This is a genomic window from Tardiphaga sp. 768_D3_N2_1 (genome assembly GCF_052076105.1).
In the GTDB taxonomy this organism is placed as follows: Bacteria; Pseudomonadota; Alphaproteobacteria; order Rhizobiales; family Xanthobacteraceae; genus Tardiphaga.
Genome location: NZ_CP197245.1, coordinates 1 through 57,358, shown reverse-complemented (window position 1 = coordinate 57,358; position 57,358 = coordinate 1). Strand labels below are relative to the sequence as shown.

Genomic DNA, 57,358 nt, shown 5'->3' with positions numbered 1-57,358 from the left:
CACGCGTCATCGTCCGCCCTTTCAAGCCCGCCACAGAGCCGCGCGATCTCAATCCGACGGACAAAACCCGCGCCAATCACATCGTCGATCGGATCCTCGCGCTGGACGCGCCGACGGCAGAGGCGCAGTTGGCGGATGTGTTGGAGAATTTTCTGGGCCGTCACCGCAATTTGCTTCAGACCTTCGAAGCCCGCGCCGATGATATGGAGGACGCGCTTCGGGACCACACCCAGTTCACCGCGGTCCAGCGCCAGCTCGTCGGGGCTTACTTTCTGAGCGAATATTCGTTCGAGGCGTCAGCACTGTTCAATCCCAGCATCGTCCCCCATCCTGATCAGTCCGGATTGGCCAGTGGTGCGCTTCGCTTCATTCTCAGCCTGCGAGCGGTCGGTGAAGGCCATATCTCGTCGCTGACATTCCGGACGGGCCTCATAGCAGAGGATGGCACGGTCAGCATCGATCCGACGACCCGTCTCGCATCAAACCCGATGGTACGCCGCCTCGACTCTGGTCCGAACGGCGAGGATATCGACGTCATATTCGATCGCGGCGAGGATATCAGCGAACGGGTCATCTTTCCGATCACAGCCTCGCAATCGAACGGCATCGAGGATGCACGCTTCGTCAAATTCAGCGACGCTGAAAAAGACACATACTACGCGACCTACACCGCATATAGCGGGCGTGCGATCCGATCGGAGATCATCGAGACGTCCGACTTTGTCTCGTTTCGCTTCTCTGCCCTTCGCGGCACCGCAGCCCAGAACAAGGGAATGGCGCTCTTTCCCCGGAAGATCGACGGCCGGTTCGCGATGATCGCGCGACAGGACAACGAGAACCTCTATTTGATCTATTCGGACGATCTGTACACATGGGATGGCGGCACAGCGATCTTGACGCCTGCCGCCCCCTGGGAATTCGTGCAGATCGGTAATTGTGGATCGCCCATCGAACTGGATGAGGGATGGTTGCTGCTGACACACGGGGTTGGTCCGGTCCGCAAATACTCGATCGGCGCAGCGCTTCTCGACAAGAACGACCCAACGAAGATATTAGGCCGCCTGCGCGAGCCTCTGCTCCGGCCCGCACCATCCGAACGCGAAGGCTATGTCCCGAATGTGGTCTACACATGCGGCGCAATGCGCCATGGCGACAGGATCATCTTTCCCTATGCGATCTCGGACAGCTACTCGAATATCGCAACGATCGATATAAAAAGCCTGCTGGCGGCAATGGAGCCTTGATGTCCTGCGATGGCACGAACTCCCTCCGATTTCAGAGTCAAGAATCATGAATCACGAAGACCTCGAACTGATCCGAGAAATCGTCTCGCATGGAGGCGCAAAGTACACGGCCGGCAATATTGATCGCACCAGGTATCAGCGCCTCGTCGATCTTGGCTGGCTATCGCCCGTCGTCATGAACAAAACGGATATCGCCTACGAAGCGACCGAAGCGGGCAAATCCGCTGCCGAGTGACGCAATTCCGGCGAGAGCGTCTCGACGTCAGTACCGTGCAACGGTGTTGCCGGTCGCAAATTGCTCGAGCGCGTGGAGAGCACTCTCTTCATACGTCGCTCCCGGCAGCGGTTTCGCGACCACCATGAGCTTGTCAACGACCGAAAGGTGGATCATTTCATCCACGATTTCATACCGGGCTTCGTACTTCACGCCAGCCAGCACCAGTTCGACGTGACCCAGCCAAAATCCCTTCAACTTCGGCTCCCGGCTATGTCGATGAATTTCTGGAGTTCTGCAGAGAAGCGAATCGCTTGATCCACATTCAGCCAAAGCTTGGTTGTCGACGTCGGCGAATGTTCAAAGACGATCCCGAAGCCGCCCGAGTTGGGCACGACCTGGGCTGACCAGTTCGCGACTTCGCTTACAATCTTGCGATCATTAGGTCTTGCCGTTTCCTGAATGTGGCTGATCTGAATCTTGAACTCGATTGCATCGTCGAACGACAGGGAAATCGGCTCTCCACTAAATTCGAGGATCAACCAGCAATCTCTTTGCTTCGATTTGACGTCCGGGATGAGTTTGAAAGGCATCGTTCAACCATGCGCTCATCGCTGCCGCGGTCAATCAAATTCGCGGAACCTGCCGTGTTCCGGCACGCGCAAGGGATGATTGTCACCATTGCCGTGGATATCTGCTGCCTTCACCGCGAGTTCCTTGTGGCGCTCCGGTCTCCCTCCCTCTAACTGAGACACCGCGGGCTTGAGTCGAACGGACTTTGTCGAAGGATCTACAGAATGAGCGAAGGTTGGCAGCCGATCAGCACCGCACCGAAGAATGATGAGCGGATCATCGTTGCCGGCGGGACCTGGATAAGGGGCAACAAGGAAAAGCTGCCTCAGGAATTCCCTTGCCTTGTGATCTGGGACGAGACCGAGTGGCTGATTTGCGACAATGAAGGACCGAGGGCGCTCATCCGCGGCCCCAAAGTCTGGATGTCAATTCCACCCGTTGAGCTGCCGCCGGCGTCCGAGCTGCTTGCAGCCACGATGTTTCGTTAACCATGCGATGCTACCTCTGTTAGCTGCGGACCTTGTCTGGAGTACCGCATCCAATCTGGAGCGCATATGCAGGTCATCGAAATCACCGACTTCGTCGAAGCTAGGCGAGCTCGGCTGGCCCAGTACCATGGGTTACCGCGTGCGCTTCAGCTCAACGGCCAGACGCTCACGGGATCGGTCAAGTCAATCGTCATGGATGCGTCTGCGACCAAATGGACCGTTCGGCTCATCGCAGCGCCACCGATCGTCGATAAGAAATATAGCTTGCGCGCCGGATAGCCCCGACGCAGGTCGCCGCAAAAATATAGACCTCGTGCTTCGCGTCGGAAGTTTAGGTTGCCGAGATTGAGCGACCACTTTCTGAACCCGGAAACTCATTGCTTCAATGATATCTGAGGCCGGGCCGCCTCTCAGGCCAGATAGGCCGCTCCATGATTAATGATCGTGGAATTGAAGCGCAGCCAATCAATGACGACCGACAGTACATTTTCGACGCTGCCGAACGGCCCGACTACGCAGAGGCAAAGATCGCGTCAGCAGACCATTCCAGACCGAGAAAGCAGTCCGGGAAAGTGCATTGACCGACAGGCTGATGACCGAAGGACCGGTCGCAACTGAAACTGGCGGACAAAATCTCTGGCCGGCTGCCACATTGAATAGGTCGCTGAAGTCCGGCGGGTGTCTCCGAAGATTTATGAAAATAATCCTTGACGTTGTTTTTGAGGAGATTATATTCCATTGCATCCCGTCCCACTTTGAGGGGCGTTGCCAGGGACGCTTGTTAGCGCGGGGCGGGATGTGGCGCCTGCGGGCGGGAGGAAGACGTTTCCTCTCGCACTCGGGAGGCCCTGGGTCACCGTCCGGCCCCACTACGGGGGTCTGCCACTCATGCTGGCTGGACGTGGCATTGGTGAACGGCGGGAAATCGTCGGGATAAGCGGACTGCGGAGGTCTGCGCCTTTGCCCGGAAGAACGGTCCCGGGGACAGAAATCGCCACGATGGAGCGTCGAAAGGCGTTTCCGCGGCCTCTGATGTCCGGAGATCCGGACAGCATGCTGCGGCACTGATACCAAGTCGCGCCTTTCGGCGCTTCATCTCCCTCGTTTTGAGGGAGAACAACGGGACTGCCACTCACGCGCACAGGCGCGGGCAAGGACGGCGCGTGGCCGTCACCCAAGTCACTCATATCCAATCATCATCGTCACAACGGGAGTTCACATGATCATCTCGCAACACGATGCCTGGCATCTCGCGCAGCGCGCCAGGGACAAGAGCGACCTGGCGGCCAAGCGGTTGTCGGATATGATCGTCGCCGCCTGCATCGAGGAGATCGAGCGCGGCAATGCGAACATCCTTCGCACCCATCGCACTTGCGTCATCAAGGCCTGTCGTCGTGCACACCATTGCACAGGAAGTCGGCCGATCTGTCTGCTGTTTCAGCGACGGCGCGTTCTGAATGCAGAACAACAGCAAGCGATGCTGGACGAGATGTATTGGCGCGTCCTGGAGGCGCTCGTCGCCAGCGAGGCGGCGTGATGAATTCGTTAACCGGCATCGCGCGCCGCGGCGGCGCTGTCGTGACACCGCATGCATGGGCCGGTATTATCGGCGCAAACAGAGCGCGGCGATGCGCGCTCATAGCCGGGGTTTCGCGACATGCGCGCAGTGACGATGACGACGCTTTCCACTTTGCGCCCGCGCAGCATGGCGCTCGCTGTCATCACGGTGCTGGCGTTGCTCGATGTCACGCTGCTGGTGGCGCGCGAATTGCCGAGCGTGCCGGTGCTTCAGAAAGTCGGCTTCGACATGGAGTCTGCCGGCTTCAAGGCGCGTTTCGCCAACGATGCCGCAGGGAAGGTGGCTTTGAGCAAATTGCCGGCCTATCGCTTCGTCGTGCACAACACGCCGAACGGCCCGCGCTATCTCTATGCCGATCCCGCCAAATGCATGTGCACCTTCGTGGGCAATCGCGACAATTATCTCAACTATCAGGATATCGTGCGCCGTGGTCTGCCGCAGGCGGATTATGTGGCGCCGGACTACAAGACGCAGGCGAGCGCATTGCTGTCAGACGATCCGATCGCGTCGGACCAGATCGACTGGCAGCCCGACAGTCTCGCGGATGCGTTCCGGGATTATTATTGATCTCGATCTCTCCCCGCCTGGTGAAGCTTCGCTTCAACCGGGGGCGGGGAGAGATCGGAAATTCAGCCTTCGATCTTGCCCGCGATGATCGGGCCGAACAGCTCCCACTTCTCGCCCTTGAAGCGCTGCATCTGCAACTGCTCGATCGGGTAGAAGTCGGTCGGCGAGGTCGAGATCGTCACGCCGGGCAGCAATGTGTCGGGCGCGAAGTTCTTGAGGTTCGCCGCTTCCTTCATGATGTTCGCGCGGGTCAGGTTGTCACCGGCCTGCTTGAGCACCTGCACGATGGTCTGCGCCTGGCCGTAGCCATAGACGACCGAGCCGTCGTTCTTGTCCATGCCGGGGGCGTATTTGGCGAGGAAGGCGTAGAATTTCTTCATGCCTTCGTCATTGTCCCAGCTGGAATCGGCGCCGTCCTTGGCGTAGTTCGCCGACAGGATGCCCTGGGCGATTTCATAACCGGCCGGCTTCATCACGCTGCCGACGGACGCGCCGACATTGCTCTGGATGTAGGTCGGCTTCCAGCCGAGCTCCGCCACTTTCTTGATCGCCTGCGCGGCGAATTTCGGCGTGGTGAAGCTGACGAAGGTGTCGGCATTGGTCGCCTTCACCTTGACGATGTGGGACTCGATGGTCGGCTCCGACACTTCATAGCTTTCCTCGGCAACGATCATCGATGCCGCCTTGGCGCCGAGACCATCCCTCAGACCCTTCAGCATGTCTTTGCCGAAATCGTCGTTCTGATACATGATCGCGATCTTGGCCTCGGGCTTTTCCCTCAACAGATAGGCCGCATAGATCCTGGATTCGCTCTGATAGGCCGGCTGCCAACCCATGGTCCAGGGGAAGTCCTTGTAGTCGCCGAACTTGGTCGCGCCGGTAGCCACGAACAGCTGCGGCACCTTCTTGGCATTCATGTATTTCTGAATGGCGGAGTTCGATGCCGTACCGAGCGAGCTGGCGATGAACAGCACCTCGTCGGATTCGACGAGCTTGCGTGCCTGTTCCACGGCCTTCGGCGGCGAGTAGCCGTCGTCATAGGTGATGTAATTGATCTTGCGGCCGTTGATGCCGCCCTGATCGTTGATCATCCTGAAATAGGCTTCTTCCATCTTGCCGATCACGCCATAGGCCGAGGCCGGGCCGCTATAGGGCATGATGTTGCCGATCTTGATCTCGGTGTCTGTCGCGCCGGTGTCGTATTTTTTCTGGGCGAAGGCAGTACCGCCAAGGGCCGCACTGAGGGCTGCGGCAACCGTGAACGTCATTGCACGCGAGCTGAACGAAGGCATTTCTGATCTCCCTGATCTCTTGATAAAGCCGCGTCTGTTGTTGCTATTATTGAATGCTGCGGCGCGCCGGATTGAATACTCTTCCGCTGCAACTATCAAGAAAAAGCCCCTCACGACTTTCGTCGTAAGGGGCTGTTTTATTAAGCAGTTTTAATGTTCGAGCGCGATTTGTTGCAGTGCAGTTTTGTCGCTGTTCTATCAGCCGTCATGCCCGGGCTTGTCCCGGGCATCCACGTCTTGGTTGCGCTTTAGACAGGCGTGGATGGCCGGAACAAGTCCGGCCATGACGGAGTGTAAGACGTTCGCTTTCTTGCGGACGTTTAGCCGCCGAGCTTGCTGTCGATCGGCGGGCCGAACACGTCCCACTTCTCGCCGGTGAAGCGCATCATGCGCAGCTGCTCGATCGGATAGAAATCGGTCGCCGAGGTGTTGATCTTGACGCCCGGCAGCAGTGTGTCGGTCGTGAAGTCCTTCAGGCTGGCGGCCTGCTTCATGATATTGGCGCGGGTCAGGTCGTCGCCGGCCTGCTTGAGCACCTGCACCACGGTCTGTGCCTGACCGTAGCCATAGAGTGCGGAGCTTTCCGCCTTGTTGGCGAAGGGAGCGTATTTGGCCAGGAAGTCCAGATACTTCTTCATGCCTTCGTCATTGTCCCACTGCGGGTCGAGCGCGTCCTTGGCGTAAGCCAGCGACAACACGCCCTGGGAGTTCTCGATCCCGGCGGGACGCATCACGGCGCCGACGGAGGAGCCGACATTGCTCTGGAAGAACATCGGCTTCCAGCCGATCTCGGCCACCTTCTTGATCGCCTGTGCGGCGAACTTCGGCGTCGAGATCGAGATGAAGATGTCTGCGCCCGAGGCCTTCAGCTTGACGATGTGCGAGTCGATGGTCGGCTCCGACACTTCGTAGCTGTCTTCGGCCACGATCATCGAGGCCTTGTCGCCGAGGCCATCCTTGAAGCCCTTCAGCATGTCCTTGCCGAGGTCGTCGTTCTGGTAGAACACGGCGATCTTGCCGTTCGGCTTCTCGGTGATGGCGTATTGCGCGAAGATGCGGCCTTCGCTCTGATAGGCCGGCTGCCAGCCCATCGTCCACGGCGCGGTCTTGTACTCGCCGAATTTGGTGGCGCCGGTGGCGACGAACAGTTGCGGGATCTTCTTGGCGTTCAGATACTTCATGATTGCGGTGTTCGACGGCGTGCCGAGCGGACCGAACACGAACAGTACTTCGTCGGATTCGACGAGCTTGCGGGTCTGTTCCACGGCCTTGGCCGGGCTATAGCCGTCGTCATAGCTGACGAAGTTGATCTTGCGGCCGTTGATGCCACCCTGATCGTTGATCATCTTGAAGTAGGCTTCTTCCATCTTCCCGATGATGCCGTAAGCGGATGCGGGTCCGCTGTAGGGAATGATGTTGCCGATCTTGATCTCGGTATCGCTCGCCCCGGTGTCGTACTTCTTCTGGGCATTCGCGGAAGTTGAGAAGGCGAGAAACGCAAACGCCGCGCTCGAGAGCGCGGCGATGCGCAGAAAGTTTCTGCAGTTCATAGGTCCTCAGTGTTTACGTAGTTTGCCGATCAGGCTTTGGGCCCCATAGGCGAGTTGCCTGGCCCCGTTCGGGAGCAGGAAGATGATGATGATCAGGATGACGCCAAACACGGCGCCAGACAGACCCTTCGAAATATGTTCCGCAATATTCGGAACGAAGACGATGAAGGCCGCGCCGGCGAGCGAGCCGGGAAGCCAACCGACGCCGCCGACCACCATGCCGAGAAACAGCGCGATGGCGAGCTGGATCGTGTAACCATCCGGTGCCACGAACTGCACGGCGATGGCGCCGAGACCGCCGGCAACGCCGGTAATGCCGGCGCTGACGCCGAAGGCCAGCGTCTTGTAAAGCGACACGTCCACACCCATCGCCGAGGCGGCGATTTCGTTGTCGCGGATCGCCATCATCGCCCGGCCCGACCGCGACTTCAGCAGATTGACCGAGAGGAGATAGATCACGATCGTGACCGCGAGGGTGAAGAAGTACAGCCACATGTCCTGCGACACCTTCAGGCCCATCGAGGCGAAGATCTCCGGTGCATCGGGCTTGGTGACGACGAGGCCCTGCACGCCGCCGGTCCAGTGTTCGAACACGCCAAGCTTCAGAAGCTGCGGCATCGCCACCGCGAGGGCGAAGGTCGCCAGCGCGAGGTAGATGCCGGACAGCCGCAGCGCGGGCAGGCCGAACAGGAAGCCGGCGATGAAGCAGACAAGGCCAGCCACAGGGAGCGTCAGTGCGTAGTTGACGCCGACATGTTCCATCAGGATTGCCGACGTATAGGCGCCCAGCGCATAGAACGCGCTCTGGCCGAGCGAGAACTGGCCGCTGGCGCCGGTCAGGATGTTCAGTGCGAGAACTGCGATGGCGTAGATCAGCCACATCGTCATCTGGAAGATGATGAAGTTCTTCACGAACAGCGGGGTGACGATGAGCAGCGCCAGGATGATCAGCGATGCCAGCGGGCCGAGCGCCATTGCTTTCTTGGGAACGGCAGCGACCGCAGGAGCGGCGGAGACGTCTTGAACGGTGCTCATGATCAAACTCGCTTCACGATGGTACGGCCGAACAGGCCATTGGGCTTGACGACCAGCACGGTGATGATCAGCGCCAGCGCGATGGGCAGCTTCAGCTCGTTACCGACACCCGGGATATAGGTGCCGACGAGGTTCTCGAAGACGCCGACAAGGAACCCGCCAATGACGGCGCCGAGCGGGCTCGACAGACCGCCGACAACGGCTGCGGCAAATCCGTAGATCAGGACGCCGCCCATCATGTTGGGCTCAAGGAACACCACAGGTGCGATCAGCATGCCGGCGATCGAACCGATCGCGGCAGCCATGCCCCAGCCGAGTGCGATCATCCATGACGTGTTGATACCGACCAGCCGTGCCGACTCGGGCAGGGTGGCGGCCGCACGCATGGCGAGACCGACGCGGGTGTATCGGAAGAAGATGAACAGCAGGACCAGCAGCACCAGCGTCACGCCGATCATGCCGGCCTGATGCGTCGAGATCAGCTGGCTGCCGAGGAAGGGCGACGAGCCGAACGGCGACGGGAATTGCTTGATCGTGAAGTCCCAGGTCAGGCCCGCGACGCTGTTGATGATGGCGAACAGCGCGATGAAGCCGGCCACGTGGGTCAGCACCGGCGCCTTGGCGAGCGGCTTGAACAAAGCCCGTTCGATGATGATGCCGCCGACAAAGGAGAAGATCAGCGTGAGCGCGAATGCGCCCCAATAGGGCATGCCCCACTGCATCATCTGCCAGGCGACGAAGGTGGAGAACATCGCCATTTCGCCTTGAGCGAAGTTCAGGTGGTCGATCGCCTGGTAGATCATCACGACCGCGAGCGCCATACAGGCGTAGATCGCGCCGGTGGCGATGCCAGCCAGGACTTGATTGGTAAAGAGCTCCATGGCTGTTTCCTCAATATCCCAGATACGATTTACGGACGTCTTCGTTGTTCGCGATCTCGTCGGCGGTGCCGGACATCACGATGCGTCCTGTTTCGATGACATAGGCCTTGTCGGCGAGTTCGAGCGCGAGCTGTGCGTTCTGTTCGACGACCAGGATCGAGACCTTGTCCTCACGGTTGATCTTGCCGAGGATCTTGAACAGATCCCGCACGATCAAGGGCGCGAGGCCGAAGGATGGCTCGTCCAGCAGCATCAGGCGGGGTCGCAGCATCAGCGCGCGGGCGACTGCGAGCATCTGCTGTTCACCGCCGGAAAGCGTGCCGGCCTGCTGGGTATGGCGCTGCTTGAGCACCGGGAAGTGGGCATACATGCGCTCGATGTCGTCAGCGATCGCCTTGATGTCCTTGCGGCTGATCGCGCCGAGCTGCAGGTTCTCTTCCACCGTCATGGTGGTGAAGGTGCCGCGGCCCTGCGGAACATGGGCGATGCCCAGCCGCACGATGCTTTCGGTCGACTTGTTGTCGAGCTTCTTGCCTTCGAACTCGATCGAACCGGTCGAGCGGATCATGTTGCAGATCGAGCGCAGCGTGGTGGTCTTGCCGGCGCCATTGGCGCCGAGAAGTGTGGTCAGGCTGCCTTCCTGCAGGTCGAATTCGAGGCCGTGCAGCGCCTGGACCTGGCCGTAATACGCACGCAGGTCTTTTACGTGAAGCAGCGCGGTCATGAGTCTTTGTCTCCCAGATAGGCCTTGATCACAGCAGGGTCTTTCTGGACGGCAGCAGGTGTGCCTTCAGCGAGCTTCTTGCCGAAATTCAGCGCGACGACGTGGTCGGCGATCGACATCACGAGACCCATGTGATGTTCGACCAGCAGAACCGTCACGCCGCGATCGTCGCGGATGCGGCGGATCAGGTCGCCGAGGATGTAGACTTCTTCGTGGTTGAGGCCGCCTGCGGGTTCGTCGAGCAGCAGGATCTTCGGTTCGGCCGCGAGCGCGCGCGCGAGTTCCACGCGCTTCTGCGTACCGAACGGCAATCCGCTGACGATCGTATCGGCGACACCGTGCAGATCGAGATAATCAAGGATGTCGTTGACGTCCTTGTTGATCGCAGCTTCGCCTGATCGCACCCATGGCAGTTTCAGCGAGTCGCTGATGATGTCGCTGTTGGTGCGCGCATGCTTGCCGACGCGGACATTGTCCCGCACCGTCAGGTTCGGAAACAGCGCGACGTTCTGGAAGGTGCGGCCGATACCGATCTCGGAGATCTTGTGCGCCGGGCGATTCAGGATCGTCTGGCCTTCCATCAGGATGTCGCCCTTGCTCGGCTGGTAGAGCCGGCTGAGGCAGTTGAACAGCGTGGTCTTGCCTGCGCCGTTCGGTCCGATGAGTCCGAGGATGTGACCCTTCTGCATGTCGAACGAGACGCCGTTCAACGCGATGATGCCGCCGAACACGACGCTGACGTCGCGAACCGAAAGCAGCGGAGCCGTTGATGTAACAGGCGCGCGCTCTGCAAGTTGTGCCTGCATCATGTGCGGCGACCCTCGATCGTCTGCTGCGGCGAAGTCTTGCGCAGGTCACGACGATGAAGGTTGTCAGAGTCCTTCAACAATACGTGCAACTTTCCCTCCTGATCTGATTTTTTTGCCGTCGAGTTTTTTTGATTGTGGCGCAGCTGCTCCCCCGAGCGCCGCTTCGATGTTCCTTACCATCGTCAACAGCCGAGGTCCAATGTCGTTGAGCAAGCGCTCTTCCGTGAAACGAAACGCGGGCGCGCCGCAATTAAAGGCATAGGGACCGGTGCCATCATTTAATGTCATCGCGACACCGGCAGCGTGCACATCGTCCTGCCACTCGCCAGCGGAGATGACGAAGCCGTGGCGCGCGACCATTTCGCCCGCGCGTTCGAGGCCGTCACGCATCTTCGACCAGCGATGCCCGTAGTGCTCGCGGAATTCGCGCAATAATTGGGCACGTTCTTCCGGCGGCAACGCCCAGAAATACGCACGGCCCATCGCCGTGGTTGCAATGGGAATGCGCGAGCCGACGTCGAGTTGAACGCCGACAGTGAGACTCGATCGGCTCTGTCCAAAATAGATCATGCTGAGGCGATCGCGTGCGCCGACTGCGCAGGCACCGCCGGTCTGCCGCATCAATTCGTCACGAAACGATTCCGAGAGATGCTTAACGCCCAAGTTCGCAAGTGCAGCATACCCCAGGGCCATAGCTGCTGGCGCGAGCTGATACTTCTCGAAGCGTGGCACAGGTGTAAGGTAACCCAACTTCGTGAGTGTATAAGTCAATCGCGAGATGGTTGGCTTCGGCAATTTGGTGCGGGCGGCAATCTCCTGATTGCCGAGAAGCCCGTCATTGGGGCGAAATGCACGCAAGACATCCAGGCCGCGGGCCAGCGCGACGACGAAATTGCGATCTGTCGCCACATTCTTTGCTGGACGTTTCATGCTTCCCGGAATTTGGTGTTGTCAGTTTCATACGATTGCGCCACGGCCCTCGTTGACAAGGGACGCTCTTCAAAATAACCCTCCGTGTCAAGATGTGGAATTAAATTTCGCAGTGCGAAACTAAGAAAATCAGACCGGTAAACGTAGCCAAGGAGAATGCCGTGAGCGATGTCGTAAAGCTTGAACGTCATGATGAAGTCGCCATCGTCACGATCAACTCTCCCCCTGTGAATGCCCTGAGTGCGGCGGTTCGCCGCGGCATTTTTGAGAACGTCAAGGCTGCTGCTGCCGATCCCGCCATCAAGGCGATCGTCATTGCATGCGCAGGCCGAACCTTCGTTGCCGGCGCCGACATCACCGAATTCGGCAAGCCGCCGCAGTCGCCCGGATTGGGCGAGGTCATTGCGGAAATCGAGAATTGTTCCAAGCCGGTGATCGCCGCGATCCACGGCACCGCGCTCGGCGGCGGCCTCGAGCTCACGCTCGGCTGTCACTTTCGCGTGGCCACAAAAGACGCCAAACTCGGTCTGCCCGAGGTGAAGCTCGGCCTGCTGCCCGGTGCTGGCGGCACACAGCGCCTGCCGCGCGCGGTCGGCCCCGAGCTCGGCGTCAAGATGGTCGTGACCGGCGACCCGATCGGCGCATCCGAAGCCTTGAAGAACGGCCTGATCGAGGAGATCGTCGAGGGGCCGGCCTCCGGCGCCGAAGCCTTCGCGCGCAAGGTCATTGCCGAGAAGCGTCCGCTGCGCCTGCTGCGCAACGACGATTCCAAGCTCGCCGCCGCTCGTGCCGATCGCACCATCTTCACCAATGCCGCCGCAGCCGCCAACAAGAAGAACCGCGGCATGAATGCGCCGCTGGCTTGCGCCGAAGCCGTGAGCTGGACGCTGGATGTCCCGTTCGACGAGGCGCTCAAGAAGGAGCGCGAGATGTTCCTCAAGCTGGTCGCTGACGACCAGTCGAAGGCGCAGCGCTATGCGTTCTTCTCCGAGCGCGAAGCCGCCAAGGTCCAGGACGTGCCGGAAGGCGTCAAGCCGCGTCCGGTCGAGCGCGTCGCCATCATCGGCGCCGGCACCATGGGCGGCGGCATTGCGATGTCCTTCGCCAATGCCGGTATTCCCGTCACGCTGATCGAGACCGGCGAGGAGCAGCTCAAGCGTGGCCTCGGCATCATGCAGAAGAACTACGAGGCGACTGCGGCCCGTGGCGGCATTCCTGCCGATGCGCCGGCCAAGCGCATGGCGCTGATCAACGGCGTCGTCGGCCTTGAGAACGTCAAGGACGTCGATCTGGTGATCGAAGCCGTGTTCGAAACCATGGCGATCAAGAAGGAAGTATTCACCGCGCTGGACAAATACGCCAAGCCGGGCGCGATCCTCGCCAGCAACACGTCCTATCTGAACATCGACGAGATCGCGACCGTGACCAAGCGTCCGCAGGACGTGCTGGGCATGCACTTCTTCTCGCCGGCCAATGTCATGAAGCTGTGCGAAATTGTCCGCGCCGACAAGACCGCGCCGGACGCACTCGTCACCGCCGTCGCCGTCGCCCGCAAGATCGCCAAGGTCCCGGCTGTGGTCGGCGTGTCCGACGGCTTCGTCGGCAACCGCATGCTGGCCGCCCGCTCCAAGCAGTCCGAGAAGCTGCTGTTCGAAGGCGCGCTGCCGCAGCAGGTCGATGCCGTCGTCACCAAGTTCGGCATGCCGATGGGTCCGTTCGCCATGGGCGATCTCGCCGGCCTCGATATCGGCTGGCGCTCGCGCAAGGATCGCGGCATCACCTCGCCGATCGCCGACGCGCTCTGCGAAGCTGGCCGCTTCGGCCAGAAGACCGGCAAGGGCTATTACAAGTATGAAGCCGGCTCCCGCGCTCCGATTCCTGATCCGGAAGTCGAGAAGCTCATCGACGACACCTGCCGCAGCCTCGGCCTGACCCGCCGCGCCGTCAGCGATCAGGAAATCCTGGAACGCATGATGTATCCGATGATCAACGAGGGGGCCCGCATCCTCGAGGAGAAGGTCGCTTCGCGTCCGAGCGATATCGACGTGATCTGGCTCTATGGCTATGGCTGGCCGATCTATCGCGGCGGCCCGATGTTCTATGCCGATCAGGTCGGTCTCAAGCAGATCGTCGAGCGCCTGCAGTTCTACGCCAAGCAGACCAACGATCCGTCGCTGGAGCCCGCCGCGCTGCTGAAGAAGCTCGCGGATGAAGGCAAGACCTTCGGGTCGTTGGCGAAGGGCTGAAAGTGATGAGTGCGAGCGCATCGATTATGTCGGTCGCTCGCGCTGTCAATCTGTCGTCCCCGCCTGGTGCGCCGAAGGCGTGCGCGGGGCGGGGACCCACAGCCTCCGTCCTCTCGATGAAGCGCCGTGGAACTAATCGTTCTTCTTTTCCTCTGCCGTGGTTATGGGTCCCCGCCTTCGCGGGGACGACACGCGGAGAGGGCGAACAGCAGGCCACGCCATGACCCATCCCGGCGAGCAGCACTACCCACCGGGCGTCACCTGGGACGCGCTGATCGCGCGTGGCACGCTGCCCGGGTTGCTGGCGGACTCGGTGCAGAAATTCGGCGATCGCACGGCTATTGAATTTCGGGATCAGCCGATCTCGTTCAACGACCTGCAGGCACGTGTCGATGTTATCGCCGCCGCGCTGATGCGCGCCGGCTACGGTAAAGGCTCGACCATCGGCATCTTCCTCGGCAATACGCCGGATCATCCGGTCCATTTCTTCGGCGGCCTCAAGGCCGGCGCGCGGCTCGTGCATCTGTCGCCGCTCGATGGCGAGATCGCGCTGTCGCACAAGCTGAAAGACTCCGGCGCACGCGTGCTGGTGACGAGCAATCTCGCCGCGCTGCTGCCGATGGCGCTGAAGTTTCTCGACAAGGGTCTGCTCGATCGCCTGATCGTCTGCGAGGACGATGACTGGGGCGCGGTGAACAATCCGCAGCTGCCGCTGCCGGAAAATCCCGCCATCGTCACTTTCCGCAATTTCACGGCGGGCGTGACGCCGCCGGCGCAGTGGCCGGAAATCTCGCCGGACGATGTTGCGCTGCTGCAATATACCGGCGGCACCACCGGTCTGCCGAAGGGCGCGATGCTCAGCCACGGCAATCTGACCTCGGCCGTGTCGATCTATAATATGTGGGGCGCTCCGGCACGCGCCGCGCGCAACCGTGTCGAGCGCGTCATCGGCGTGCTGCCGTTGTTTCATATCTATGCGCTGACGGTGATCTTGCTCTCCCGCCTTTCCCTCGGCGATACGATCTCGCTGCATCAGCGCTTCGATGTCACCAATGTGCTGAACGATATCGAAAAGAAGAAAGCGACCGTGTTTCCCGGCGTGCCGACGATGTGGATCGCGATCGCGGCTGATCCGACGCTGGAGACGCGCGATCTGTCGTCGCTCGCTTCGGCTGCATCGGGCGGCGCGCCCTTGCCGGTCGAGGTCGCGCGCTTGTTCGAGCGCAAGACAGGCCTCAAGCTGAAGAGCGGTTGGGGCATGACCGAGACCTGTTCGTCCGGCACCAGCCATCCGCCCGGCGGGCCGGACAAGCCGGGCTCCATCGGTCTGGCGCTTCCCGGCATCGAACTCGATGTCGTCGCGGTCGACGATTCCACGAAAGTGCTCGGTGTCGGCGAGACCGGCGAGATCCGGATCAAGGGCCCGAATGTGACCCGGGGATATTGGAACCGCGAAAGCGAAACCGCGGAGGCCTTCGTCGGAGATCACTTCCTCACCGGCGATGTCGGCTACATGGATGAAGACGGCTTCTTCTATCTGGTCGATCGCAAGAAGGACCTGATCATTTCGGGCGGCTTCAACGTCTATCCGCAGATGATCGAGCAGGCGATTTACGAACACCCCTCTGTGCAGGAAGTGATCGTGATCGGCGTCGTCGATCAGTATCGCGGCGAAGCGGCCAAGGCCTTCATCAAGCTGCGCAGTGGCGCGGCGCCGTTTACCATCGACGAGCTGCGCGCATTTCTCACCGGCAAGCTCGGCAAACATGAATTGCCCGCGATGGTGGAATTCGTCGACGATTTGCCGCGCACCGCGGTCGGAAAACTCTCGCGCCACGCCTTGCGTGGCCTGCAACCCACGCCCATCATCAGTCAACAACAAACCGCCTCCGGAGGATCTCGCACATGACCGAAGCCGTTATCGTTTCCACCGCCCGTACGCCGATCGGCAAGGCCTTTCGCGGCGCATTGAACGCCACCGAAGGCGCAACGTTGCTCGGCCATGCGATCGAGCATGCCGTCAAGCGCGCCGGCATCGATCCCAAGGAAGTCGAGGACGTGGTGATGGGTGCAGCCCTGCAGCAGGGCGCGACCGGCGGCAATATCGCACGCAAGGCGCTGCTCCGCGCCGGCCTGCCGGTGACCGTTGGTGGCACCACCATCGATCGCCAGTGCGCTTCGGGCCTGCAGGCGATTGCACTCGCCGCGCGTTCGGTGATCTTCGACGGCGTTGAGATCGCGGTCGGCGGCGGCGGCGAGTCGATCTCGCTGGTGCAGAACGAGCATGCCAACAAGTTCCACACCGTCGATCCCGAACTGATGAAGATCAAGGGCGACGTCTATATGCCGATGCTCGACACTGCCGAGACAGTGGCCAAGCGCTACGGCATTTCGCGCGAGCGTCAGGACGAGTATTCGCTGGAGAGCCAGCGCCGCACCGCGGCCGCGCAGCAGGGCGGCAAATTCAATGACGAACTGGCGCCGATCTCCACCAAGATGGGCGTCGTCGACAAGGCGACCGGCGAAGTCTCGTTCAAGGACATCACGCTGTCCAAGGATGAAGGTCCGCGTCCGGAAACCACTGCGGAAGGTCTCGCCGGCCTGAAGGCTGTGCGCGGCGACGGCTTCACCATCACCGCCGGCAATGCGTCGCAGCTCTCGGACGGCGCCAGCGCCACCGTGATCATGAGCGACAAGCTCGCCGCGCAGAAGGGACTCAAGCCGCTCGGTATCTTCCGCGGCTTCGTTTCTGCAGGCTGCGAGCCGGACGAGATGGGCATCGGTCCGGTGTTCGCCGTGCCGCGCCTCTTGAAGCGTCATGGCCTCAAGATCGAGGATATCGATCTCTGGGAACTCAATGAAGCCTTCGCCGTACAGGTTCTGTACTGCCGCGACAAACTGGGAATCGATCCGGAGAAGCTCAACGTCAATGGCGGCGCGATCTCGGTCGGCCATCCCTATGGCATGTCGGGCGCACGTCTCGCCGGTCACGCATTGATCGAAGGTCGTCGCCGCAAGGCGAAATACGCCGTCGTCACCATGTGCGTCGGCGGCGGCATGGGCTCCGCCGGCCTGCTCGAAATCGTTCAATAATTACTAATCTGCTCACAAGGAGGATCCGATGGATCTGAGCTTCAGCAAAGAAGAAACAGCATTCCGCGACGAGGTGCGCACTTTTTTCCGCGAAAGCCTCGACCCGGTGGTGCGCAAGAAGCTGCAGGAAGGTCATCACACCAGCAAGGAAGATCTGGTGAACTGGCAGCGCACGCTCAACAAGAAGGGCTGGGCTGTCCCGCATTGGCCGCAGGAATATGGCGGCACCGGCTGGAGCGCGGCGAAGCAATACATCTTCCTGGAAGAACTGCAGAAGACTCCCGCGCCGCCGCCGCTGCCATTCGGCGTCAACATGGTCGGCCCGGTCATCTACACTTTCGGCAATGAGCAGCAGAAGAAGCACTTCCTGCCGCGTATCGCCAATATGGACGACTGGTGGTGCCAGGGCTTCTCGGAGCCGGGCTCGGGGTCGGACCTCGCCTCGCTGAAGACCACGGCAAAGAAGAAGGGCGACACCTATATCGTCAATGGCCAGAAGACCTGGACCACGCTGGCGCAGCACGCCGACTGGATCTTCTGCCTTTGCCGCACTGATCCCGACGCCAAGAAGCAGTCGGGCATCTCCTTCATCCTCATCGACATGAAGTCGAAGGGCATTACCCGTCGTCCAATCCAGACCATCGATGGCGGCGTCGAAGTCAACGAAGTGTTCTTCGATGACGTGGTGGTGCCGGCCGAGAACCTCGTCGGTGAGGAGAACAAGGGCTGGGATTACGCCAAGTTCCTGCTCGGCAACGAGCGCGTCAATATCGCGCGCGTCGGCATGTCGAAGGAGCGCATCCGCCGCATCAAGGAACTCGCATCCAGCGTGATGTCTGGTGACAAGCCGCTGATCGAGGACCCGCAGTTCCGCCAGAAGCTCGCGGCCACCGAGATCGAGCTCAAGGCGCTCGAACTGACGCAGATGCGCGTCGTCGCCGCCGAAGGCAAGCATGGCAAGGGCAAGCCGGATCCGGCCTCGTCGATCCTGAAGATCAAGGGTTCGGAAATCCAGCAGACGCTCACCGAACTGCTGCTCGAAGTCACTGGCCCGTTCGCGCTGCCCTTCATGCCGGAAGGCGAGGGGCAGAACGAGGAGGGTGACTGGGCCTCGCCGATCGCGCCGACCTATTTCAACTACCGCAAGGTGTCGATCTATGGCGGCTCCAACGAGATCCAGCGCAACATCATCGCGAAAGCGGTGCTGGGGCTGTGATGTCTTCAGCCCTCGCGGGAAGCGGCGAGGGCACTCACTCACAACACGTCATGGCCGGGCTTGACCCGGCCATCCACGCCTTCCTTCGATGCTGAAGGCGTGGATGCCCGGAACAGGTCCGGGCATGACGACGGAGAGGGGCGCAGGCACGGCCACGCTTCATCCGTTCATCGCGACAAAGAGTTTTGGAGAGAAAGACCATGGATTTTGATTTGTCGGAGGAGCAGCGCCTCCTCAAGGACAGTGTCGACGGCCTCTTGAAATCGTCCTACGAATTCGAGGCCCGCAAGAAGTATCGCGCCGAGAAGGGCGGCTGGAGCCGCGATGTCTGGGGCAAGTTTGCCGAACAGGGTCTGCTCGGTCTGCCGTTCTCGGAAGATGACGGCGGCTTCGGCGCCGGTCCGATCGAGACCATGATCGTGATGGAAGCGCTGGGCCGCAATCTCGTGGTTGAGCCCTATCTCGACACGGTGGTTCTGGGCGGCGGCTTCCTGCGCCGCGGTTCGGCCGAACAGCGCGCGGCGCATCTGCCTGCCATCATCGACGGATCGAAAACACTGGCCTTCGCGCAGCTCGAAAAGAACTCGCGCTACGATCTCGGCGACGTCACGACCTCGGCCAAGAAGAGCGGTTCGGGCTATGTGCTGTCCGGCGAGAAGTTCGTCGTCGGTCACGGCGACACCGCCGATACGCTGATCGTCACCGCGCGCACGGCTGGCGGCCAGCGCGATGCCAAGGGCGTCGGCGTGTTCCTGGTGCCGGCCAATGCCAAGGGCGTCGACATCAAGGGTTACGAGACGCAGGACGGTAGCCGCGCCGCCGATATCAAGCTGAACAATGTCGAGGTCGGCGCTGACGCCGTGATCGGCAATGCCGAGGATGGCCTGTCTGTTGTCAATCAGGTCGTCGATGACGCCCGCATAGCGCTCTGCGCCGAAGCGGTCGGCGCGATGGAAGAGGCGCTGAAGATCTCCGTCGAATACATCAAGGAGCGCAAGCAGTTCGGCGTCGCCATCGGTTCGTTCCAGGCGCTGCAGCACCGTGCGGCCGACATGTTCACCGCGCTGGAGACCGCGCGCAGCATGTCGTACCTCGCCTCGATGGCCTCGAGCTTCACGGACCTTGACGAACGCACCAAGACGGTCGCCGCTGCCAAGGTGCAGATCGGCCGCTCCGCGCGCTTCGTCGGCCAGGGCGGCGTGCAGCTGCATGGCGGCGTCGGCGTGACCATGGAGTACAAGATCGGCCACTACTTCAAGCGGCTGACCATGATCGAGCAGCAGTTCGGCGATGCCGACTATCACCTGCGCCGCGTGGCGCAGGCGGGCGGGATCACGGAGTAGGGCTTGCCTGCTAACCTCTCCCCGCTTGCGGGGAGAGGTCGTCACTTACATGCGAAGCGTGTGAGTGACGGGTGAGGGGGGCTCTCCATACGCTCCGAGCTCGCTGAGAGTCCCCCTCACCCGTCGCGGTCTTCGTCCGCGCCACCCTCTCCCCGCAAGCGGGGCGAGGGGACTGCGCGCCGCCGTCACTTCAATCAACAACCAAGGAGACCGCCCGTGAAAAATCCCTTCGATCTCACCGGCAAGGTCGCCGTCATCACCGGCTCCAGCCGCGGCATCGGCAAGGCCTCCGCAGAATTGCTGGCGCAACTCGGAGCCAAGGTCGTCGTCTCCAGCCGCAAGGCCGATGCCTGTCAGGCCGTGGTCGATGGCATCAAGGCCAATGGCGGCGATGCCCATGTCATTCCCTGTAACATCTCGCGCCGCGATGAAGTCGAAGCGCTGATCGACGGTACCGTGAAACATTACGGCCCGATCGACATCCTCGTCTGCAATGCCGCGGTGAATCCCTATTATGGCCCGCTGCTCGATATCGCCGATGAGGCCTTCGACAAGATCATGGGCTCCAACGTGAAGAGCAACATCTGGCTTTGCGCCAAGGCGATCCCGGCCATGGCCGAGCGCGGTAAAGGCTCTGTGGTCATCATCTCGTCCATCGGCGGTCTGCGCGGCTCCACGGTGATCGGCGCCTATGGTATTTCGAAAGCCGCTGACTTCGCGCTGTGCCGCTCGCTCGCCGGCGAATGGGGACCCCAGGGCGTCCGCGTCAATTGCATCGCGCCGGGTCTGGTGAAGACCGACTTCGCGAAAGCGCTGTGGGAAGACGAGGTCAATCTCAAGCGCCGCACTGCGACCACGCCGCTGCGCCGGATCGGCGAGCCCCATGAGATTGCCGGCGCCGTCGCCTATCTCGGCTCGGATTCCTCCACCTTCATGACCGGCCAGACCATCGTCATCGACGGCGGCGTGACAACTGCATCGGTGTAGGCGTCCTCGGCATCTTCTCCGCCGTCATTGCGAGGAGCGCAGCGACGAAGCAATCCAGAAAGTCACAAGGCAAGAACTGGATTGCTTCGTCGCCAAGTGGCTCCTCGCAATGACGTGGAGAAGATTTCGCCCGATGGCACCCCCGAAACAATTCTCCCGCGGTAACTCCCCACCGCATGCCTCAATCCTTTCCCGTTTTTTAACATTTCGGGCGCACGGATATCCGCAGCTGGAGAGTTCCCGTGCGGCAGACGGATATCGCGATCATTGGTGGCGGCCTCGCCGGGTCGACGGCTGCGGCAATGCTTGGTCGTGCCGGTGTGTCCGCGATCCTGATCGAGCCGCATCAGGTCCATCCGCCTGAACTGCGCTGCGAGAAGATCAGCGGCGGCGTCCAGCTCGAACGGTTGCGCAAGACAGGTCTCGTCGATGCGGTGCTCGGTGCAGCCACCCATGACGACGAGATCTGGATCGCGCGTTTCGGCCGCGTCATCGACAAGCGCCCGAGCCAGCAGCACGGCTTCCTCTACGACACGCTGGTCAACACGGTACGCGGCGAGATTCCGTCATCCATCGAGACCATCCATGCCAAGGCGACGTCGATCGCCACATCGGATAATCGCCAGACCATCGGCCTGTCCAATGGCGAGGAGATTTCCGCGCGCCTCGTCATTCTCGCTAATGGCGCCAGCGTTAGCCTGCGCAATCAGCTCAATATCGGCCGCCCGGTCATCTCGGCCAATCATTCGATCTCGGTCGGCTTCGATATCGCGCCCGTCAACCGCGCACGTTTCGCCTTTCCGGCGCTGACTTATTTTGCGGAAACCACGGTTCACCGCACCGCCTATGTCACGCTGTTCCCGATCGGCGACACCATGCGCGGCAACCTTTTCGTCTATCGCGAGACTGACGATCCCTGGATTCGCCAGATGCGGCGCATGCCGGAGGCGGCGCTCGATGCCTGCCTGCCGAAACTGCGTGCGCTGATCGGTGATTACAAGATATCCGGCGATATCAAGATCCGCCCGGTCGATCTCTATGAGAGCGACAACGTGGTCCAGCCTGGCGTCGTGCTGGTCGGCGACGCCTTTGCCTCGCCATGTCCCGGCAGCGGCTGCGGTACCGACAAGGTCTTTACCGATGTGGCGCAGCTCTGCAGCGTGCATATCCCGAACTGGCTCGCCACTGATGGCATGGATGCGGCCAAGATCGCGCAATACTATGCCGATCCGTTGAAGCTGGAATGCGATGCCTGGGCCACCGGCAAGGCGTTCACGCTGCGCTCGGTGACAACAGAGAATTCGCTGTACTGGCGCGCGCAGCGCTGGGCGCGTTTCTTCGGCCGGCTGGGCGAGGGCATGGTGCGACGGACCCGCGAGACGCTGCCACGCGAGCTTGCGATGATCACGTCTGCTCTGGTCATGATGATCGACTCCGCGATCTGACCGCCGTTGCCGATTGGCGCACCGCTTGACGCGCCCGCGCTAATCCGGTTGCCTGCGCCTCCCAACACAACGCGACCACAATCTTTCGGGAAGAAACGCCTATGTCTTTCGTGATGGCCATCGATCAGGGCACCACATCCTCGCGCGCGATGATCTTTCGCGCCGACATCTCGATCGCGGCCTCCGCGCAGCAGGAATTCCCGCAGCATTTTCCGGCCTCCGGCTGGGTCGAGCACGAGCCCGAGGATATCTGGACCTCGACGCTGGCCGTTTGCCGCGAGGCGATGAAGAAGGCTGGCGTCACCGCGAAGGATATCGCGGCGATCGGCATCACCAATCAGCGGGAGACCGTGGTGGTGTGGGACCGTGTCACCGGTCAGGCCGTGCACCGCGCCATCGTCTGGCAGGACCGCCGCACTGCCGAAATCTGCGCGCAGATGAAGGCCGACGGCCATGAGCCGCTGATCACCCAGAAAACCGGTCTGATCGTCGATCCGTATTTCTCCGGCACCAAGGTGGCCTGGATTCTCGATCACGTGCCGGGGGCACGCGCCCGCGCCGAGCGCGGCGAATTGCTGTTCGGCACCGTCGATTGCTATCTGTTGTGGCGGCTGACGGCGGGGAAGGTGCATGCTACCGACGCCACCAATGCCTCGCGCACGCAACTGTTTAACATCCACACGGGCGAATGGGATGACGAGCTGCTGAAGCTGCTCCGCGTGCCCAAGGCGATGTTGCCGAAGGTGCAGGACTCGTCGTCCGATTTCGGCAGTACCGATCTGTTCGGCGGCTCCATCATGATCGGCGGTATCGCCGGGGATCAGCAGGCTGCCACCATCGGCCAGGCGTGTTTTGCGCCGGGCATGATCAAGTCCACTTACGGCACCGGCTGTTTTGCGCTGCTCAATACCGGCACCACGCCGGTGGTGTCGAAGCACAAGCTGCTCACCACTGTCGCCTATCAGCTCAACGGCGTGCGGACCTATGCGCTGGAAGGCTCGATCTTCGTTGCAGGTTCGGCCGTGCAGTGGCTGCGCGACGGTCTCGGCATCATCAAGAGCGCGGCCGAGAGCGGGCCGCTTGCCGACAAGAACGATTCGTTGCAGTCGGTCTATCTGGTGCCGGCCTTTGTCGGTCTCGGCGCGCCCTACTGGAATCCCGACGTGCGCGGCGCGCTGTTCGGTCTCACGCGCAACACCGGCCCCGCCGAACTCGCCCATGCCGCGCTGGAAAGCGTTTGCTATCAGACGCGCGATCTCTATGCGGCGATGCGCGCCGACTGGCCGGATGTCTCCGCCGCCACTGTTGTTCTGCGCGTCGATGGCGGCATGACGGCGTCGGACTGGACCATGCAGCGCCTCGCCGATCTCTTGAACGCCCCTGTGGATCGCCCGATGATTCAGGAAACCACTGCGCTGGGTGCTGCCTATCTCGCCGGTCTCAAGGCAGGCGTATTTCCGGAACCTGCCAAATTCGCTGACAACTGGCGCCTCGAACATCGCTTCCGTCCGGTGATGAGCGAAGCCACGCGCACGCGCAAACTGAAGGGCTGGGCGCAGGCCGTGAAGGGCGTGCTGGCGAGCGATCCGGGGAAGGATTGAAAGTTTGCTCGCGAAACAGAAAGAGCCGCCTGTGCGGGCGGCTCTTCATGATGTTCATGTCAGGTTGATCGCGTCTGCTGCTGTTCACCAGCGCCAGCCGTGATGCCGTCCGCGCGACCAACCATAGTGATGGCCGCGTCCGCGGCCCCAGCCGTAATGATGTCCACGCCCGCCGCGATGCATGCCGTGATGTCCGCCGCCATGGCCACCACGAACCTGGATGATGTCGCTGGCTGAGCTCGCAGGTGCAAGCCCGCCGACCGGCATGGCGTTTGCTGGAAGCATCAAGCCCAGACCCAGAAGTGCCGCGGCGGCTGTCGCGATCATGGTACGTTTCATTTCAATTCTCCAAACGCAAACATTGCGCATGCAACAAGCTGCGGTCATCCGCTTTGTTCCAATGCCGCGCAGTTGAAACGATCATTTTGCGGCAATCATAAGGAGTAACTGCGAGATGTGTGGTGACGCGGATGGCGACAGGTGAGGCTCCCGCTCGTCATTCCGGGGCGCACGAAAGCGGCGAGGCCGCTGTAGTGCGAACCTCAGCCATCCACTTGGAGTAGCGGGGAATCCCGGGGTGTTTTGCACTCGCTGGAGATTCCCATGCTGAGATTCCGGGTTCGCGTCCTGCAAAGGCCGGCCACGCCCCGGAATGACGAGCGCGGGCCATGCTGACCTCTCCGCGTCGTCCCCGCGCAGGCGGGGACCCATACACGCTGGAGAACTGGTAAGAGCGCCGTCCGTTGTAGCTCTGCCGCTTCTATCACGCCGACCGTGGTTATGGGTCCCCGCCTGCGCGGGGACGACAGCGGGGAGGTTTAATTTAAACATTTTTTCCTATCTCCCGTTGACAACATCCCCGCAAGGACTATTATCCCCTCCGTCCTGCCCCACCGAGAGGGGCGATCGCGATCGTCACGTTCGCGGGGTGGGATGCGGTGGACGCCGGAGATGCGGCGTTACGCGGTTCATGGGTGACGTCTGTCTTCGGGCAGGACGGATCTGCGCCAGCACTGCCACTGGCAAGGAGACGGCCGGGTTTGAGATGGAAAGATCCCTGGACAGTGTGACGGACGACCAAATCGAAACGCGTCCGGCCCAAGTGCTTGAGGCTCCCTTCCCATCGCCTTGGGACTTTAATTCGGTGATCGGATCGTTCGCTGAGGCAAAGTGCAAGCAAGTCGAAAAAACACCGCAGGCGAAACGCTGGGCACTTGCTCGGCGCCTCCGAAAGTCCTGATGCACACTCACTTGCGGAAGACCGCATTCGCATCAGGCCCAAGGGTGCAACGGGCACCCGGCGTTCCGCACGCCCTCTCACAAGGGGCGGGAATGCGACAGACGACGGCGCCCCCGCGCCGCAAACAATGGGGGCGATGACGCATGTCTGGAGAGTAGTGGCTGTTTGACATTCACATCAGCGATGGCGCGACGGCGCCGGAGAATTCCCTCCCTCAAGCAGCGAAGCTGCGCAGTGGGGAGGGGCGGCCGAACGAGGCGATGCGAAGCATCGACGAAGTGGAGGCCGGGGTGGGGTGCCTCCGCGAACTCGACGCGTGTGGCACCACCCCCGCCCGACCGGCCTAACGGCCGGCCACCCTCCCCACGCAAGCGCGGGGGAGGGAAAAGGAAACGCTACTTCGCACCGACCTTCTTGCCGCGATACATCATATGCACCGCGCAATTGCATCCCGGCGGGTGCGTCGCGAGTTCGTCATTGGCCGGCGCAGGCACGGTGACCGATGTGGGCTCTGCACCGGCACCCGGAATGTAGTTCAGGATCGGCGCCAGCCAGCGTTCGACTTCCGCCACGCTCATGTTCTTGCGCGCGGCATATTCCTCGACCTGATCACGCTCGATCTTGCCGACGCCGAAGTAATAGCTCTCGGGATGGCTGAAATAGAGTCCCGACACCGACGAGCCCGGCCACATGGCGTAGCTTTCGGTGAGTTTCACGCCCGCCGTGTTCTCCGCATCGAGCAGTCTGAAGATTGTCGCCTTTTCGGTGTGATCGGGCTGCGCGGGATAGCCGGGGGCAGGGCGGATGCCCTGATACTTCTCCAGGATCAGGTCGTCGGTCGAGATATCCTCGTCCGGCGCATAGGCCCAGAACTCCTTGCGCACGCGCTCATGCATCCGCTCGGCAAAGGCTTCGGCGAGGCGGTCGGCGAGCGCCTTGCACAGGATCGACGAATAGTCGTCATTGGCGTTCTTGAAGCGATCGGCGATGACGTCCTCACCGATCCCCGCGGTAACGACGAAGGCGCCGATGTAATCGGGCACATTCGAGGCCTTCGGCGCGATGAAGTCGGAGAGCGCGGCATTGAAGCGGCCTTCGCGCTTTTCGAGCTGCTGGCGCAGCGTATGCAGCGTCGCGATCTCGGTTGAGCGGCTGTCATCGGCATAGAGGCGGATGTCGTCACCGTCGGCATTGGCCGGCCAGAAGCCGACAGTCGCCTTGGCGGTGAACCACTTCTCGTCGACGATCTGTTTCAGCATCTTCTGCGCGTCGGCATAGAGCGAGGTCGCGACTTCGCCGACGACACTATCGGTCAGGATGCCCGGGAAACGACCGGCCAGTTCCCAGGTCTGGAAGAACGGTGTCCAGTCGATATAGCGGGCGAGCTCTTCCAGCGAGTAATCGCTGAAGGTCTTGATGCCCAAAAATGCCGGCTTGCGCACGGTCTTGCCGAAGTCCGCCACATGCGCATTGGCACGCGCAGCCGTTAGCGAGAGCCGCTTCTTGTCCTGCTGTGCCTTGAAATGCGCCGCAGAGATCTTGGCATAGTCAGCACGCACATCGGCTGCATAGGCTTCGCTCTTTTCCGGCGACAGCAGCGACGACGCAACGCCGACCGCGCGGCTGGCATCGTTGACATGCACGACGGCGCCGGCGCGGTAGTTCGGGTCGATCTTCACCGCCGTATGCACGCGGCTGGTGGTCGCGCCGCCGATCAACAGCGGCATCTTCAAACCCTGCCGTTCCATCTCGCCGGCCAGGAACGTCATCTCGTCGAGCGACGGCGTAATCAGGCCCGAGAGACCGATGATGTCGGCGCCTTCAGCCTTGGCGGTTTCGATGATTTTCGATGCCGGCACCATGACGCCGAGATCGACGACTTCGAAATTGTTGCACTGGAGCACGATGCCGACAATGTTCTTGCCGATGTCGTGGACGTCGCCCTTCACGGTGGCGAGCACGATCTTGCCGGCGGACGAACGGCCGCCTTCAGTGCCGATGCCTTTGGCGAGATTGTCGGCCTTCTCCTGCTCCATGAACGGCATCAGGTAAGCCACCGCCTGCTTCATCACGCGTGCGGACTTTACGACTTGCGGCAGGAACATCTTGCCGTCGCCGAACAGGTCGCCGACGACATTCATGCCATCCATCAGCGGGCCTTCGATGACATGCAGCGGCCGCGCAACGGTGAGGCGCGCAGCTTCGGTGTCTTCGTCGATATATTGCGTGATGCCGTGCACCAGCGCGTGGCTGAGGCGCTTCTCCACCGGCCATTCGCGCCAGGAGAGATCCTGCTCCTTGGCCTGCTTGGTCTGGCCGCGGAATTTCTCGGCGAGTTCGAGCAGGCGTTCGCCGGCGCCCGGATCGCGGTTGAGGATCGTGTCCTCGCAGACCTGGCGCAATTCCGGATCGATATCGTCATAGACGATCATCTGCCCGGCATTGACGATGCCCATATCCATGCCGGCCTTGATGGCGTGATACAAGAATACGGAGTGCATCGCCTCACGCACCGGCTCGTTGCCGCGGAACGAGAAGGAGAGGTTGGAAACGCCGCCTGAAATATGCGCATGCGGCAGGTTCTGGCGGATCCAGCGCGTGGCCTCGATGAAGTCGACGCCGTAATTGTTGTGCTCTTCGAGGCCGGTGGCGATGGCAAAAATGTTGGGATCGAAGATGATGTCTTCCGGCGGGAAGTTCAGGTCATTGACGAGAATGTCATAGGCCCGCTTGCAGATATCGATCTTGCGCTCATAGGTGTCGGCCTGACCGACCTCGTCGAAGGCCATCACGACGACGGCGGCGCCATGACGCTGCGCGATCTTTGCTTCGTGGATGAACTTCTCGACGCCTTCCTTCATGGAGATCGAATTGACGATGGGCTTGCCCTGAACGCATTTCAGGCCGGCTTCGATCACGTTGAACTTTGACGAGTCCACCATGACGGGGACGCGCGCGATGTCCGGCTCGGAGGCGACGAGATTGAGAAACTCGACCATCGCCTTCTCGGAGTCGAGTAGGCCCTCGTCCATATTGACGTCGATGACCTGCGCGCCGTTCTCGACCTGATCGCGTGCCACCTGCAGCGCGGAGGCGTAGTCGCCTTCGGTGATCAGGCGACGGAATTTCGCCGAGCCGGTCACATTGGTGCGCTCGCCGACATTCACGAACGGGATTGCCGAGGTCAGTTCGAACGGCTCGAGGCCGGAGAGACGCAGCAGTGGTGCGATCTCGGGCACAATGCGCGGCTTGTGGGGCGCGACAGCCTTGGCAATGGCCGCGATATGCGCCGGCGTGGTGCCGCAGCAGCCGCCGACGATGTTGACGAGGCCACTGGCTGCGAATTCGCCGATCAGGCGCGCCATATATTCGGGGCTCTCGTCATACTGGCCGAATTCATTGGGCAGGCCGGCATTCGGATAGGCGCAAACAAGCGTATCGGCGACGCGGCCGATATCGGCGATATGGGCGCGCAGGTCCTCCGCGCCGAGGGCGCAGTTGAAGCCGATGGTGGCGGGCCGCGCGTGCTTCACCGAATTCCAGAACGCTTCCGGCATCTGGCCCGAGAGCAGACGGCCGGATTTGTCGGTGATGGTGCCGGAGATCATCACGGGCACGTCGATGCCGCGCGCCTCGCAGATTTCCGCGATCGCGTAGAGCGCCGCCTTGGCGTTCAGCGTGTCGAAAATGGTTTCGACCAGCAGGAGATCGGCGCCGCCGTCGAGCAGGCCGTTGATCTGTTCGCTATAGGCGATGCGCAGGTCATCGAAGGTCACGGCGCGGTAGCCGGGATTGGCGACATCCGGTGAGATCGAGGCGGTGCGGTTGGTCGGGCCGATGGCGCCGGCGACGAAGCGCGGCTTGCCGTCCTCGGCAGCGACCTTGATTGCGGCGTTCTTGGCCAGGCGCGCGCCGTCGCGGCTCATCTCGTAAGCGAGATCGGCCATGTCGTAATCGGCCTGCGCGATCGAGGTCGAGGAGAAGGTATTGGTGGCGACGATGTCGGCGCCGGCGCGCAGATATTGCGCGTGGATGTCCTCGATGGCGTCCGGCTGCGTCAGGATCAGCAGGTCGTTGTTGCCTTTGATGTCGCGGTGGAAGTCCTTGAATCGCTCGCTGCGAAACGCCGCCTCGTCGAACATCAGGCCCTGGATCACGGTGCCCATGGCGCCGTCGAGCACGAGGATGCGTTCGGAAGCGGCTTTGAACAGGTCGGTGCGGGTCGACGATACGGGTACGCTCATGGGATCAGGCAGCCTTGATTTAAGCAGCTTTGCGCGCGCCATTCGGGCGGAAGCCCAACAGATGACTGATCGCGAAGACCAGATCGGCGCGGTTCATGGTGTAAAAATGGAAATCAGAGACGCCGTGCTTGGCGAGTTTCTGCACTTGGCCGGCCACAACGGTGGCGGCAACGAGCTTGCGGGTCTCGGCATCGTCATCGAGGCCATCGAACTTGGCGGCGAGCCAGTCGGGCACGGTGGTGCCGGCGCGGGTAACGAAGCTGCGTGCCTGCTTGAAGTTATGCATCGGCATGATGCCGGGCAGCACGGGGATGTCGATGCCGCGGGCGCGGACCTTGTCGAGATAACGGAAATACAGGTCGTTATCGAAGAACACCTGGGTGATCGCGCGCGTCGCACCGGCATCGACCTTGGCAGCAAGCACGTCGATATCGGCATCGAAGTCGGCGCTCTCCGGATGCTTTTCCGGATAGGCGGAGACGGTGACGTCGATGTCGGAATAGCGCTTGCGAATGCTGGCGACCAGATCGGCGGAGGTCTTGTAACCATCCGGATGCGGTATATATTCCGTGCCGATGCCCGTGGTTGGATCGCCGCGCAGGGCCACGATGTGGCGAACGCCGGCCTCATGATAGCGGGTTACGACATCGTCGATTTCGCTCTTCGGAGCGCCGACGCAGGTGAGGTGCGCCGCCGGGATCAGGCTGGTTTCTTTCAGCAGGCGGACGATGGTGGCGTGCGTGCGTTCCCGGGTCGAGCCCCCGGCGCCATAGGTCACCGAGACGAAAGACGGGGCAAGGGGGGCCAGACGCTCGATGGTGTCCCACAGGGTGCGGTCCATCTCCTCGGTCTTCGGCGGGAAGAATTCGAAGGAGATATTGGGAAGCTTGGTGGGGGTGGCCGGGTTGATCTCGGTCATCGCATCGAACTCCACCGCCCCAAGGCGGTACCGGTTGTTATCTGGCGCCAGGTCTTCAGAAGGTTGGATCCGGAGATTTTGGCTGCACTGCACAAAGATAGGTTAAGGCTGCGGAGTGGAATAGCCCATCCTGAGTACTTATGGGGTGGGAATTGGCCCAAAGGACGCCGAAGCGTCCAGATGATCTCGCGGAAATGAAGGTGGGTGGGCAGGAACGGTTCTGCAACGAATTAGACCATAAATAGCTAATTATATTGATATTTATCCATATTATCTCGTTTGAGACAGTTCTTTTGGAATGTGGGCAGATACGATAAAATGGAATTTATGTCTCAATTTATCCCATCGATAGGGGCCTGCTGACTGCCGGACATCGAGACGAGCCATCGGCTGGCCAAAACGTCCTTTGCCCTCCCGAGCGGACGCACTAGCTTGGCCCCATGATCCCGTTGTCCATTCTCGACCTCTCGGTCGTCACCTCAGGCACGCCGCCCGCGGCGGCGCTCCGCAACAGCATCGATCTGGCCAGACATGCCGATGGTCTCGGCTATGTCCGTTACTGGCTGGCCGAGCATCACAACCTCGCTTCGGTCGCGAGCCCGGCGCCGGAAATCATGATCGGGCAGATCGCGGCGGTGACGCAGCATATCCGCGTCGGCTCCGGCGGGGTGATGCTGCCGAATCACGCGCCGCTGATGGTGGCCGAGCGCTTCAAGATGCTGGAGGCGCTGTTTCCCGGCCGCATCGATCTCGGCCTCGGCCGTGCGCCAGGCACCGACGGCGCGACAGCCTATGCGCTGCGCAACCGTCTCGCCGGCCGCGAAGGCGACGACTTTCTTGAGCGGCTGAGCGAACTGGTACTGTGGGAGACGCGGCAATTCCCGGAAGGTCATCCCTATAACAACGTCGTGGCGATGCCGAATGATGTGCCGCTACCGCCGCTCTGGCTACTCGGCTCCAGCGACTACAGTTCGGATCTGGCTGCGCAGGTTGGTATGGGCTTCGCCTTCGCCCACCATTTTGCGTCCCACGATGCTGCTGACGCGATGGTGCACTATCGCGCGCGCTTCAAGTCCTCCGGTTGGCGGCAGGTGCCGCATGCGATTCTTGCGGTCGCCGTGATTTGCGCCGAGACGGACGCCGAAGCCGAACGCCTTGCCGCATCGGCTGACCTTAATCGCCTGCGCCGCGACCGCGGCGAATATGCGCCGCTGCCGAGTGTCGAGGAGGCGCTGGCCTATCCCTATAGCGACGCCGAGAAAGTGAAGATCGCACGCAATCGGTCGCGGTTGTTCGTGGGCAGTCCGGCGACGGTGATGGCAAAACTGCAGCCACTCATCAGCGACTGCCAGGCCGACGAACTGATGGTCATCACCGCGATGTATGATCATGAGGCCCGGAAGCGGTCCTATGATCTGCTGGCGGATGTGTTTCAGTTGCAGACAGCGGCAGCCTAGGCGCAGCGAGATCAGTGAGCGCCGCGACAATGGGAGGGGATGATGGCGCCCCTGGTGACACCGCGTGGCCTTGGCGAAGTCGTTTTGCGCGTCAGCGATATGCCGCGCGCGATCAGCTTCTACCGAGATGTTCTGGGCCTTAGTCTGCTCCGCGCCTTCGACGATCGGATTGTATTTCTCAAAGTGGAGGACGGCTTTGAAGGCCATCATCGAATCGTCGGTCTTTTCCGGGCCGATCAGCCGTCCAATCGTGATGACACAGAGTGGTTGGCCCCGATTTGCGTGCGCCCACTCTGCATCACTTTGCGTTGGAGATTGCGTTATCGGACTATCAGCCTGCTCTCGATGCCCTGACAAAAGCAGGTTTCAAGCCGAACACCTACGAACACCGATGGATCGGCTGGCGCTCCATTTACGTCACCGATCCGGACGGCAATATCGTCGAACTGGTTGCGGTGGATGCGTCGATCTGCGAGGCGTCGTAAGGTTTCGAGAGGAATGTCGGAATCGGGACTGCAGAAACGTCCTTGAGGCGGCGCCACCAAGAAACAGAGGATAACCCATGCTCTATGCGATCCTAGCCTATCACGTCGAAGATGTTGTCGTGTCCTGGACGGCCGATCAAGACACTGCCGTGATGGCTGGTCTTCACGAGATTCACGAGAAACTGACAGCCGATGGCCAGATGGGTCCGGCTGCGCGGCTCGGCGGCACCAAGGGCGCATTCACCCTGCGCGGCCCCGGTGCCGGCGTGGTCATCGATGGGCCCTTTGCGGAGACCAAGGAGCAGTTGCTCGGCTTCTATGTCGTCGATCGCGCCACCCGCGAGGACGCCATCGCGACCGCGCGCGATCTGCGCCGCGTCAATCCGACTGCGGTCTATGAGATCCGGCCGGTTCAGTTATTCCTGCCGGGATCGCCGATGGCGGCGACGCACAGTTTGGAAGATCACGTTCGGCCAGCGTCTTAAAACTCGTCATGCCCGGCCAGCGCGAAGCCGCGCTTCGCGCTTTGTCCGGCCATGACGGACAGCAAGATGTAAGTTTAACTCGTCGGCTCGCCGAAGGTCGCGCGGAACGGATGCGCCGGATAGACGCCGACGATCCTGAATTCGCGTGAGAAGAACTTCAGCTCTTCGAGCGCGAAAGCGAGGCTCCGGTCATCGGGATGGCCGTCGACATCGGCATAGAACTGCGTGGCGAAGAACTCGCCATCGACCATGTAGCTTTCCAGCTTGGTCATGTTGACGCCGTTGGTGGCGAAACCGCCAAGCGCCTTGTAGAGCGCAGCGGGCAAGTTGCGGACGCGGAATACAAAAGACGTGACGAGCGGTTCGGAGCCCTGCGGTGCCCACTTGGCGTCCTTCGACAGCATCACGAAACGCGTGGTGTTGTGATCCTCGTCCTCGACATCCTCGGCGAGAATTTCCAGCCCGTAAATATCGGCGGCGAGGCGCGAGGCCAAAGAGGCGCAGCTCTTGTCGCCGCGTTCTGCAATCGCGCGGGCCGAGCCGGCCGTGTCTGCGGCAACGATGGCCTTGATACCGAGCTTGCGAATGATGCGGCGGCACTGGCCGAGCGCGTGGACGTGGCTCTCTACCGTCTTGATGTCGGTGAGCTTGGTGCCGGGCAGCGCCATTAACTGGTGGTGAATGGGCAGAAACCACTCGCCGACGATATGCAGGCCGGATGCCGGCAACAAATGATGGATGTCGGCGACGCGGCCGGCGATCGAGTTCTCGATCGGGATCATGCCGAGATCGGCTTCGCCCGAAGTGATCGCGGCCAGCGCATCCTCGAAGGTGGCGCAGGGCAGCGGCTCGGCATTCGGGAACGCCTCGACGATGGCGATATGGGAATTGGCGCCGGGCTCGCCCTGGAATGCGATCTTCATGATCTGATTTTTGGGAATGGTCATGGCGGGCCTTGTATCAGTCGCTCAGGTTTTTGCCAGCAGGCGGCGGGCGGTTTCGAGATCGGCGGGGGTATCCACACCGAGCGGAACGCTGTCGACAATGGCCGCGTCGATCCGCATGCCGGCTTCGAGTGCGCGCAGCTGTTCGAGCTTTTCGCGGACCTCCAGCGTCGAGGGCGCGAGCTTGACGAAGCCTTCGAGTGCGGCGCGCCGATAGGCGTAGAGTCCGATATGATGGTAACGGGGCCCGTCGCCATAAGGCGCCGTGGCGCGGGTGAAATACAGCGCGCGCAGCCGGTTAGGCCCGGCCGGCGAGCCGATCAGCTTCACCACGCTCGGATTGGTGTGTTCCTCGTCCTTGTGGATCTCGGTCGCCAGCGTCGCGATGTCGATGGTGGGGTCGTTGAGCAGGCGCACCGCGGCGCTTATGTCGCCGGGCGGAATAGTGGGCAGGTCGCCCTGGACATTGACGATGGTCTGGACCTGTCCGCCCGGATCGAGTTTGCACAGGGCCTCAAAAATCCGGTCGGAGCCCGACGGATGGTCCGGGGAGGTCATGACGGCCTCGAACCCACGGGCCGTGACGGCCTCGGCGATGTCTGCGGTATCGGTGGCGATGGCGACACGGCCCAGACCGGCCTCTTTGGCGCGTTGGGCCACATGCACGATCATCGGTAGCCCGCCAATATCGAGCAGCGGCTTGCCGGGCAGGCGGGTGGCGGCCATCCGGGCAGGAATGAGCACCAGGGTGCGTGGGTCTGTCATGGCAAAATCGGCTTGGATTCCAGTGATCTTCCCCCCGAAAAGTATGATGCAGATCAAAGGGCGCGGCGTTTATACGGGTTGCCAGAGGATGGGCAAACCGTTATCTCAAAACGGCAGGCCCAAGGGCCGCAGGAACGTGATTCCTGAGTGTGTCGAGGCCGTTGGAGCGGCCTTCCAATGACCTAAAACGGCGTGGGGCTTTTCGACTATGGACTCCTTCGAACTCAACAAGATTATGGGCGCCATTCTCGGCACCTGCCTGGTTCTGATGGTGACGAATTTCACCGCCCAGGCCGTGTTTTCGCCGAGGCATTTGGAAAAGCCCGGCTTTGATATTGCCGTGAAGGAAGAGGCTGCCGGCGGTGCCAAGGCGGCTGCTGCGCCGTCCGAACCGATCGAGAAGCTGCTGCAGACCGCTTCGGTCGAGAAGGGCTCAACCGCGGCCAAGAAGTGCGCCGCCTGCCATACGTTCGAAAAGGGCGGCCCGAACCGCGTTGGCCCGAACCTGTTCGGCGTCGTCAATGAGAAGGTGGGCGAAGGCAAAGCCGGGTTCAACTTCTCGGCGGCCATGAAGGCCAAGGGCGGCACCTGGACCTTCGAGGAGCTGAACAAGTTCATCGCCAATCCGAAGGGCACCGTGCCGGGGACGGCCATGGGCTTCGCCGGCATTCAAAAGGATAGCGAGCGCGCCGACGTGATCGCCTATCTGGCAACTCTCGCCGATAAGCCGGTGCCGCTGCCCACTGCGGCGAAATGAGGACGGCGTCGTAACGCTGTTTCTTGGTAATTTATCATCGATTAAACGGCCAGGCTCAGCCTGGCCGTTTTCGTATCTGCATTACCAAAGCTTAAGCGGGACGTTTGGCCGCAAGGCGTTAGGATGCAACCGGCGTGACGGGTGGTATCCTGCGGAAAAGCCGGCATAATCGGTCGAACCCTCGCCTTATATGGCCGTTCTAATAGACTGCTTCGGTTCACAGGATTCAGCACATTGACGATTTCCCGACGCCGCCTTCTCCAGACCAGCGCCTTCGCCGCACTTGCCCCTGTCATCGGTGGCGTAGGCAGCCTCTCCGTCATCGGTACAGCAAGTGCCCAGTCTACGGCTAGAGGTGCAGAATGGCGCCATGCGCTGTCGCTGTTCGGCGAGATCAAGTATCCGGCGGACTTCAAGCGCTTTGACTACGTCAATCCGGAAGCGCCCAAGGGCGGCACCGTGCGCCAGATCGCGATCGGTACCTTCGATAATTTCAACATCGCGGTGGCCGGCGTGAAGGGCAACATCGCGGGCGCCGTCGGGCTGATCTACGAGTCGCTCACGACAGCGTCGCTGGACGAGGTCTCGACCGAATACGGCCTGCTCGCCGAAGCCGTCAGCCATCCCGAGGATTACTCTTCGGTGTCCTACCGCCTGCGCGCGAATGCCAAATGGCACGACGGCAAGCCAGTGACCCCCGAGGACGTGATCTTTTCGCTGGAGTCCTTCAAGAAATATCACCCGCAATATTCGGCCTATTACCGTCATGTGGTGAAAGCCGAGAAGGTCGGCGACCGCGAGATCAAGTTCACCTTCGACGCGCCCGGCAACCGCGAATTGCCGCAGATCGTCGGCCAGCTCACGGTACTGCCCAAGCATTGGTGGGAGGGCACAAACGCCTCCGGCGCCAAGCGTGACATCGGCAGCACCACACTGGAAGCGCCGCTCGGCAGCGCCGCCTATCGCATCAAGGAATTCGTGCCGGGTCGTTCGGTATCCGTTGAGCGTGTGAAGGACTATTGGGGCCGCGACCTCAATGTGAATATGGGTCGCAATAATTTCGATGAGTTGCGCTACGAATATTTCCGCGACGGCACCGTCGCACTCGAAGCCTTCAAGGGCGATCAGGTCGATTGGCGCACCGAGAACAGCGCGAAGAACTGGGCGACCGCCTATGACTTCCCCGCAGTGGCCGAGAAGAAAGTGCTGCTCGAGGAATTTTTGAATCGTTCGTCCGGCATCATGCAGGGTTTTGCGCTTAATATTCGCCGCGACAAATTCAAGGATCCGCGCGTTCGCCGCGCGCTGAACTATGCGTTCGACTTCGAGGAGATGAACAAGCAGATCTTCTTCGGTCAGTACAAGCGCATCTCCAGCTATTTCGACGGCACCGAGCTCGCGTCGTCTGGTCTGCCGGAAGGCAAGGAGCTGGAGATTTTGGAAACCGTGCGTGCCGAGGTGCCGCCGGAAGTATTCACCAAGCCCTATACGAATCCGGTCGGCGGCAGTGCTGAAAATGTGCGCGGCAATCTTCGCGAAGCGCTGCAACTGTTCAAGGAAGCGGGCTACGAAGTTCGTGACCGCAAGCTAGTCAATGCCAAGACTGGTGCACCGTTTGAGCTGGAATTGCTCGGCGAGGATCCATCCTTCGAACGCGTGATGCTGTTCTTCAAGCCATCGCTGGAACGTCTCGGCATCGGCGTGTCGGTTCGCACCATCGACGCCACGCAATACGAGAACCGGCTGCGTAGCTGGGATTTCGACGTCGTCGTGTCGTCCTGGCCGGAGTCGCTGTCGCCCGGTAACGAGCAGCGTGAATTCTGGGGCTCGCAGGCTGCCGATATGGCTGGCTCGCGCAACATTGTCGGCATCAAGAATCCCGCGATCGACAAGCTGATCGATCGCGTGATCTTCACCAGGGACCGGGACGACCTGGTGGCTGCGACCAAGGCGCTGGATCGCGTGCTACTGTGGAATCATTTCGTGGTGCCGCAATGGACCTACAACAAGGTTCGCACGGCGCGCTGGGATCGCTTCGGTCGTCCGGCCGAGCCACCGAAATACGGGCAGTCGGGTTTCCCCGCCATCTGGTGGTACGACGCTGACAGGGCCGCGAAGATCGGCAAGCGCTCTTGAGGAGCACATCGCGCATGGCGCAGCTCAATCGTCGGCACGTGCTGGGTCTCGGGATCGGCGCCATCGCGGCGTCACGCTTCAGTCCCGCACTGGCGCAGGCTCCAAGTGAATCGCACGGCATGTCGGCCTTCGGCGATCTGAAGTATCCCGCGGATTTTCCGAATTTCGACTACGTTAACGTCACGGCGCCGAAAGGCGGCGCCTTCTCGACGGTGCCGTCGAGCCGCGCGTTCAACCAGTCGTTCCAGACCTTTAACTCGCTAAACGCCTATATTCTGAAGGGCGATGGCGCGCAGGGCATGGGCATGACTTTTGCGCCGCTGATGGTGCGCGCCGGCGACGAGCCCGATGCGATGTATGGGCTGGTCGCGAAGACCGTTCAAATTTCCGCCGATGGTCTGACCTATCGTTTTACGCTGCGGCCCGAGGCGCGCTTCCATGACGGCAGCAAGCTCACCGCGCGCGATGCGGCCTTCTCGCTGACGGCGCTGAAGACCAAGGGCCATCCCATCATCACGCAGCAGATGCGCGACATGGTGAAGGCCGAAGCGGTCGATGATGTGACGCTGGTGGTGACTTTCGCCGAGAAGCGTGGTCGCGACGTTCCTCTGTTCGTGGCCGGGATGCCGATCTTCTCGCAGGCCTATTACGACAAGCGCGCGTTCGACGAGTCCTCGCTGGAGGCTCCGCTCGGGAGCGGTCCCTACAAGGTCGGCCGCTTCGAGGTCGGGCGTTACATCGAGTTCGACCGCGTGAGGGATTGGTGGGCAGCAGACCTGCCGGTCAATCGCGGTAGCTATAATTTCGATACGGTCCGGTTCGATTTCTATCGTGACCGCGACGTGGCTTTCGAAGGCTTCACCGGCCGCAATTATCTGTATCGCGAGGAGTTCACCTCGCGCATCTGGAATACGCGTTACGATTTCCCTGCCGTGAAGGATGGTCGGGTCAAGCAGGAAATGTTGCCTGACGATACGCCGTCCGGTGCGCAGGGCTGGTTCCTCAATACACGCCGCGCCAAGTTCAAGGATCCGCGCGTGCGTGAGGCGCTCGGTAACGCATTTGATTTCGAATGGACCAACAAGACCATCATGTACGGCGCCTATGTGCGCACGGTGTCGCCGTTCCAGAACTCGGACCTGATGGCAGTCGGTAAGCCGTCGTCGGAAGAGCTCGCATTGCTGGAGCCGTTCCGTGACAAGGTGTCGAGCGAAGTGTTCGGTGATCCCTATCTGCCGCCGACATCGGACGGCTCGGGTCAGGACCGTACGCTGCTGCGCAAGGCGATCCAGCTCCTGAACGATGCCGGCTGCGTGATGAAGGACGGCAAGCGCATGACCGCGCAGGGTGAGCCGTTCAAAGTCGAGTTTCTGCTCGATGAGCCTGCTTTCCAGGCGCATCACATGCCCTATATCAAGAATCTCGGCACGCTCGGCATTGAGGCCAGTGTGCGCCTTGTCGATCCCGTGCAGTTCCGCGCACGCCGCGACGATTTCGACTTCGACGCGGCCATCGAACGCTTCAGCTTCTCGACCATCCCCGGTGATTCCCTGCGTTCGTTCTTCTCGATGCAGTCGGCAGCCACCAAAGGCTCGAACAATCTCGCCGGCATTTCCGATCCCGTCGTCGATGCGCTGATGAACGAAGTCATCGCCGCCGATACGCGGCCGAAGCTCGTCTTCGCAGCGCGGGCGCTGGATCGTGTCATTCGTGCCGGCCGCTACTGGGTGCCGCAATGGTATTCGGCGTCGCATCGCGTGGCCTATTGGGATGTGTTCGGCCATCCCGCCAATCTGCCGAAATATATCGGCGTCGGTGCCCCCGATCTGTGGTGGGCTTCCGCAAAACCTTCAAGCGAGCAGGCCAAATAGCATGGGCGCATATATCGCACGGCGCGTGCTGCTGATGTTTCCCACGCTGCTGGGAATTCTGTTCGTCTCGTTCGTCGTGGTGCAATTCGCGCCGGGCGGTCCCGTCGAGCGCGTGATCGCGCAGCTCAGCGGCGCCGACACCGGCGCGTCGCGCGTCTCCGGCTCGTCTGGCGGTGACTTCGGCAACCGCGCGCAACCGGGCGCTGCTGGCGACGCGGTGAATTCGAAATATCGCGGCGCGCAAGGCCTCGACCCGGATTTCGTCAAGAGCCTGGAGAAGCAGTTCGGTTTCGACAAGCCTGCGCCGGAACGCTTCGCGCTGATGCTGTGGAATTTCGCCCGCTTCGATTTCGGCAAGAGCTATTTCCGCGACACCACTGTGTTGCAGCTGATCAAGGAGAAGCTGCCCGTCTCGATGTCGCTCGGCATCTGGATGATGCTGATCACTTATCTGATTTCGATCCCGCTCGGCATTCGCAAGGCTGTGCGGGACGGCTCCCGCTTCGACACCTGGACCTCCGCTGTCATCATCGTCGGCTTTGCTATCCCAGGCTTCCTGTTCGCGATCCTTCTGATCATCCTGTTCTCGGGCGGATCGTTTTGGAGCATCTTCCCGTTGCGCGGACTGACTTCCGATGGCTGGAGCCAGTTCCCGTGGTACTGGAAGATCATCGACTATTTCTGGCACATGACACTGCCGCTGGTCTCGATGGTGCTCGGCGCCTTCGCCACCATGACACTGCTGACCAAGAACTCGTTCCTCGATGAAATTCGCAAGCAATATGTGATGACCGCGCGTGCCAAGGGCTGCAATGAGCGGCAGGTGCTCTACAATCACATCTTCCGCAATGCCATGCTGATTGTCATCGCCGGCTTCCCCGGCGCATTTATCCACGCCTTCTTCTCCGGCTCGCTGCTGATCGAAACGATCTTCTCGCTCGATGGGCTCGGCCTCCTCGGTTTCGAGAGCGTACTCAATCGCGATTATCCCGTGGTGTTCGGCACGCTGTTCATCTTCTCGCTGGTCGGCCTGGTGGTGAATCTGCTGTCCGATCTGGCCTATATGTGGATCGATCCGCGGATCGACTTTGAGGCGCGAGACGTCTGATGACCATCACCGCGCCCCTTCCCGTGGAGAGCACCACACAATCGCCGCTCGGCGAAGCCGTGCCGCCGTCGCGTCATCCGCTCGGCATATCGCCGCTCAACCAGCGCCGCTGGCAGAACTTCAAGTCCAACCGCCGCGGTTACTGGTCGTTCTGGATTTTCATGGCCCTGTTCTTCATCTCGCTATTCGCAGAGGTGATTGCCAATGATCGGCCGTTCTTCATCAAGTTCGACGGCAAGATGTATTTCCCGGCCTTCGTCACCTATTCGGAGACGACCTTCGGCGGCGATTTCGAGACGGCTGCGGACTATCGCGATCCGTTCCTGCAGAAGCTGATCGCCGAGAAGGGAGGTACGATCCTCTGGCCGCTGATCCGTTATTCCTACGACACGCACAATCTCGATCTGCCGACGCCGGCGCCCTCGAAGCCCACCTGGATGCTCACCGAGGAGCAGTGCAGACCGGTGGTTGAGAAGAAGGGCCTCAAGAGCTGCCGTGATCTCGAATATAACTGGCTCGGTACCGACGATCAGGGCCGCGATGTCGTTGCGCGGCTGATCTATGGCTTTCGCATCTCGGTGCTGTTTGGCCTCGCGCTCACCATTGTCTCGTCGATCATCGGCATCGCCGCGGGCGGCGTGCAGGGCTATTTCGGCGGCTGGGTCGATCTAGCCTTTCAGCGCTTCATCGAGATCTGGAGTGCGATCCCGTCACTCTATCTGCTGCTGATCCTGTCGTCGGTTTTGGTGCCCGGCTTCTTCGTGCTGCTTGGAATCCTGCTGCTGTTCTCGTGGGTAGCGCTGGTCGGCCTCGTGCGCGCTGAGTTTCTGCGTGGCCGCAACTTCGAATATATCATGGCGGCGCGGGCGCTCGGTGTCTCCAACGCCAAGATCATGATCCGGCATCTGCTGCCCAACGCTATGGTCGCGACGATGACCTTCCTGCCGTTCATCGTCTCGTCTTCGGTGATGACACTGACTGCGCTCGATTTCCTCGGCTTCGGCCTGCCGCCGGGCTCGCCGTCGCTCGGCGAGCTGCTGTCGCAGGGCAAGGCCAATGTGCAGGCGCCCTGGCTCGGTTTCACCGGCTTCTTTGCGGTGGCGATCATGCTGTCGCTGTTGATCTTCATCGGTGAGGGCGTCCGCGACGCCTTCGATCCGCGCAAGACGTTCAGGTAGGGCCGCAGCATGGATGCCATCAACCAGCCGCTGCTCGATGTCCGCGATCTTTCGGTCGCGTTCCATCATGGCGGCAATACGTCGGTCGCTGTCGACAGGGTGTCGTTCGAGATCAAGCGCGGCGAATGCGTGGCCCTTGTCGGCGAGTCCGGCTCGGGCAAATCCGTCAGCGCCATGTCGATCCTGCGGCTACTGCCATATCCAACGGCGTCGCATCCGACCGGCCATATCCGTTTCAAGGGTCATGAACTCCTGGGCATGTCGGAAGGCGAGATCCGAGAAATCCGCGGCAACGACATCTCGATCATCTTCCAGGAGCCGATGACCTCGCTGAACCCGCTGCACACCATCGGTGCGCAGATCGGCGAAATTCTGCAGCTGCATAACGGTATGCGCGGCAGCAAGGCACGTGAACGAACGCTGGAGTTGCTGACTCAGGTCGGCATTCCCGATCCGGAGACACGTCTCGCCAGTTATCCGCATCAGCTGTCTGGCGGGCAGCGCCAGCGCGTCATGATCGCGATGGCGCTTGCGAACGAGCCCGATCTTCTGATCGCCGACGAGCCGACCACGGCGCTTGACGTGACTGTGCAAGCGCAGATCCTCGCACTGCTGGCTGACATTCGTCAGCGGCTCGGTATGAGTCTCCTCTTCATTACCCACGATCTCGGAATCGTCCGCCGCATCGCAGACACCGTCTGTGTGATGAATAATGGCAAGATCGTCGAGCAGGGGCCGGTGGAGCAGGTGTTCACGTCACCACAGCACCCCTATACGCGCGACCTGCTCGCGGCTGAACCGAAACCGGATCCCGCGCCGCCGCGCCCGGAAGCGCCGGTCGTGATGTCGACGGACGATCTCAAGGTCTGGTTTCCGATCAAGCGCGGGCTGCTGCGCAAGACGGTCGGCCACGTAAAGGCAGTGGACGGTGTCAGCCTGAAGGTGCGGCAAGGTGAGACGCTTGGTGTTGTCGGCGAGTCCGGTTCCGGCAAGACGACGCTCGGTCTTGCGCTGTTGCGCTTGATCTCCTCGCAAGGCCCGATCGTGTTCCTGAGCAAGGATATCCAGGGACTGCAGTTCAAGGACATGCGGCCGATCCGGCGCGATATGCAGATCGTGTTTCAGGATCCGTTCGGTGCGCTGTCGCCGCGTATGTCGGTCGGCGATATCATCGCCGAGGGTCTGAGCGTGCATCAGCCGTCGCTTTCTGCGGAGGATCGCGAGGCGCGTGTCGTCAAGGCGCTGCAGGATGTCGGCCTCGATCCCAAGACGCGCTTTCGTTATCCGCATGAGTTTTCCGGAGGCCAGCGGCAGCGCATTTCGATCGCGCGCGCTGCAGTGCTGGAACCGAGCTTTATCGTGCTGGACGAGCCGACCAGCGCGCTCGACATGCTGTTCCAGGCGCAGATGGTGGATCTCCTGCGCGAGCTGCAGCGCAAGCGGGATCTGACTTATATGTTCATTTCGCACGATCTGCGTGTGGTTGCTTCACTGGCCAGCCATCTCATCGTGATGCGCCATGGCAAGGTGGTCGAAGAGGGGCCCGCCGCGGAGCTTTTCAGGAATCCAAAGACCGACTACACCCGCGCACTGTTCGCTGCGGCGTTCCGGATCGAGACGTCGCCGGGCGGGGCTGCAACGCAGTAAGAACAATGACGAAAGACAATGATCGCCGTTCCGCTATCGCAGACCGTGCTGCCGATGTCGCAGTCTCGGCTCCGACGGTTGTCGGACGCGGCTTCATGACCTATGAGCGGTACGATATCGCGATCATTCGCGCGGACGATGGGACGTTGCGGCAGCAACGTGACATCTTGCGTGCCAGCAAGGTGGCTGCGGTTCTTCCAATCGATCTTGCGCGTGGCGAGGTCGCACTGATCCATCAATTCCGTCTGCCGGCGCATCTGGCTACGGGGCGTGGTGAGATGGTCGAGATCGTCGCCGGGCGCGTCGATGAGGATGAATCGCCGCTCACGGCCGCTGCGCGAGAATGTGCGGAAGAGATCGGCGTAACGCCGCAGCGTTTGTTTGAACTCTATAGTGTGCTGCCGACGCCGGGTTTCACCGATGAGTATGTCACATTCTTTCTCGGCTTCGTGGACAGCAGCAAGGTAGCCGCGCAGGGTGGTCTCGTCGGGGAAAACGAGGATACGCGGCCCTTCGTAGTCTCCATCGACGACGCGATCGCGGCATTGGACAGCGGTGCAGTTCACAACGGCCTGATGGTGAGTGCCCTGCAATGGCTGGCGCTGCATCGTGACCGGTTGAGGGACTGCTACGACCGAGCTGTACCTAGTCCAGCCGTCTGATGCTCGTTACGTCGCTGCCGGCAGCCTTGATCCGCGCGATGGCATCCTTTGTATCTTCAATAGCCGTTGCCATGTGATGCGCATTGGCATGCACGATCGTGTCGGCATCGCGGACGATGGCGACGTGGCCTTTCCAGAAGATCAGGTCGCCGCGCTTCAGATGTTGCATCTCGGCGTCTGACAGGGCGCGGCCGAGGCCGCTCTCCTGCATGTCGCTGTCGCGGGGGCACCCGGTTCCCGCGGCGGTCAGTGCGATCTGCACCAGCCCCGAGCAATCGATACCGAGGCTGCTCTTGCCGCCCCAGAGATAGGGCGTGCCGACGAAGCGTTCGGCCACGGCAACGAAATCGGTCTCGAACGCATCGATCTCCGTGACATGCCGCCTCGGGACGCAATGTCCGGCGTTTGTCATTGCAAACGCATCGGTCATCTTGATGATGGCCAGGCGCGCGCCGAGCGGTAGCGTATCTGTCGGCGGCAGCTTGATGGAGGGACCAGGAAAAACGAACGTCCGGAGCGCGGTCACCTTGTGCGTCGGTGTCGGTCCAGGTGGATAGAGCGCGAGATCCGAGAGCCAGCCGACATAGCCATCTCCATTGAGTTGGCCCCAGGCCCAGCCTTCGTCATTGCGGTCGTAAACGGTGAAGCGCTCCCCTTTCAGGGCTTGCGTGTCCAGCATGGCGCCGGCGAATGGCTCGCGTCGCATCGCGGTGACACCATCGACAATTTCGAATTCTTCGCCGTCAACGAAACGGGAAGCCTCGACCAGACCTTCAAGATAGCGCGCGGCCACGTCTGGCCGTGCGGGCGTGAGCCTTGGGTCGCGTTTATCCATAGCGTTGGCTCAATAGCTGATAGATTGCGCGCGCAGCCTGACATTCGCCGCCTTCGGGGCGCGCCGGTTTCGCCGATGGCGTCCAGCCATAGATATCTACGTGAAGCCAGCTCTTTGCGGCTTCGACGAAACGCTGCAGAAACAGCGCGCAGGTGATCGAGCCGGCAAAGCCGCCAGACGGTGCGTTGTTGATATTGGCGACCTTGGAGTCGAGCCAGGCATCGTAGGGAGCCCAGAGCGGCAGTCGCCAGAGCGGGTCATTCTGCTCCTTCGCACAGCGCGCGACGTCGAGCGCCAGCGTCTCGTCATTGGTGTAGTAGGGCGGTAGATCGGGCCCGAGCGCCACGCGTGCAGCGCCGGTCAGCGTGCCCAGATCGACGAGCAGGTCCGGTTTCTCCTCGTCGGCATAGGCCAGCGCATCGGCCAGCACCAGGCGGCCTTCAGCGTCGGTGTTGCCGATCTCGACAGTTGGCCCCTTGCGCGACTTGAAAATATCGAGCGGACGAAAGGCATTGCCCGCAACAGCGTTTTCAACGGCGGGAATCAGCACGCGCAATCGCACTTTCAGTCTGGCGTCCATCACCATCAGCGCCAGCGCGAGGACATTTGCTGCACCACCCATGTCCTTTTTCATGATCAGCATGCCGCTCGATGGCTTGAGATCGAGACCACCAGTGTCGAAGCAGACGCCTTTACCAACCAGCGTCACCTTCGGATGCGATGGATCACCCCAGGAAAAATCGATCAGTCGTGGCGCACGTGTCGAGGCCATGCCCACGGCGTGGATCAACGGGAAATTCTGCTGCACGAGGTCATCGCCCACGATGCATTTGAAGTCTGCACCAAAACGCGTGGCGAGATCCCTGGCGGCCGCGGCGAGTTCTTCCGGTCCCATATCGTTTGACGGCATATTGATGAGATCGCGTGCCAGTGCTGCGGCCTCGGCCATACGGCTGATGTCGGCGATATCGACGCCATCCGGCGGCACCAGCTTCGCCTTGGGCTCATCATTCTTGCGATAACGGCCGAAACGATAGCTGCCGAGGGCGAAAGCGAGCGCGGCGAGGCGGGTGTCGTGTGGTGCGTTGGCGAAACGGTAGGTGCCCGGCGGCAGCAGGCCGGGCAACTGTCCGGGGCGGAACAGGTCACGGTGGAGCGCGCTGTCGTCTTCCAGTCCGAAGATCACCTGGGCGATTGCACCGTCCTCTGCCGGCAGCGCTAGCCATACGCCGGGCTTCGCCGCAAAACCGTTGGCCGCGGCAAAGGCTTTCGCCGGCGCGGGGAGCGTCGCGCTGATCTCGGGCCAGGTCGTCTTGGTGGCGAAGGTGATCGGAATGGCCGATGTGGCGGACGTTTCGAAGGCGGAATGCATATGCAGAATCTCGCAAAAGGGAACGGCAATGACACCTGAAGCGCAAAGGGCGTCAAGCGACGGTATGGGAGGATATGGCGCTCTCCAAGCCGATTAACCAGCCATTAGGGTTAACACTCTATTGCTGAAGTCCTCCGGCCCGCCCGTTCGCTCCATTGTTGAGTCAAGCTGCCATGCGTCAGTCCCCTTGTCTTGCCCGGCTTCTGGCGACAGCGGCAGTAACGGCAATCCTGGCTACAGGCCTTGCCGGCTGCAAGACGGCGGGCATGTCCGAAATCACCGGTTCCCTTGGCGCTCGTGCGGAAGCACCAGCCGATGCAGATCCCGCCCGTGCCGTCGAAGTCTATGGCGAACGCTACCGTGCCAACCCGAAGGACGCCGACATGGCCTTGCGCTACGGTCAGGCATTGCGTGCCAATGGCCAGCGCGCCCAGGCCGTGTCCGTGTTCGAACAGGCGACCCTGAACAATCCTGGCAACAAGCCGCTACTGGCCGGCTACGGCCGTGCGCTGGCTGACACCGGCAGCTTCCAGCGCGCCTTCGATGTTCTGACCACAGCGCATAGCCCGGCCAATCCGGACTGGCGCATCCTGTCGGCACAAGGCGCTGTGCTGGATCAGATGGGCAAGCATGACGAGGCCCGCCGCTACTACGGCAGTGCGCTGAAGATCAGGCCGGAGGAGCCGTCCGTGCTCTCCAATCTCGGTCTGTCCTACATGCTCTCGAAGGATCTGCCGCAGGCGGAGGCGACGCTGCGCCGCGCGCAAGGCCGCGGCAATGTCGATCCTCGCGTTCGCCAGAACCTCGGTCTCGTGGTCGGCCTGCAGGGCCGGTTCGGTGAAGCGGAATCCATCGTCAAGGCTGACCTGCCGCCGGACGAGGCGGCGGCGAATGTCGCCTATCTCAAGGAAATGCTGAGCAGCAAAGGCACGCCGCGTCTGGGTGCCCAGGACGACAACGCACCGCGGCGGTCGTAAGTTTCTACACGCATAGACTCAAAGCCGTAGTGATGTGCCGCAAGATCGGAGCTCAACCCGGTCTTACTGCATCGCTGCAACCTTGATGCCCGTCGGGCCGAGAATGACGACGAACAGCACCGGCAGGAAGAACAGGATCATCGGCACGGTCAGCTTTGGCGGCAGTGCCGCAGCCTTCTTCTCGGCTTCGTTCATGCGCATGTCCCGGTTTTCCTGCGCCATCACGCGAAGGCTCTGACCGAGCGGCGTGCCGTAGCGTTCAGATTGCATCAGCGCCAGACAGACCGATTTGACACCTTCAAGCCCGGTGCGCTTTGCGAGGTTCTCGTATGCGATCTTGCGATCCTGGAGATAAGACAGTTCGGCCGTGGTCAGCGTGAATTCCTCGGCCAGCGCCACCGACTGCGATCCGATTTCGATGGACACGCGACGAAACGCGACTTCGATGGACATGCCGGATTCGATGCAGATGAGCAGCAGATCGAGAGCATCCGGAAATGCGCGGCGGATCGAGAGCTGGCGTTTGGTGATCGCATTCTTGAGAAAGATCATCGGTGCCTGCAGGCCAAGATAGGCGGCACCAAGGCACATGCCGATCTTGATCGGCATCGATTGCTCCATCCGCGAGATCACGAACACGTAGAGGATCGCGAAGACGAGGAACACGATCGGCGTCACGGCCCGGAAGAACAGGAAGGTGATATAGGGCGCCTGGCCGCGATAGCCGGCCATGACCAGCTTGTCGAGCGCGGCTTCCTGCGCCAGCCACTTGCCGAGGTTGAAGTCAGTCACAACCTTGGAGACAAGCTGCTTCGGTGTCTGGCGCAGCGACACGCGCTCGCCTTTGGCCATGCGGTCCCGTTCGCGTTGCCGCAGCCGCTCCCGCTCGCTCGCTACCGCCTTCATGCGTTTGGCGAGGCCATCGCCGGCAAACAGCGGTGTGAGCAGGCTGTAAGCCGTTGCCGCAACCGCGATCGCGGCCAGCAACATCGTCATGAAACGGACGTCGTGGAGCTTTGCTATCAGGATGTCGACCATGTCAGCACCATCAGAAGTCGAAGTTGATCATGCGCTTCATGACGAAGATGCCGCAGGACATCCAGACGACGCAGCCTGCCAGCATCAACCGGCCTGTCGGATGGGTCCACAGCAGCGAAATATATTCAGGCGTGCTGAGATAGACGAGCAACATCACGATTGGCGGCAGGGAGCCGATGATGCCGGCGGACGCCTTGGCTTCCATCGACATGGCCTGGATTTTCTCGGCCATCTTCTTGCGGTCGCGCAACACCTTGGAGAGGTTGCCAAGAGCTTCCGAGAGATTGCCACCCGACTTCTGCTGAATCGCGACGACGATGCCGAAGAAGTTGGCTTCCGGAAGCGGCATGCGCTCATAGAGCCGCGCACAGGCCTCGCCGAGCGGCATACCAATCGTTTGAGTTTCGATGATGGCAAGAAATTCGCTGCGCAGGGGTTCCGGCGCGTCGGCGGCGACAACCTTGATCGAATCGAACAGCGGGAGGCCGGCCTTGATACCGCGAACGATGACGTCGACGGCATCTGGCAGCGCCTTGAGAAAGGCGGCTTCGCGCCGCTTCTTGAGAAAGCCGAGGACCCAGCGCGGCAGGCCGAAGCCGGCGGCGAATCCGAGACCGGCCGCCGCGAGCAGACCGCCGCCAAACATCATGGTCAGCAGGAAGCTTCCGCCGCCCAGAATGCCGGAGATCACCATGAATTTCTGATCGCTCCAGTCGAGACCGGCTTGTGCGATCCGGATTCCGAGCGGGATCTTCTTTTCCTTCTGGAGACGTGCTTCGACTTCCTTGAGAGATCCTTCGACCTGCTCGCGCCGGGAGCGCTGATTTCTGTCGACCTGGCGCGCCACGGGCTCCGTCCGCGCGACCGATGCACGGCGGGTTTCGGCCTTCTTCTCGCCGGACAACAGCGGATAGAGAAAGACCCAGGCCAGACCGCCGACAGCGATGCTGGCCATGAATGCCAATGCGAGCGCCTGCATGTTCATCATTCGCTCCTCAGTTCGGCGCTATGATTTCGGCAGCATCGAGCGCCGCCGCGAGCCGCTTCTCCTCGCCGTAATAGCGCGCACGATCCCAGAACCGCGGGCGGCCAATGCCAGTCGAGCGGTGTCGTCCGATGATGTTGCCGTTGGCGTCCTCGCCGACCATGTCGTAGATGAACAGATCTTGCGTAATGATGGTGTCGCCTTCCATGCCCATCACCTCGGTAATGTGCGTGATGCGGCGCGAACCGTCGCGCAGACGGGCGGCCTGTACGATGACGTCGATCGACGCGCAGATCATTTCGCGAATGGTGCGCGAGGGCAGCGAGAAGCCGCCCATGGTGATCATGGATTCGCAGCGTGACAGCGCTTCACGCGGATTGTTGGCGTGGAGGGTACCCATCGAGCCGTCATGGCCGGTATTCATCGCCTGCAACAGGTCGAATGCCTCGGGTCCGCGGACTTCGCCGACGATGATCCGCTCCGGACGCATACGCAGACAGTTGCGCACCAGTTCGCGCATCGTGATCTGGCCTTCGCCCTCGATGTTCGGCGGCCGGGTTTCGAGCCTCACCACATGGGGCTGCTGCAGCTGCAGTTCAGCGGCATCCTCGCAGGTGATGATGCGCTCGTCGTCGTCGATATAGTTGGTGAGGCAGTTCAGCAGCGTGGTCTTGCCCGAGCCGGTACCGCCAGAGATCAGCACATTGGCGCGGCAACGGCCGATGATCTGGAGGATCTGGGCGCCGTCCGGCGAGATTGCACCGAATTTGACCAGCTGCTCGAGGGTCAGCTTGTCCTTCTTGAACTTACGAATCGTCAGCGCAGGACCATCGATGGCCAGCGGTGGTACGATGGCGTTGACACGCGAGCCGTCGGCAAGACGGGCGTCGCAGATCGGTGAGGATTCATCGACGCGGCGGCCGACCTGGCTGACGATGCGCTGGCAGATATTCAGCAGCTGCTGATTGTCGCGGAAGCGAATGCCGGTTTTCTGGATCTTGCCCTGGACTTCGATGAACACCGTGCCGGCGCCATTGACCATGATGTCGGCGATGTCGTCGCGCGCCAGCAGCGGTTCGAGCGGCCCGTAACCGAGCACGTCGTTACAGATATCGTCGAGCAGTTCTTCCTGCTCGGCAATGGACATCACGATATTCTTGATCGCGATGATCTCGTTGACGATGTCGCGGATTTCCTCGCGCGCGGATTCACCGTCGAGCTTGGCAAGCTGCGCGAGGTCGATCGCCTCGATCAGGGCGCCGAAAATCGTCGCTTTGACCTGATAGTAATTTTCGGAGCGGCGCTCTGCGATGACAGGGGCCGGTGCGGCGCGCGCGGGTGACAGCGGCGGCGATGAAACAGCCGGTGGCGCAGACGCAGCCATCCCGCCCGCAGAAGGCTCGGGCGCACTGGCGGGCTTGACGGCCCGGACGTCGATATCTGTTCCGCTACGCTTACCAAACACGACAACACTCCATGCGGTGGATTACTTCGACCGCAACTTCTCCAGGAACGGACCCAGGAAGGATCCTCGTGGCTTCTTGGCCTCGCCGCGGCCCGTCAGCCGCTGCGCAATTTGCAGAAAGAGCTCGGTGGTGCGATGGTTGGCCGCAATCTCGGCAATCATCTGGCCATTATTGGCGGCTGATCCGAACATCTGCGGATCGAACGGGATCGTGACGATCGGCGGTGTCTCGATCGCCTTGGCGAATTCGCTGGCGCTGATTTCGGGCCGCTTTGGAATGCCGACCTGATTGAGGCAGTACAGCGGTGCGCGATCATTGGGGCGAGAGGCCTTGATCAGATCGTACATGTTCTTGGTATTGCGCAGGTTGGCGAGATCGGGAGCCGCGACGATCAGGATGTCGTCCGCGCCGATCAAGGCCCGCTTGGTCCAGCCCGACCATTGATGCGGCACGTCGAGCACGATGCATGGCATCGTCGACCGCAGCGTGTCAAAGATCGAGTCGAAAGCCTCGCTGCCAAAGTCGTAGACGCGCTCCAGCGTGGCTGGGGCGGCCAGCAGACTGAGATGATCGGTGCACTTCGACAGCAGTCGGTCGATGAAGGCGGTATCGACACGATCCGGCGAGAACACTGCGTCAGCGATACCCTGCGGGGGATCCTGGTTGTAGTCCAGCCCGGCGGTTCCAAAGGCGAGATCGAGATCGGCGACAACGGAGTCCAATGCCAGATCGCGCGCGATCGCCCAGGCGACATTGTGGGCGATGGTGGACGCGCCGACGCCGCCCTTGGCGCCGACCACGGCAATGATGCGGCCCACCGCCTTGGCTTCCGGCGCCGAGAACAGTCCGCAGATCGAACGAACGACGTCGATCGTCGCGACAGGCGCGATCACGTAGTCGCTGACGCCGCGACGAACGAGCTCGCGGTACAGCGTGACATCGTTGACCTTGCCGATCACCACAACGCGGGTACCGGCATCGCAAACCGTCGCGAGCTGATCAAGACCAGCGAGAATGTCGCCGCGCGGCTCGGTCTCGAGAACAATGACGTTCGGCGTCGGTGCCGACCGATAGGCCTCGATGGCCGCAGGCATGCCGCCCATCTGAATCTTGATGTGAGCCTTGCCCAAGCGCCTGTCTTCGGCGGCCGCCTGCACGGCGGCAGCGGTTTCCACGGTCTCGCAAAACGCCTGCACCGACACCCGCGGTGCCGGCGCAATATGCTCCTCTGCTGCGGGTGTTGCGGCAGTGGGTTCTTCGTCTGCGGTTTTCTGCGCGTAGCTAATCATTGGCCCACATTGCTGATTTTGGTCTTGTCTTCGGGATAGGTCGTCGCAGTGCTTTCACCCTTGCGATACTTGTCCAGCACGACGGTACGTCGGCCGGCATAGACAGGGGTTTCGGCGCGCGGCTGAACCAGATCCGAAGGATTGGCGACCATGGCGGCAAGATTGCGCTGCTGGGAGCAGCCGAGGTTGTGATACGGCTTGTTTGCGAGATAGCCCTTGTTCTTGATCGACGACGCGAGGTCGTCGGGCCAGGTGCCGCACGGACCGACCGAAGCCGCAATCAGCGAGTAGCTGACGCGGATGGTCGGCAACATACGCGGATCGCCCGGTTGATAGCTGCGCATCAGGACGCCGTTCTGCGGTACGCCGACCGCCATCAGGAGCGAATGAACCTCGCGATAGGACTCTTTGGCGGCACGTGCATTTGGCGTATTGACCGGAACTTCCGCGGTGATGACGCCGGTGCCTTCGCGCAACCAGTTCTGACCGAGCGATATGACATCCGCGCGCTGTGTTGCCGACAGGCCGCCGCGCTGGCTGCCGACAAAGACCTCGGTGGTCTTGGCCCGTTCTTCGACAACGATGGGATGCCGCAGCCGGTAATCGTCCGGTATGGCCGACGTGGTGTCTTGCGCAACGGTCTTGCAGCCGCCGAGCGCAAGCGCCAGGAACAGCAGCGCGCCAGTGGCAATCCGCGTGCGCGAAGAGTGTATTGCTGTGTGATTGATCATGGTCATCGGATACATGTCCCGTCTCAATCCGTGATGAAGCCGAAAGCGCCGCGATAGCCGCGCGTTGCCGGCGCCGACTCGGCACGTTTCGGTGCGCCATAGATGCGGTTGACGTTGCCGAGCAGATCGGCCTGCGGATCGGATGCATCCACGAAGCCGTCATCCGGACGCGAGAGATCCTTCTGCGCGACGGCGCGGACCACATAGGGCGTGACCAGGACCATCAGCTCGGTGTTGTTGTTGACGTAATCCCGACTGCGGAACAGCGTGCCCAGCACAGGCAATTGCGACATGCCCGGCAGGCCGCTGATAGCGGCTTTGGTCTGCTGCTTGATAAGGCCGGCCATCACCATCGAACCGCCGGACGGAATCTCAAGCGTGGTGTCCGCGCGGTTGACCTTGATCGCCGGGATCGACGTTCCGCTGATCGTGACGGAATTTTCCTGCGACAGCTCGGAGACTTCGGTGCCGACACGCAGGCTGATACGACCTTCGCTCAGAACCACCGGCGTGAAGCCCAGCGAAATACCGAATTTCTTGAAAGTGATCTGTGTCGTACAGATCCGCGTCGTGGGATCGCAGGTATTGCCGCCGGGGACCGGGAATTCGCCGCCCGCCAGGAAATTGGCGGTCTCGCCGGAGATCGCGGTCAGCGTGGGCTCGGCGAGCGTCCGGATGACGCCGGCGTTTTCCATCGCTTTCAGCGTCGCCGTGACGGAGGGCGTCGATCCGAAGGATCCCTTGAGGAAGTTTTCGGGGACCAGGGCGCTGCCGCGTGCCGTGAACGGGTTGGTATTGTTGAAGGTGACGACGGACGTGCCGTAGCTCATCGATGCCGACAGATCGACGCCGAGCTGCTTGACGATGTTGCGCTGGACTTCCGCAACGGTGACCTTAAGCATGACCTGATCACGCCCGCGCACCGAGATGCTGTTCACGACCTTGTCCACGCCGCCGACGAGGCGCGCCGCGAGATCCGTGGCCTGCTGCGCTTCGACCTGGCTCGATGCCGTACCCGACAGCATCACGCTATCGCCGAGACCTTCAATACGAATATCGGCATTGGGCATGGTCTGCTTGAGCGCGGCCCGAATACCGTTCAGGTCGCGCGTGACGGCGATATCATAGGCGGCGATCTGCTGGCCGGTGACGTCGAAGAATACGATGTTGGTCTGACCTACGGTCGCGCCGATGATGTAGGCGCGCTGCGCCGAACGTATAACGGCGTTGGCGATCTTGGGATCGGCGACCAGCACATCCTTGATGTCGCGCGGCAGGTCGATGACGATCGACTTGCCGATGCCGAGCGGCAGGAATTTCGCGTTCAAGGCGCCGGCGCTGCCGGCTTGCATGGAGGCGGAGTCGGCCGCGAAAACTGGCGTCAATACGGGATTGATCGTGAACGCCGTGATGGCGGTGAGCGACAGCGCGCGGGCAGCAAGAGCCCGTATCGATCCGCCTGTTGTGATGCGCCTCATTGCGTGCGTCCTCTCGATCACTTCGTCACGGTCGCGGTCGACGGGATGCCGTAACGCACGATGTTAATGCTGTCGCGCTTGCCGCCATTGGGATCTTCAACCGGCGCAGGCGCGTTGGCGTCGACCAGCGCGCGCAATGCCAGCGAGATCGTGCCGCTCTGCCGCGCGCGGGCGAGCAGTTCGGCCTGTTCGGGCTTCAATTCGAGCGTTGCGGTCTTGCCGACGACTGAGTTCTGGCCGTCCTTTTCCTTGGGCGCCTGATCGATGGCGAGAACGCGGATATTGTTCAGGATGATCTCGGAGTTGATGACCTCCGTGCCGCCGCGATCACCGCCGCGTTCGCGCTTCGACAGGATCACGTCGACGCGGTCGTTCGGCAGAATGAAGCCGCCGGCGCCGGTTTCCGGCGAAATTTCGGTGGAGACAGCACGCATGCCGGTCGGCAGAACAGCGGCCATAAAGCCAGCGCCATTGGCGCGCACCAGCTTCGGTTCACGGATCGGTTCGCCGGCGATAAAGCCCGAACGCGCGATGGAGCCGGCGATTTGCACCGCGGCGTCCGGGCGGCTGTTACGGCTGATGACATTGCTGCTCGCCGCTGATGCGGGCCAGGACTGCCACTGGACATCATCGGGACCGAGCGCCTGACCGAGCGCGATATCGGCTTTGGCAACGAGGACGTCAGTTGTCGGGGCTTCGGCGACCTGAGGGGGCGGCGGTGCGTCCGATGTGCTCGCAAGATATAGCGCCACACTGCCAGCGCCGAGTGCAATGGCGAGGACCACAATGCGTGCGGTATTCATACGCTTCACTTTCCACATTACGCCGCGACGCTGCCGCCGCTGTAACGGGAGTTGACCAGTTATTCGTCAAAGCATGGTTAATGAGCGGTATCTAAATCGCGTTAATAGAAAGTTCCGGCCCTAGTGAAGCGCGAAACGCGCGAGGTCGATCGTCTTCACCCACCCAGTGTCGGGGTAAACGAGCAGTGCGCCGAGGGCGAGGGCGATACCGTAGGGGATGCCGGTGTCCTTGTGATGCAGACGCATCAGCCAGGCCTGGCCGCCGAGCGCATAGGGTAGCGGCCATTGCCGGAACTGGAGCAGCAGCAGAGTGAGCGCGCCACCGAACAGCGAGGCGTAAACGAGGTAGTTCAGGAGATGGTCGAAGCCGAACCACAGTCCCGCCGCCGCGGCGAGCTTGGCATCGCCGCCGCCGATCCAGCCGAAGGCGAAACAGGCGAAAGCGACCACCAGCACGGTCGCCCCCGCGCCGAGATGCGACAGCGCATCGTGAAGACCCATTCCGCCGAAGATCGCCAGTACGGCAAAACCCGCCACGAGCAGCAGCGAGATGCGGTTCGAAATCGTCATCGTGAAAAGGTCGCTGATCGCTGCATAGGCCATCAGGCCCGGGAACAGCAGGAGGCGCGTCAAATCGAGGATCATGGCTTCAAGGGCCTGTTGCGGCGACGACGGAAAACCTAGCCAGCAGAAATGAACAATCGGACAACAAGAAAGAATTTACCAAACGCTGGCGATCCGAATCGCAACCGCGACCAGCGCGAGGACCAATGCGGCGCAGACCAGACCGGCGGGGTCGCGCAGCGAAAGCTGCAGTCCTTCCAGAACGGAGCGGGGTGTGCCCGGGTGTCTCATACGCAGAACGATCCTGGCGGCTGGCGGTCAGCAGCATTTGGAAACAAAAAAGGCTCCGGACACCGGAGCCTTTGATGCACTCGTAACAGTCGCTTACTTGAGCGAGGTGTTGATCGAGCTGAACTTGCCATTCAGGTTCGAGCCGAGGCCGTTAACGACCGCGATGATGGCCAGCGAGATGCCAGCAGCAATCAGGCCGTATTCGATAGCGGTGGCGCCGGACTCGTCCTTCATGAAACGCGAAACGAGGTTCTTCATAATACAAAACTCCATATGTGCACGTGGCTGTCGATCGTGATGCCTGGTCTCCCCGGCGTTCTCAGCACCGTGACCATGAGCGAACACTAGGAGTGGGGAATTGCAGTGCGGTTAATTCGATTGATGAAAGTCGGTCGCATTTGTCTCTTCTTTTGCACGGTAAATACCTACTTAAGGCGATTTTAGAATGACTTGGGTGTGATGACACCAAGCATGTCCTTTTCGCTTCATCGCTCCTTAAGCATAGCGCGGTAACTCTTGGCCTCCGAATACCGCGAGGCCGCGATGACGACACTCCCCATGGAAGTCCTGAACATGTTCGGCGAGACCATCATGAAGGTGGTGCCGATCACGCTGGTTCTTGCGGTGGTCTTTACGGTGCTGACGCATTTCTGGGCCTGCAATCCCGGCAAGCACTGGTGGCGCAAGACGGAGATCGTGACCGACGTGGTCTACTGGTTCTTCGTGCCGCTGATCACCCGCGTGGTGCGGATCGGGCTCCTCGTGGTCGGCGCTGCCGTTGTCTTCAATATTCACGATGCGGATGAGCTGATCGCCTTCTACGACAATGGCCACGGGCCGCTGGCGCAGATGCCGCTCTGGGTACAGGCGCTCTTCTTCCTCGTGGTGTCCGACTTCATGCTGTACTGGCTGCACCGGATGTATCACGGCGGCGGCTTCTGGAAATACCACGCGATCCATCACTCCTCGGAAGAGGTGGACTGGATCTCCGCGGCACGGTTTCATCCGGTCAATCTGTTTCTCGGCACCGTCGCCGTCGACGTGCTGCTGCTGATGGCGGGTATCTCGCCGAACATCATGCTGTGGGTCGGACCCTTCACGACCTTCCATTCGGCTTTCGTGCACGCCAATCTGAACTGGACCCTCGGACCGTTCAAATATGTGCTGGCGACGCCGGTGTTTCACCGCTGGCACCACACCTCGCTGGAGCGCGGTGGTAACACCAATTTCGCCGGCACGTTTCCGATCTGGGACATCATGTTCGGGACCTTCCGTATGCCGGCGGGCGAGCTGCCGGACAATTACGGTGTCGATGGCGAGCCGTTGCCGACCGAATTCACCGGCCAGCTGGTCTATCCGTTCAAGCAGTAGGGCGCTCGTTCTGCTCATGCGCGATGCATCCTGCGATCTCGCGCAACGCTCTCAGTCGTCATGGCCGGATGGCGCGAAGCGAGCTTCGCTCGATGTCCCGGCCATCCTCGTCTTCCTTCGTGTGTGGCCAAGGCGTGGATACCCGGCATTCGCCGGGCATGACGGCGGAGTGTGGGGTGACGACGAAGCGTCACGTCATTCACGGATTCAACTGTCAAACAGCCACTGTGCTTCAGACATGCGTCATCGCCCCCATTGTTAGCGGCGCGGGGGGCGCCGTCGTCTGTTGCATTCCCTGCCCCCTGTGAGAGGGCGTGCGGAACGCCGGGTGCCCGTTGCACCCTTGGGCCTGATGCGAATGCGGTCTTCCGCAATGGTGAATGCATCAGGACTTTCGGAAGCGTCAGGCAAGTGCCCAGCGTTCCGCCTGCGGTGTTTTTTCG

General features: G+C 61.4%; 52 protein-coding genes (1 of these 52 cut by a window edge). 27 read left to right on the top strand and 25 right to left on the bottom strand.

Annotated features, from left to right (window positions below; translation table 11 throughout):
- Together AB8A27_RS00260 and AB8A27_RS00255 are read left to right on the top strand one after the other, a co-directional pair.
- Positions 1-1,244, top strand: partial view of a glycoside hydrolase family 130 protein gene (locus tag AB8A27_RS00260; RefSeq protein WP_441240175.1) — the 3' portion only. 25 nt of this gene lie to the left of the window's left edge; 1,244 of the gene's 1,269 nt are visible here — the last part of the coding sequence; its start codon lies beyond the left edge, outside the window; its stop codon occupies positions 1,242-1,244.
- Between the two features lie 46 nt (positions 1,245-1,290).
- Entirely contained in the window at positions 1,291-1,479 is a 189-nt protein-coding gene (locus tag AB8A27_RS00255; protein ID WP_092138818.1) for a hypothetical protein, read from the top strand.
- Between the two features lie 27 nt (positions 1,480-1,506).
- Here the strand turns inward: AB8A27_RS00255 and AB8A27_RS00250 are convergent, their stop codons facing one another.
- Together AB8A27_RS00250 and AB8A27_RS00245 are read right to left on the bottom strand one after the other, a co-directional pair.
- A complete protein-coding gene (locus AB8A27_RS00250) occupies positions 1,507-1,716 on the bottom strand; it encodes a hypothetical protein (protein ID WP_092138816.1) in 210 nt (69 codons plus the stop codon).
- Positions 1,713-2,051 carry a hypothetical protein gene (locus AB8A27_RS00245; RefSeq protein WP_441240174.1) on the bottom strand — a complete coding sequence of 113 codons (339 nt, stop codon included), beginning with the start codon at positions 2,049-2,051 and terminating at the stop codon, positions 1,713-1,715. Before AB8A27_RS00245 ends, AB8A27_RS00250 begins: the two co-directional genes overlap by 4 nt.
- Positions 2,052-2,255: 204 nt before the next feature.
- On the opposite strand from AB8A27_RS00245, the gene AB8A27_RS00240 reads away from it, so the two are divergent.
- The 4 genes from AB8A27_RS00240 to AB8A27_RS00225 all read left to right on the top strand — a co-directional run bounded on the left by AB8A27_RS00240 (position 2,256) and on the right by AB8A27_RS00225 (position 4,665).
- Positions 2,256-2,519 carry a hypothetical protein gene (locus tag AB8A27_RS00240; RefSeq protein ID WP_441240173.1) on the top strand — a complete coding sequence of 88 codons (264 nt, stop codon included), beginning with the start codon at positions 2,256-2,258 and terminating at the stop codon, positions 2,517-2,519.
- A gap of 66 nt (positions 2,520-2,585) precedes the next feature.
- A complete protein-coding gene (locus tag AB8A27_RS00235; RefSeq protein ID WP_441240172.1) occupies positions 2,586-2,798 on the top strand; it encodes a hypothetical protein in 213 nt (70 codons plus the stop codon).
- Positions 2,799-3,738: 940 nt separating this feature from the next.
- Positions 3,739-4,056 (top strand): hypothetical protein, encoded by a 318-nt coding sequence (locus AB8A27_RS00230; RefSeq protein WP_175365671.1) that lies wholly within the window; start codon positions 3,739-3,741, stop codon positions 4,054-4,056.
- A 135-nt stretch (positions 4,057-4,191) separates the two neighbouring features.
- Positions 4,192-4,665, top strand: a complete 474-nt coding sequence (locus tag AB8A27_RS00225; protein WP_441240171.1) for a hypothetical protein — start codon at positions 4,192-4,194, stop codon at positions 4,663-4,665.
- Between the two features lie 62 nt (positions 4,666-4,727).
- Here the strand turns inward: AB8A27_RS00225 and AB8A27_RS00220 are convergent, their stop codons facing one another.
- From AB8A27_RS00220 to AB8A27_RS00190, 7 genes are all read right to left on the bottom strand, one after another.
- A complete protein-coding gene (locus AB8A27_RS00220) occupies positions 4,728-5,933 on the bottom strand; it encodes an ABC transporter substrate-binding protein (protein WP_441244784.1) in 1,206 nt (401 codons plus the stop codon).
- Positions 5,934-6,277: 344 nt separating this feature from the next.
- Positions 6,278-7,507 (bottom strand): ABC transporter substrate-binding protein, encoded by a 1,230-nt coding sequence (locus tag AB8A27_RS00215; protein ID WP_441240170.1) that lies wholly within the window; start codon positions 7,505-7,507, stop codon positions 6,278-6,280.
- A gap of 6 nt (positions 7,508-7,513) precedes the next feature.
- Positions 7,514-8,542, bottom strand: a complete 1,029-nt coding sequence (locus AB8A27_RS00210) for a branched-chain amino acid ABC transporter permease (protein ID WP_115033891.1) — start codon at positions 8,540-8,542, stop codon at positions 7,514-7,516.
- 2 nt (positions 8,543-8,544) lie between these two features.
- Complete coding sequence (locus AB8A27_RS00205) at positions 8,545-9,423, bottom strand: branched-chain amino acid ABC transporter permease (RefSeq protein WP_441240169.1); 879 nt, start codon at positions 9,421-9,423, stop codon at positions 8,545-8,547.
- 10 nt (positions 9,424-9,433) lie between these two features.
- The gene (locus AB8A27_RS00200) at positions 9,434-10,147 is read right to left on the bottom strand and encodes an ABC transporter ATP-binding protein (protein WP_441240168.1); all 714 of its coding nucleotides are present in this window, start codon (positions 10,145-10,147) and stop codon (positions 9,434-9,436) included.
- Entirely contained in the window at positions 10,144-10,956 is an 813-nt protein-coding gene (locus tag AB8A27_RS00195) for an ABC transporter ATP-binding protein (RefSeq protein ID WP_115033890.1), read from the bottom strand. Before AB8A27_RS00195 ends, AB8A27_RS00200 begins: the two co-directional genes overlap by 4 nt.
- A 63-nt stretch (positions 10,957-11,019) precedes the next feature.
- A complete protein-coding gene (locus AB8A27_RS00190; protein ID WP_092138794.1) occupies positions 11,020-11,886 on the bottom strand; it encodes an IclR family transcriptional regulator in 867 nt (288 codons plus the stop codon).
- 161 nt (positions 11,887-12,047) lie between these two features.
- On the opposite strand from AB8A27_RS00190, the gene AB8A27_RS00185 reads away from it, so the two are divergent.
- From AB8A27_RS00185 to glpK, 8 genes are all read left to right on the top strand, one after another.
- Positions 12,048-14,132, top strand: a complete 2,085-nt coding sequence (locus AB8A27_RS00185) for a 3-hydroxyacyl-CoA dehydrogenase NAD-binding domain-containing protein (protein WP_441240167.1) — start codon at positions 12,048-12,050, stop codon at positions 14,130-14,132.
- 220 nt (positions 14,133-14,352) lie between these two features.
- On the top strand, positions 14,353-16,041 hold the full coding sequence (gene pimA, locus AB8A27_RS00180) for a dicarboxylate--CoA ligase PimA (RefSeq protein WP_441240166.1): 1,689 nt from the start codon (positions 14,353-14,355) through the stop codon (positions 16,039-16,041).
- Positions 16,038-17,225: an acetyl-CoA C-acyltransferase gene (locus AB8A27_RS00175; protein WP_441240165.1), complete on the top strand. Its 1,188-nt coding sequence runs from the start codon at positions 16,038-16,040 to the stop codon at positions 17,223-17,225. The genes pimA and AB8A27_RS00175 overlap by 4 nt, the downstream gene beginning before the upstream one ends.
- Positions 17,226-17,253: 28 nt before the next feature.
- Positions 17,254-18,441 carry a pimeloyl-CoA dehydrogenase large subunit gene (gene pimC, locus AB8A27_RS00170; RefSeq protein ID WP_441240164.1) on the top strand — a complete coding sequence of 396 codons (1,188 nt, stop codon included), beginning with the start codon at positions 17,254-17,256 and terminating at the stop codon, positions 18,439-18,441.
- Positions 18,442-18,641: 200 nt separating this feature from the next.
- On the top strand, positions 18,642-19,784 hold the full coding sequence (gene pimD, locus AB8A27_RS00165; protein ID WP_441240163.1) for a pimeloyl-CoA dehydrogenase small subunit: 1,143 nt from the start codon (positions 18,642-18,644) through the stop codon (positions 19,782-19,784).
- 216 nt (positions 19,785-20,000) lie between these two features.
- Complete coding sequence (locus AB8A27_RS00160) at positions 20,001-20,771, top strand: SDR family NAD(P)-dependent oxidoreductase (protein ID WP_441240162.1); 771 nt, start codon at positions 20,001-20,003, stop codon at positions 20,769-20,771.
- 242 nt (positions 20,772-21,013) lie between these two features.
- Positions 21,014-22,216, top strand: coding sequence for an FAD-dependent oxidoreductase (locus AB8A27_RS00155; RefSeq protein ID WP_441240161.1), 1,203 nt, complete (start codon positions 21,014-21,016; stop codon positions 22,214-22,216).
- Between the two features lie 101 nt (positions 22,217-22,317).
- A complete protein-coding gene (gene glpK, locus AB8A27_RS00150) occupies positions 22,318-23,817 on the top strand; it encodes a glycerol kinase GlpK (RefSeq protein ID WP_092138775.1) in 1,500 nt (499 codons plus the stop codon).
- 84 nt (positions 23,818-23,901) lie between these two features.
- Here glpK and AB8A27_RS00145 read toward each other — a convergent pair whose 3' ends face one another.
- The 3 genes from AB8A27_RS00145 to metF all read right to left on the bottom strand — a co-directional run bounded on the left by AB8A27_RS00145 (position 23,902) and on the right by metF (position 30,220).
- On the bottom strand, positions 23,902-24,156 hold the full coding sequence (locus AB8A27_RS00145) for a hypothetical protein (protein WP_115033884.1): 255 nt from the start codon (positions 24,154-24,156) through the stop codon (positions 23,902-23,904).
- 1,296 nt (positions 24,157-25,452) lie between these two features.
- Positions 25,453-29,301, bottom strand: coding sequence for a methionine synthase (gene metH / locus AB8A27_RS00140; RefSeq protein ID WP_441240160.1), 3,849 nt, complete (start codon positions 29,299-29,301; stop codon positions 25,453-25,455).
- Between the two features lie 19 nt (positions 29,302-29,320).
- A complete protein-coding gene (metF, locus tag AB8A27_RS00135) occupies positions 29,321-30,220 on the bottom strand; it encodes a methylenetetrahydrofolate reductase [NAD(P)H] (protein WP_441240159.1) in 900 nt (299 codons plus the stop codon).
- A 440-nt stretch (positions 30,221-30,660) separates the two neighbouring features.
- Here metF and AB8A27_RS00130 point away from each other — a divergent pair, with 440 nt between their 5' ends.
- The 4 genes from AB8A27_RS00130 (at position 30,661) to AB8A27_RS00115 (ending at position 32,647) form a co-directional block, all read left to right on the top strand.
- Positions 30,661-31,677, top strand: a complete 1,017-nt coding sequence (locus AB8A27_RS00130; RefSeq protein WP_441240158.1) for an LLM class flavin-dependent oxidoreductase — start codon at positions 30,661-30,663, stop codon at positions 31,675-31,677.
- Between the two features lie 39 nt (positions 31,678-31,716).
- Positions 31,717-32,031 carry a VOC family protein gene (locus tag AB8A27_RS00125; RefSeq protein ID WP_441240157.1) on the top strand — a complete coding sequence of 105 codons (315 nt, stop codon included), beginning with the start codon at positions 31,717-31,719 and terminating at the stop codon, positions 32,029-32,031.
- A complete protein-coding gene (locus tag AB8A27_RS00120) occupies positions 31,941-32,162 on the top strand; it encodes a VOC family protein (RefSeq protein ID WP_441245067.1) in 222 nt (73 codons plus the stop codon). Before AB8A27_RS00125 ends, AB8A27_RS00120 begins: the two co-directional genes overlap by 91 nt.
- Before the next feature lie 77 nt (positions 32,163-32,239).
- A complete protein-coding gene (locus AB8A27_RS00115; protein ID WP_441240156.1) occupies positions 32,240-32,647 on the top strand; it encodes a YciI family protein in 408 nt (135 codons plus the stop codon).
- A gap of 74 nt (positions 32,648-32,721) precedes the next feature.
- Here the strand turns inward: AB8A27_RS00115 and AB8A27_RS00110 are convergent, their stop codons facing one another.
- Positions 32,722-33,594 (bottom strand): prephenate dehydratase, encoded by an 873-nt coding sequence (locus tag AB8A27_RS00110; protein ID WP_441240155.1) that lies wholly within the window; start codon positions 33,592-33,594, stop codon positions 32,722-32,724.
- Positions 33,595-33,615: 21 nt separating this feature from the next.
- On the bottom strand, positions 33,616-34,356 hold the full coding sequence (locus AB8A27_RS00105) for a 3-deoxy-manno-octulosonate cytidylyltransferase (RefSeq protein ID WP_441240154.1): 741 nt from the start codon (positions 34,354-34,356) through the stop codon (positions 33,616-33,618).
- A 208-nt stretch (positions 34,357-34,564) separates the two neighbouring features.
- Here AB8A27_RS00105 and AB8A27_RS00100 point away from each other — a divergent pair, with 208 nt between their 5' ends.
- The 7 genes from AB8A27_RS00100 (at position 34,565) to AB8A27_RS00070 (ending at position 43,715) form a co-directional block, all read left to right on the top strand.
- Complete coding sequence (locus AB8A27_RS00100) at positions 34,565-35,113, top strand: c-type cytochrome (protein WP_441240153.1); 549 nt, start codon at positions 34,565-34,567, stop codon at positions 35,111-35,113.
- 234 nt (positions 35,114-35,347) lie between these two features.
- Entirely contained in the window at positions 35,348-37,249 is a 1,902-nt protein-coding gene (locus AB8A27_RS00095) for an extracellular solute-binding protein (RefSeq protein ID WP_441240152.1), read from the top strand.
- 14 nt (positions 37,250-37,263) lie between these two features.
- On the top strand, positions 37,264-39,120 hold the full coding sequence (locus AB8A27_RS00090) for an extracellular solute-binding protein (protein ID WP_441240151.1): 1,857 nt from the start codon (positions 37,264-37,266) through the stop codon (positions 39,118-39,120).
- Position 39,121: 1 nt separating this feature from the next.
- Positions 39,122-40,228 (top strand): microcin C ABC transporter permease YejB, encoded by a 1,107-nt coding sequence (locus tag AB8A27_RS00085; RefSeq protein WP_441240150.1) that lies wholly within the window; start codon positions 39,122-39,124, stop codon positions 40,226-40,228.
- Positions 40,228-41,406, top strand: coding sequence for an ABC transporter permease (locus AB8A27_RS00080; RefSeq protein ID WP_441240149.1), 1,179 nt, complete (start codon positions 40,228-40,230; stop codon positions 41,404-41,406). Before AB8A27_RS00085 ends, AB8A27_RS00080 begins: the two co-directional genes overlap by 1 nt.
- A gap of 9 nt (positions 41,407-41,415) precedes the next feature.
- Positions 41,416-43,053, top strand: coding sequence for an ABC transporter ATP-binding protein (locus AB8A27_RS00075; protein ID WP_441240148.1), 1,638 nt, complete (start codon positions 41,416-41,418; stop codon positions 43,051-43,053).
- 5 nt (positions 43,054-43,058) lie between these two features.
- Positions 43,059-43,715 (top strand): NUDIX domain-containing protein, encoded by a 657-nt coding sequence (locus tag AB8A27_RS00070; RefSeq protein ID WP_441240147.1) that lies wholly within the window; start codon positions 43,059-43,061, stop codon positions 43,713-43,715.
- On the opposite strand, the gene AB8A27_RS00065 is transcribed toward AB8A27_RS00070, so the two are convergent.
- Together AB8A27_RS00065 and AB8A27_RS00060 are read right to left on the bottom strand one after the other, a co-directional pair.
- On the bottom strand, positions 43,699-44,550 hold the full coding sequence (locus AB8A27_RS00065) for a C40 family peptidase (protein WP_441240146.1): 852 nt from the start codon (positions 44,548-44,550) through the stop codon (positions 43,699-43,701). The genes AB8A27_RS00070 and AB8A27_RS00065 overlap by 17 nt on opposite strands.
- A complete protein-coding gene (locus AB8A27_RS00060) occupies positions 44,543-45,922 on the bottom strand; it encodes a leucyl aminopeptidase family protein (RefSeq protein WP_441240145.1) in 1,380 nt (459 codons plus the stop codon). Before AB8A27_RS00060 ends, AB8A27_RS00065 begins: the two co-directional genes overlap by 8 nt.
- Positions 45,923-46,095: 173 nt before the next feature.
- Between AB8A27_RS00060 and AB8A27_RS00055 the strand changes: the two genes are divergently transcribed.
- On the top strand, positions 46,096-46,899 hold the full coding sequence (locus tag AB8A27_RS00055; protein ID WP_441240144.1) for a tetratricopeptide repeat protein: 804 nt from the start codon (positions 46,096-46,098) through the stop codon (positions 46,897-46,899).
- Positions 46,900-46,962: 63 nt separating this feature from the next.
- On the opposite strand, the gene AB8A27_RS00050 is transcribed toward AB8A27_RS00055, so the two are convergent.
- The 9 genes from AB8A27_RS00050 to AB8A27_RS00010 all read right to left on the bottom strand — a co-directional run bounded on the left by AB8A27_RS00050 (position 46,963) and on the right by AB8A27_RS00010 (position 55,802).
- The gene (locus tag AB8A27_RS00050) at positions 46,963-47,937 is read right to left on the bottom strand and encodes a type II secretion system F family protein (RefSeq protein WP_441240143.1); all 975 of its coding nucleotides are present in this window, start codon (positions 47,935-47,937) and stop codon (positions 46,963-46,965) included.
- A gap of 10 nt (positions 47,938-47,947) precedes the next feature.
- Positions 47,948-48,922, bottom strand: coding sequence for a type II secretion system F family protein (locus tag AB8A27_RS00045; RefSeq protein WP_441244783.1), 975 nt, complete (start codon positions 48,920-48,922; stop codon positions 47,948-47,950).
- Between the two features lie 10 nt (positions 48,923-48,932).
- On the bottom strand, positions 48,933-50,387 hold the full coding sequence (locus AB8A27_RS00040) for an ATPase, T2SS/T4P/T4SS family (protein ID WP_441240142.1): 1,455 nt from the start codon (positions 50,385-50,387) through the stop codon (positions 48,933-48,935).
- A gap of 21 nt (positions 50,388-50,408) precedes the next feature.
- Positions 50,409-51,677: an AAA family ATPase gene (locus tag AB8A27_RS00035; protein ID WP_092152052.1), complete on the bottom strand. Its 1,269-nt coding sequence runs from the start codon at positions 51,675-51,677 to the stop codon at positions 50,409-50,411.
- Entirely contained in the window at positions 51,674-52,414 is a 741-nt protein-coding gene (locus tag AB8A27_RS00030; protein WP_441240141.1) for a CpaD family pilus assembly protein, read from the bottom strand. The genes AB8A27_RS00035 and AB8A27_RS00030 overlap by 4 nt, the downstream gene beginning before the upstream one ends.
- A 17-nt stretch (positions 52,415-52,431) precedes the next feature.
- Positions 52,432-53,886 carry a type II and III secretion system protein family protein gene (locus tag AB8A27_RS00025; protein ID WP_441240140.1) on the bottom strand — a complete coding sequence of 485 codons (1,455 nt, stop codon included), beginning with the start codon at positions 53,884-53,886 and terminating at the stop codon, positions 52,432-52,434.
- A 17-nt stretch (positions 53,887-53,903) separates the two neighbouring features.
- Positions 53,904-54,689: a Flp pilus assembly protein CpaB gene (cpaB, locus tag AB8A27_RS00020; RefSeq protein ID WP_441240139.1), complete on the bottom strand. Its 786-nt coding sequence runs from the start codon at positions 54,687-54,689 to the stop codon at positions 53,904-53,906.
- A gap of 120 nt (positions 54,690-54,809) precedes the next feature.
- A complete protein-coding gene (locus tag AB8A27_RS00015; RefSeq protein ID WP_441240138.1) occupies positions 54,810-55,334 on the bottom strand; it encodes an A24 family peptidase in 525 nt (174 codons plus the stop codon).
- A 303-nt stretch (positions 55,335-55,637) separates the two neighbouring features.
- On the bottom strand, positions 55,638-55,802 hold the full coding sequence (locus AB8A27_RS00010) for a Flp family type IVb pilin (RefSeq protein WP_441240137.1): 165 nt from the start codon (positions 55,800-55,802) through the stop codon (positions 55,638-55,640).
- A gap of 285 nt (positions 55,803-56,087) precedes the next feature.
- Between AB8A27_RS00010 and AB8A27_RS00005 the strand changes: the two genes are divergently transcribed.
- Positions 56,088-56,915 carry a sterol desaturase family protein gene (locus AB8A27_RS00005; protein ID WP_115034098.1) on the top strand — a complete coding sequence of 276 codons (828 nt, stop codon included), beginning with the start codon at positions 56,088-56,090 and terminating at the stop codon, positions 56,913-56,915.
- Positions 56,916-57,358: the final 443 nt, after the last annotated feature.

Excerpts from the sequence above, each read along its gene's own strand:
- AB8A27_RS00240 (WP_441240173.1), top strand. The coding sequence starts at position 2,256 with ATGAGCGAAGGTTGGCAGCCGATCAGCACCGCACCGAAGAATGATGAG.
- pimC (WP_441240164.1), top strand. The coding sequence starts at position 17,254 with ATGGATCTGAGCTTCAGCAAAGAAGAAACAGCATTCCGCGACGAGGTG.
- AB8A27_RS00030 (WP_441240141.1), bottom strand. The coding sequence starts at position 52,414 with ATGACCATGATCAATCACACAGCAATACACTCTTCGCGCACGCGGATT.
- metH (WP_441240160.1), bottom strand. The coding sequence starts at position 29,301 with ATGAGCGTACCCGTATCGTCGACCCGCACCGACCTGTTCAAAGCCGCT.
- AB8A27_RS00225 (WP_441240171.1), top strand. The coding sequence starts at position 4,192 with ATGACGACGCTTTCCACTTTGCGCCCGCGCAGCATGGCGCTCGCTGTC.
- AB8A27_RS00070 (WP_441240147.1), top strand. The coding sequence starts at position 43,059 with ATGACGAAAGACAATGATCGCCGTTCCGCTATCGCAGACCGTGCTGCC.
- AB8A27_RS00130 (WP_441240158.1), top strand. The coding sequence starts at position 30,661 with ATGATCCCGTTGTCCATTCTCGACCTCTCGGTCGTCACCTCAGGCACG.
- AB8A27_RS00110 (WP_441240155.1), bottom strand. The coding sequence starts at position 33,594 with ATGACCATTCCCAAAAATCAGATCATGAAGATCGCATTCCAGGGCGAG.
- glpK (WP_092138775.1), top strand. The coding sequence starts at position 22,318 with ATGTCTTTCGTGATGGCCATCGATCAGGGCACCACATCCTCGCGCGCG.
- AB8A27_RS00190 (WP_092138794.1), bottom strand. The coding sequence starts at position 11,886 with ATGAAACGTCCAGCAAAGAATGTGGCGACAGATCGCAATTTCGTCGTC.
- AB8A27_RS00035 (WP_092152052.1), bottom strand. The coding sequence starts at position 51,677 with ATGATTAGCTACGCGCAGAAAACCGCAGACGAAGAACCCACTGCCGCA.
- AB8A27_RS00210 (WP_115033891.1), bottom strand. The coding sequence starts at position 8,542 with ATGAGCACCGTTCAAGACGTCTCCGCCGCTCCTGCGGTCGCTGCCGTT.
- AB8A27_RS00080 (WP_441240149.1), top strand. The coding sequence starts at position 40,228 with ATGACCATCACCGCGCCCCTTCCCGTGGAGAGCACCACACAATCGCCG.
- AB8A27_RS00125 (WP_441240157.1), top strand. The coding sequence starts at position 31,717 with ATGATGGCGCCCCTGGTGACACCGCGTGGCCTTGGCGAAGTCGTTTTG.
- AB8A27_RS00245 (WP_441240174.1), bottom strand. The coding sequence starts at position 2,051 with ATGCCTTTCAAACTCATCCCGGACGTCAAATCGAAGCAAAGAGATTGC.
- AB8A27_RS00005 (WP_115034098.1), top strand. The coding sequence starts at position 56,088 with ATGACGACACTCCCCATGGAAGTCCTGAACATGTTCGGCGAGACCATC.
- AB8A27_RS00200 (WP_441240168.1), bottom strand. The coding sequence starts at position 10,147 with ATGACCGCGCTGCTTCACGTAAAAGACCTGCGTGCGTATTACGGCCAG.
- AB8A27_RS00230 (WP_175365671.1), top strand. The coding sequence starts at position 3,739 with ATGATCATCTCGCAACACGATGCCTGGCATCTCGCGCAGCGCGCCAGG.
- AB8A27_RS00100 (WP_441240153.1), top strand. The coding sequence starts at position 34,565 with ATGGACTCCTTCGAACTCAACAAGATTATGGGCGCCATTCTCGGCACC.
- AB8A27_RS00220 (WP_441244784.1), bottom strand. The coding sequence starts at position 5,933 with ATGACGTTCACGGTTGCCGCAGCCCTCAGTGCGGCCCTTGGCGGTACT.
- AB8A27_RS00145 (WP_115033884.1), bottom strand. The coding sequence starts at position 24,156 with ATGAAACGTACCATGATCGCGACAGCCGCCGCGGCACTTCTGGGTCTG.
- cpaB (WP_441240139.1), bottom strand. The coding sequence starts at position 54,689 with ATGAATACCGCACGCATTGTGGTCCTCGCCATTGCACTCGGCGCTGGC.
- AB8A27_RS00025 (WP_441240140.1), bottom strand. The coding sequence starts at position 53,886 with ATGAGGCGCATCACAACAGGCGGATCGATACGGGCTCTTGCTGCCCGC.
- AB8A27_RS00010 (WP_441240137.1), bottom strand. The coding sequence starts at position 55,802 with ATGAAGAACCTCGTTTCGCGTTTCATGAAGGACGAGTCCGGCGCCACC.
- AB8A27_RS00105 (WP_441240154.1), bottom strand. The coding sequence starts at position 34,356 with ATGACAGACCCACGCACCCTGGTGCTCATTCCTGCCCGGATGGCCGCC.
- AB8A27_RS00015 (WP_441240138.1), bottom strand. The coding sequence starts at position 55,334 with ATGATCCTCGATTTGACGCGCCTCCTGCTGTTCCCGGGCCTGATGGCC.
- pimA (WP_441240166.1), top strand. The coding sequence starts at position 14,353 with ATGACCCATCCCGGCGAGCAGCACTACCCACCGGGCGTCACCTGGGAC.
- pimD (WP_441240163.1), top strand. The coding sequence starts at position 18,642 with ATGGATTTTGATTTGTCGGAGGAGCAGCGCCTCCTCAAGGACAGTGTC.
- AB8A27_RS00045 (WP_441244783.1), bottom strand. The coding sequence starts at position 48,922 with ATGAACATGCAGGCGCTCGCATTGGCATTCATGGCCAGCATCGCTGTC.
- AB8A27_RS00235 (WP_441240172.1), top strand. The coding sequence starts at position 2,586 with ATGCAGGTCATCGAAATCACCGACTTCGTCGAAGCTAGGCGAGCTCGG.
- AB8A27_RS00195 (WP_115033890.1), bottom strand. The coding sequence starts at position 10,956 with ATGATGCAGGCACAACTTGCAGAGCGCGCGCCTGTTACATCAACGGCT.
- metF (WP_441240159.1), bottom strand. The coding sequence starts at position 30,220 with ATGACCGAGATCAACCCGGCCACCCCCACCAAGCTTCCCAATATCTCC.
- AB8A27_RS00215 (WP_441240170.1), bottom strand. The coding sequence starts at position 7,507 with ATGAACTGCAGAAACTTTCTGCGCATCGCCGCGCTCTCGAGCGCGGCG.
- AB8A27_RS00055 (WP_441240144.1), top strand. The coding sequence starts at position 46,096 with ATGCGTCAGTCCCCTTGTCTTGCCCGGCTTCTGGCGACAGCGGCAGTA.
- AB8A27_RS00175 (WP_441240165.1), top strand. The coding sequence starts at position 16,038 with ATGACCGAAGCCGTTATCGTTTCCACCGCCCGTACGCCGATCGGCAAG.
- AB8A27_RS00255 (WP_092138818.1), top strand. The coding sequence starts at position 1,291 with ATGAATCACGAAGACCTCGAACTGATCCGAGAAATCGTCTCGCATGGA.
- AB8A27_RS00065 (WP_441240146.1), bottom strand. The coding sequence starts at position 44,550 with ATGGATAAACGCGACCCAAGGCTCACGCCCGCACGGCCAGACGTGGCC.
- AB8A27_RS00090 (WP_441240151.1), top strand. The coding sequence starts at position 37,264 with ATGGCGCAGCTCAATCGTCGGCACGTGCTGGGTCTCGGGATCGGCGCC.
- AB8A27_RS00115 (WP_441240156.1), top strand. The coding sequence starts at position 32,240 with ATGCTCTATGCGATCCTAGCCTATCACGTCGAAGATGTTGTCGTGTCC.
- AB8A27_RS00060 (WP_441240145.1), bottom strand. The coding sequence starts at position 45,922 with ATGCATTCCGCCTTCGAAACGTCCGCCACATCGGCCATTCCGATCACC.
- AB8A27_RS00205 (WP_441240169.1), bottom strand. The coding sequence starts at position 9,423 with ATGGAGCTCTTTACCAATCAAGTCCTGGCTGGCATCGCCACCGGCGCG.
- AB8A27_RS00085 (WP_441240150.1), top strand. The coding sequence starts at position 39,122 with ATGGGCGCATATATCGCACGGCGCGTGCTGCTGATGTTTCCCACGCTG.
- AB8A27_RS00075 (WP_441240148.1), top strand. The coding sequence starts at position 41,416 with ATGGATGCCATCAACCAGCCGCTGCTCGATGTCCGCGATCTTTCGGTC.
- AB8A27_RS00050 (WP_441240143.1), bottom strand. The coding sequence starts at position 47,937 with ATGGTCGACATCCTGATAGCAAAGCTCCACGACGTCCGTTTCATGACG.